The sequence below is a fragment of the Streptomyces sp. NPDC051921 genome (assembly GCF_040680975.1).
In the GTDB taxonomy this organism is placed as follows: domain Bacteria; phylum Actinomycetota; class Actinomycetes; order Streptomycetales; family Streptomycetaceae; genus Streptomyces.
In genome coordinates this window covers 1-56,191 of record NZ_JBFAXU010000023.1, presented here as the reverse complement: position 1 = coordinate 56,191, position 56,191 = coordinate 1, and the positions used below count along the sequence as shown (strand labels likewise).

The 56,191-nt window shown below is 72.0% G+C and carries 53 protein-coding genes and 1 pseudogene (1 of these 54 cut by a window edge); 29 read left to right on the top strand and 25 right to left on the bottom strand.

Annotated features, from left to right (window positions below):
• Nucleotides 1-838: the 3' portion of a WYL domain-containing protein gene (locus AB0M16_RS27555; protein ID WP_365347498.1), read on the top strand. The gene continues 194 nt to the left of window position 1, outside the view; 838 of the gene's 1,032 nt are visible here — the last part of the coding sequence; its start codon lies beyond the left edge, outside the window; its stop codon occupies nt 836-838.
• Here AB0M16_RS27555 and AB0M16_RS27550 read toward each other — a convergent pair.
• The 3 genes and pseudogenes from AB0M16_RS27550 to AB0M16_RS27540 all read right to left on the bottom strand — a co-directional run.
• Nucleotides 762-957, bottom strand: a pseudogene (locus AB0M16_RS27550) (hypothetical protein); the annotation flags it as partial. The gene AB0M16_RS27555 and the pseudogene AB0M16_RS27550 sit on opposite strands and share 77 nt — an antisense overlap.
• Before the next feature lie 46 nt (nt 958-1,003).
• Nucleotides 1,004-2,254, bottom strand: a complete 1,251-nt coding sequence (locus AB0M16_RS27545) for a GNAT family N-acetyltransferase (RefSeq protein ID WP_365347496.1) — start codon at nt 2,252-2,254, stop codon at nt 1,004-1,006.
• 152 nt (nt 2,255-2,406) lie between these two features.
• On the bottom strand, nt 2,407-3,012 hold the full coding sequence (locus tag AB0M16_RS27540) for an ABC transporter substrate-binding protein (protein WP_365347494.1): 606 nt from the start codon (nt 3,010-3,012) through the stop codon (nt 2,407-2,409).
• A gap of 126 nt (nt 3,013-3,138) precedes the next feature.
• On the opposite strand from AB0M16_RS27540, the gene dtd reads away from it, so the two are divergent.
• Nucleotides 3,139-3,564 carry a D-aminoacyl-tRNA deacylase gene (dtd, locus tag AB0M16_RS27535; protein ID WP_365347492.1) on the top strand — a complete coding sequence of 142 codons (426 nt, stop codon included), beginning with the start codon at nt 3,139-3,141 and terminating at the stop codon, nt 3,562-3,564.
• A gap of 97 nt (nt 3,565-3,661) precedes the next feature.
• Here the strand turns inward: dtd and AB0M16_RS27530 are convergent, their stop codons facing one another.
• Genes AB0M16_RS27530 through AB0M16_RS27520 form a run of 3 tightly spaced genes read right to left on the bottom strand, consistent with a single transcriptional unit; the run spans nt 3,662 to nt 5,707 of the window.
• The gene (locus AB0M16_RS27530; protein ID WP_365347490.1) at nt 3,662-4,627 is read right to left on the bottom strand and encodes a folate-binding protein; all 966 of its coding nucleotides are present in this window, start codon (nt 4,625-4,627) and stop codon (nt 3,662-3,664) included.
• Nucleotides 4,628-4,637: 10 nt separating this feature from the next.
• Nucleotides 4,638-5,075 (bottom strand): Fur family transcriptional regulator, encoded by a 438-nt coding sequence (locus AB0M16_RS27525; RefSeq protein ID WP_365347488.1) that lies wholly within the window; start codon nt 5,073-5,075, stop codon nt 4,638-4,640.
• Nucleotides 5,076-5,134: 59 nt separating this feature from the next.
• Nucleotides 5,135-5,707, bottom strand: a complete 573-nt coding sequence (locus tag AB0M16_RS27520; RefSeq protein ID WP_365347486.1) for an FABP family protein — start codon at nt 5,705-5,707, stop codon at nt 5,135-5,137.
• Nucleotides 5,708-6,012: 305 nt separating this feature from the next.
• Here AB0M16_RS27520 and AB0M16_RS27515 point away from each other — a divergent pair, with 305 nt between their 5' ends.
• Nucleotides 6,013-6,375 carry a DsrE family protein gene (locus AB0M16_RS27515; protein WP_365347484.1) on the top strand — a complete coding sequence of 121 codons (363 nt, stop codon included), beginning with the start codon at nt 6,013-6,015 and terminating at the stop codon, nt 6,373-6,375.
• 30 nt (nt 6,376-6,405) lie between these two features.
• On the opposite strand, the gene AB0M16_RS27510 is transcribed toward AB0M16_RS27515, so the two are convergent.
• From AB0M16_RS27510 to AB0M16_RS27480, 7 genes are all read right to left on the bottom strand, one after another.
• Entirely contained in the window at nt 6,406-6,669 is a 264-nt protein-coding gene (locus AB0M16_RS27510; RefSeq protein WP_365347482.1) for a DUF3099 domain-containing protein, read from the bottom strand.
• Between the two features lie 117 nt (nt 6,670-6,786).
• Nucleotides 6,787-7,074 (bottom strand): DUF1416 domain-containing protein, encoded by a 288-nt coding sequence (locus tag AB0M16_RS27505; protein WP_356061607.1) that lies wholly within the window; start codon nt 7,072-7,074, stop codon nt 6,787-6,789.
• A 60-nt stretch (nt 7,075-7,134) separates the two neighbouring features.
• Nucleotides 7,135-7,980 carry a sulfurtransferase gene (locus AB0M16_RS27500; RefSeq protein WP_365347480.1) on the bottom strand — a complete coding sequence of 282 codons (846 nt, stop codon included), beginning with the start codon at nt 7,978-7,980 and terminating at the stop codon, nt 7,135-7,137.
• Between the two features lie 427 nt (nt 7,981-8,407).
• Nucleotides 8,408-9,100, bottom strand: coding sequence for a DUF2993 domain-containing protein (locus AB0M16_RS27495; protein WP_365347478.1), 693 nt, complete (start codon nt 9,098-9,100; stop codon nt 8,408-8,410).
• Between the two features lie 93 nt (nt 9,101-9,193).
• On the bottom strand, nt 9,194-10,420 hold the full coding sequence (locus AB0M16_RS27490) for a hypothetical protein (RefSeq protein ID WP_365347476.1): 1,227 nt from the start codon (nt 10,418-10,420) through the stop codon (nt 9,194-9,196).
• 10 nt (nt 10,421-10,430) lie between these two features.
• Nucleotides 10,431-10,685, bottom strand: a complete 255-nt coding sequence (locus AB0M16_RS27485) for a MoaD/ThiS family protein (RefSeq protein ID WP_365347474.1) — start codon at nt 10,683-10,685, stop codon at nt 10,431-10,433.
• Nucleotides 10,686-10,730: 45 nt separating this feature from the next.
• On the bottom strand, nt 10,731-11,549 hold the full coding sequence (locus AB0M16_RS27480) for an alpha/beta fold hydrolase (RefSeq protein ID WP_365347472.1): 819 nt from the start codon (nt 11,547-11,549) through the stop codon (nt 10,731-10,733).
• A gap of 236 nt (nt 11,550-11,785) precedes the next feature.
• Between AB0M16_RS27480 and AB0M16_RS27475 the strand changes: the two genes are divergently transcribed.
• The 5 genes from AB0M16_RS27475 (at nt 11,786) to AB0M16_RS27455 (ending at nt 17,038) form a co-directional block, all read left to right on the top strand.
• On the top strand, nt 11,786-12,547 hold the full coding sequence (locus AB0M16_RS27475; protein ID WP_365347470.1) for a response regulator transcription factor: 762 nt from the start codon (nt 11,786-11,788) through the stop codon (nt 12,545-12,547).
• Nucleotides 12,548-12,608: 61 nt separating this feature from the next.
• Nucleotides 12,609-13,631 (top strand): LacI family DNA-binding transcriptional regulator, encoded by a 1,023-nt coding sequence (locus AB0M16_RS27470; protein WP_365347468.1) that lies wholly within the window; start codon nt 12,609-12,611, stop codon nt 13,629-13,631.
• Nucleotides 13,632-13,776: 145 nt separating this feature from the next.
• Nucleotides 13,777-14,841: a trypsin-like peptidase domain-containing protein gene (locus AB0M16_RS27465; protein ID WP_365347466.1), complete on the top strand. Its 1,065-nt coding sequence runs from the start codon at nt 13,777-13,779 to the stop codon at nt 14,839-14,841.
• 20 nt (nt 14,842-14,861) lie between these two features.
• Nucleotides 14,862-15,608, top strand: a complete 747-nt coding sequence (locus AB0M16_RS27460; RefSeq protein WP_365347464.1) for a response regulator transcription factor — start codon at nt 14,862-14,864, stop codon at nt 15,606-15,608.
• Nucleotides 15,605-17,038: a HAMP domain-containing sensor histidine kinase gene (locus tag AB0M16_RS27455; protein ID WP_365347462.1), complete on the top strand. Its 1,434-nt coding sequence runs from the start codon at nt 15,605-15,607 to the stop codon at nt 17,036-17,038. Before AB0M16_RS27460 ends, AB0M16_RS27455 begins: the two co-directional genes overlap by 4 nt.
• Here the strand turns inward: AB0M16_RS27455 and AB0M16_RS27450 are convergent.
• On the bottom strand, nt 17,003-17,863 hold the full coding sequence (locus AB0M16_RS27450; RefSeq protein ID WP_365347460.1) for a phosphatidylinositol-specific phospholipase C: 861 nt from the start codon (nt 17,861-17,863) through the stop codon (nt 17,003-17,005). The two genes, AB0M16_RS27455 and AB0M16_RS27450, sit on opposite strands and share 36 nt — an antisense overlap.
• 44 nt (nt 17,864-17,907) lie before the next feature.
• The gene (locus tag AB0M16_RS27445; protein WP_365347458.1) at nt 17,908-18,501 is read right to left on the bottom strand and encodes a helix-turn-helix domain-containing protein; all 594 of its coding nucleotides are present in this window, start codon (nt 18,499-18,501) and stop codon (nt 17,908-17,910) included.
• Between the two features lie 135 nt (nt 18,502-18,636).
• On the opposite strand from AB0M16_RS27445, the gene AB0M16_RS27440 reads away from it, so the two are divergent.
• Complete coding sequence (locus tag AB0M16_RS27440; RefSeq protein WP_365347456.1) at nt 18,637-19,416, top strand: alpha/beta hydrolase; 780 nt, start codon at nt 18,637-18,639, stop codon at nt 19,414-19,416.
• A 158-nt stretch (nt 19,417-19,574) separates the two neighbouring features.
• Here AB0M16_RS27440 and AB0M16_RS27435 read toward each other — a convergent pair whose 3' ends face one another.
• The 3 genes from AB0M16_RS27435 to AB0M16_RS27425 all read right to left on the bottom strand — a co-directional run bounded on the left by AB0M16_RS27435 (nt 19,575) and on the right by AB0M16_RS27425 (nt 28,362).
• Nucleotides 19,575-22,910, bottom strand: coding sequence for a FlgD immunoglobulin-like domain containing protein (locus tag AB0M16_RS27435; protein ID WP_365347454.1), 3,336 nt, complete (start codon nt 22,908-22,910; stop codon nt 19,575-19,577).
• Between the two features lie 184 nt (nt 22,911-23,094).
• On the bottom strand, nt 23,095-26,397 hold the full coding sequence (locus AB0M16_RS27430) for a FlgD immunoglobulin-like domain containing protein (RefSeq protein ID WP_365347452.1): 3,303 nt from the start codon (nt 26,395-26,397) through the stop codon (nt 23,095-23,097).
• A 120-nt stretch (nt 26,398-26,517) separates the two neighbouring features.
• Nucleotides 26,518-28,362 carry a bifunctional metallophosphatase/5'-nucleotidase gene (locus tag AB0M16_RS27425; RefSeq protein ID WP_365347450.1) on the bottom strand — a complete coding sequence of 615 codons (1,845 nt, stop codon included), beginning with the start codon at nt 28,360-28,362 and terminating at the stop codon, nt 26,518-26,520.
• Between the two features lie 147 nt (nt 28,363-28,509).
• On the opposite strand from AB0M16_RS27425, the gene mshD reads away from it, so the two are divergent.
• The 11 genes from mshD to pstB all read left to right on the top strand — a co-directional run bounded on the left by mshD (nt 28,510) and on the right by pstB (nt 40,039).
• The gene (gene mshD, locus AB0M16_RS27420; protein WP_365347448.1) at nt 28,510-29,436 is read left to right on the top strand and encodes a mycothiol synthase; all 927 of its coding nucleotides are present in this window, start codon (nt 28,510-28,512) and stop codon (nt 29,434-29,436) included.
• Nucleotides 29,437-29,545: 109 nt separating this feature from the next.
• Nucleotides 29,546-29,929 (top strand): GntR family transcriptional regulator, encoded by a 384-nt coding sequence (locus AB0M16_RS27415; protein ID WP_365347708.1) that lies wholly within the window; start codon nt 29,546-29,548, stop codon nt 29,927-29,929.
• On the top strand, nt 29,926-30,771 hold the full coding sequence (locus tag AB0M16_RS27410) for an ABC transporter ATP-binding protein (protein ID WP_365347446.1): 846 nt from the start codon (nt 29,926-29,928) through the stop codon (nt 30,769-30,771). Before AB0M16_RS27415 ends, AB0M16_RS27410 begins: the two co-directional genes overlap by 4 nt.
• Nucleotides 30,768-31,769, top strand: coding sequence for an ABC transporter permease (locus tag AB0M16_RS27405; protein ID WP_365347444.1), 1,002 nt, complete (start codon nt 30,768-30,770; stop codon nt 31,767-31,769). The genes AB0M16_RS27410 and AB0M16_RS27405 overlap by 4 nt, the downstream gene beginning before the upstream one ends.
• 233 nt (nt 31,770-32,002) lie before the next feature.
• Nucleotides 32,003-34,243, top strand: a complete 2,241-nt coding sequence (locus AB0M16_RS27400) for an RNA degradosome polyphosphate kinase (protein ID WP_365347442.1) — start codon at nt 32,003-32,005, stop codon at nt 34,241-34,243.
• A gap of 70 nt (nt 34,244-34,313) precedes the next feature.
• On the top strand, nt 34,314-35,291 hold the full coding sequence (locus AB0M16_RS27395) for a CHAD domain-containing protein (protein WP_365347706.1): 978 nt from the start codon (nt 34,314-34,316) through the stop codon (nt 35,289-35,291).
• The gene (locus tag AB0M16_RS27390; RefSeq protein ID WP_365347440.1) at nt 35,288-35,701 is read left to right on the top strand and encodes an NUDIX hydrolase; all 414 of its coding nucleotides are present in this window, start codon (nt 35,288-35,290) and stop codon (nt 35,699-35,701) included. The genes AB0M16_RS27395 and AB0M16_RS27390 overlap by 4 nt, the downstream gene beginning before the upstream one ends.
• Before the next feature lie 219 nt (nt 35,702-35,920).
• Complete coding sequence (gene pstS, locus AB0M16_RS27385; protein ID WP_365347438.1) at nt 35,921-37,054, top strand: phosphate ABC transporter substrate-binding protein PstS; 1,134 nt, start codon at nt 35,921-35,923, stop codon at nt 37,052-37,054.
• A 113-nt stretch (nt 37,055-37,167) separates the two neighbouring features.
• The gene (gene pstC / locus AB0M16_RS27380; RefSeq protein WP_365347436.1) at nt 37,168-38,142 is read left to right on the top strand and encodes a phosphate ABC transporter permease subunit PstC; all 975 of its coding nucleotides are present in this window, start codon (nt 37,168-37,170) and stop codon (nt 38,140-38,142) included.
• The gene (gene pstA, locus AB0M16_RS27375) at nt 38,139-39,209 is read left to right on the top strand and encodes a phosphate ABC transporter permease PstA (protein WP_365347434.1); all 1,071 of its coding nucleotides are present in this window, start codon (nt 38,139-38,141) and stop codon (nt 39,207-39,209) included. The genes pstC and pstA overlap by 4 nt, the downstream gene beginning before the upstream one ends.
• Nucleotides 39,210-39,262: 53 nt before the next feature.
• On the top strand, nt 39,263-40,039 hold the full coding sequence (gene pstB, locus AB0M16_RS27370; protein WP_365347432.1) for a phosphate ABC transporter ATP-binding protein PstB: 777 nt from the start codon (nt 39,263-39,265) through the stop codon (nt 40,037-40,039).
• Nucleotides 40,040-40,137: 98 nt separating this feature from the next.
• On the opposite strand, the gene AB0M16_RS27365 is transcribed toward pstB, so the two are convergent.
• Both AB0M16_RS27365 and AB0M16_RS27360 read right to left on the bottom strand, forming a co-directional pair.
• Complete coding sequence (locus AB0M16_RS27365; protein ID WP_365347430.1) at nt 40,138-41,136, bottom strand: inorganic phosphate transporter; 999 nt, start codon at nt 41,134-41,136, stop codon at nt 40,138-40,140.
• Between the two features lie 6 nt (nt 41,137-41,142).
• The gene (locus AB0M16_RS27360; RefSeq protein WP_351656523.1) at nt 41,143-41,763 is read right to left on the bottom strand and encodes a DUF47 family protein; all 621 of its coding nucleotides are present in this window, start codon (nt 41,761-41,763) and stop codon (nt 41,143-41,145) included.
• Between the two features lie 193 nt (nt 41,764-41,956).
• Between AB0M16_RS27360 and AB0M16_RS27355 the strand changes: the two genes are divergently transcribed.
• The gene (locus AB0M16_RS27355) at nt 41,957-42,331 is read left to right on the top strand and encodes a metal-sensitive transcriptional regulator (protein ID WP_365347427.1); all 375 of its coding nucleotides are present in this window, start codon (nt 41,957-41,959) and stop codon (nt 42,329-42,331) included.
• A 4-nt stretch (nt 42,332-42,335) separates the two neighbouring features.
• Here the strand turns inward: AB0M16_RS27355 and AB0M16_RS27350 are convergent, their stop codons facing one another.
• The 4 genes from AB0M16_RS27350 to AB0M16_RS27335 all read right to left on the bottom strand — a co-directional run bounded on the left by AB0M16_RS27350 (nt 42,336) and on the right by AB0M16_RS27335 (nt 45,722).
• Entirely contained in the window at nt 42,336-42,506 is a 171-nt protein-coding gene (locus AB0M16_RS27350; protein WP_365347425.1) for a hypothetical protein, read from the bottom strand.
• A 147-nt stretch (nt 42,507-42,653) separates the two neighbouring features.
• Entirely contained in the window at nt 42,654-43,475 is an 822-nt protein-coding gene (locus AB0M16_RS27345) for a hypothetical protein (protein WP_365347423.1), read from the bottom strand.
• 304 nt (nt 43,476-43,779) lie between these two features.
• The gene (locus AB0M16_RS27340; RefSeq protein WP_365347421.1) at nt 43,780-44,490 is read right to left on the bottom strand and encodes a phosphatase PAP2 family protein; all 711 of its coding nucleotides are present in this window, start codon (nt 44,488-44,490) and stop codon (nt 43,780-43,782) included.
• A gap of 197 nt (nt 44,491-44,687) precedes the next feature.
• On the bottom strand, nt 44,688-45,722 hold the full coding sequence (locus tag AB0M16_RS27335) for a bifunctional lytic transglycosylase/C40 family peptidase (RefSeq protein WP_365347419.1): 1,035 nt from the start codon (nt 45,720-45,722) through the stop codon (nt 44,688-44,690).
• Nucleotides 45,723-46,062: 340 nt separating this feature from the next.
• Here AB0M16_RS27335 and AB0M16_RS27330 point away from each other — a divergent pair, with 340 nt between their 5' ends.
• From AB0M16_RS27330 to AB0M16_RS27305, 6 genes are all read left to right on the top strand, one after another.
• On the top strand, nt 46,063-46,371 hold the full coding sequence (locus AB0M16_RS27330) for a hypothetical protein (RefSeq protein ID WP_046908545.1): 309 nt from the start codon (nt 46,063-46,065) through the stop codon (nt 46,369-46,371).
• 115 nt (nt 46,372-46,486) lie between these two features.
• Complete coding sequence (locus AB0M16_RS27325) at nt 46,487-47,293, top strand: hypothetical protein (RefSeq protein WP_365347417.1); 807 nt, start codon at nt 46,487-46,489, stop codon at nt 47,291-47,293.
• Nucleotides 47,283-48,644, top strand: a complete 1,362-nt coding sequence (locus AB0M16_RS27320) for a hypothetical protein (protein ID WP_365347415.1) — start codon at nt 47,283-47,285, stop codon at nt 48,642-48,644. The genes AB0M16_RS27325 and AB0M16_RS27320 overlap by 11 nt, the downstream gene beginning before the upstream one ends.
• Complete coding sequence (locus AB0M16_RS27315) at nt 48,641-50,194, top strand: SCO6880 family protein (protein ID WP_365347414.1); 1,554 nt, start codon at nt 48,641-48,643, stop codon at nt 50,192-50,194. The genes AB0M16_RS27320 and AB0M16_RS27315 overlap by 4 nt, the downstream gene beginning before the upstream one ends.
• A 20-nt stretch (nt 50,195-50,214) precedes the next feature.
• On the top strand, nt 50,215-51,615 hold the full coding sequence (locus AB0M16_RS27310; RefSeq protein ID WP_365347412.1) for an ATP-binding protein: 1,401 nt from the start codon (nt 50,215-50,217) through the stop codon (nt 51,613-51,615).
• 2 nt (nt 51,616-51,617) lie between these two features.
• The gene (locus AB0M16_RS27305; RefSeq protein ID WP_365347410.1) at nt 51,618-53,204 is read left to right on the top strand and encodes a type IV secretory system conjugative DNA transfer family protein; all 1,587 of its coding nucleotides are present in this window, start codon (nt 51,618-51,620) and stop codon (nt 53,202-53,204) included.
• A 106-nt stretch (nt 53,205-53,310) separates the two neighbouring features.
• Here AB0M16_RS27305 and AB0M16_RS27300 read toward each other — a convergent pair whose 3' ends face one another.
• A complete protein-coding gene (locus tag AB0M16_RS27300) occupies nt 53,311-53,880 on the bottom strand; it encodes a GNAT family N-acetyltransferase (RefSeq protein ID WP_365347408.1) in 570 nt (189 codons plus the stop codon).
• Between the two features lie 320 nt (nt 53,881-54,200).
• Between AB0M16_RS27300 and AB0M16_RS27295 the strand changes: the two genes are divergently transcribed.
• Nucleotides 54,201-55,385 carry a sensor histidine kinase gene (locus tag AB0M16_RS27295; RefSeq protein ID WP_365347406.1) on the top strand — a complete coding sequence of 395 codons (1,185 nt, stop codon included), beginning with the start codon at nt 54,201-54,203 and terminating at the stop codon, nt 55,383-55,385.
• Nucleotides 55,382-56,071: a response regulator transcription factor gene (locus AB0M16_RS27290; protein ID WP_365347404.1), complete on the top strand. Its 690-nt coding sequence runs from the start codon at nt 55,382-55,384 to the stop codon at nt 56,069-56,071. Before AB0M16_RS27295 ends, AB0M16_RS27290 begins: the two co-directional genes overlap by 4 nt.
• Nucleotides 56,072-56,191 lie beyond the last annotated feature (120 nt).

The window sequence follows — 56,191 nt, the reverse complement described above, 5'->3', positions numbered from 1 at the left end:
CGTCGGGGGCGCCCGCACCGACCTCAGCGGACTCAACGCCCCTGAGATCCGGGCCCTGTTCCTCCTCGCCGGCACCGACGCCGGCCCCGGCACCCGTACCGCCCTGCGCAAACTCGTCCGGGCCCTGCCCGCGCCGCTGCGGCCCGGCGCCGAGGCCGCCGCGCGGGCCGGGGTCACCGACGCCACCGACTGGACGGGCGCCGAGACCGGCCCCGTCCACCTCGACGCCCTCCGCCGGGCCGTCGTCGACGGCGTCCAGATCCGCATCGGCTACGCCCGCCCCGGCCAGGAGCCCAGGGAGCGGCTCGTCCATCCGCTCGGCATCGCCGCCAAGACCGGCGTCCCCTACCTCGTCGCCGGCACCGACCCCGGGCCCCACCCCGGACCCGGCACCCACGGGCTGCGTACCTTCCGCGTCAGCCGCGTCACCTCCGTCACCGCCACCGGCGAGCCCGTCGTACGCCCCGAGGGCTTCGACCTCGGCACCGCCTGGCGCGCGCTCGCCGCACGGATGGAGGACCGGATGGCGGCCGCGACCGTACGGGGCCGGGTCGCGCCCGGCACCGAAGGACTCCTGGAGGGCCTCTTCGGCGGGCGGATACGGTACGGGGCCCGCGAACCGGACAGCGGCTGGACCCCGGTCGAGGTGACCGGACCCTCCCCCGAGGTCGTCGCCGCCCAGCTCGCCGGCCTCGGCGCCCGCGTGGAACTCCTCGACCCGCCCGAGGCCCGTAGCGCCCTCGCCCGGATCGGTGCCGAACTCAGCGCCCTGTACGGGCCGGCGGCGCCGGCAGCGGCTCCCGGTGCACCAGGTCCAGCCGCGAGACCGCCCGCGTGAGCACCACGTACAGGCGGTGCAGACCCGCGCGGCTCGGCCGCCACGATCGCGGCCGGTTCGGCGACGACGTGGTCGTACTCCAAGCCCTTGGCGAGCGAAGCCGGGACGACGGACACCCGGCCGGGGATGCCGGATCCGCCCGCCACCGGCGAGCCCGCCTCACGATCAGAAGATGTCCATGCTCCACGGCCGCTGCGCGGTCCGCAGCAGCAGGTCGGCCCGGGCCGCCGCGCCCGGCGCGGCCTCCTCGGCCCGGCCGAGCGCCACGAGCCGTACGGCCGACTCGTCGCCGAGCGCCAGCGTCGCCAGGTCCGCCACGTCCAGCACCAGGTCGGGCGCGGCACCGGTCCGAGCCACCACGCCGCCCTTCGGGGAGGCGTCGAGCCGGTAGCGCCCACCCGCGAACCCTGCCGCGTCGCGCACGTCCAGGACGACCGTGCCCTCGGTCGCGTACGTCCGGGGCTCCAGCACCTTCGCCACGTCCAGGATCCGCAGCCACAGCATGTCGGCGTGCGAGACGACCTGCGCCGCGCGCGCGTCCGGCAGCAGCAGCGGCAGCACGTCGTCGGGCGCGCGGTGGCCGGTCCGTACCCGGGTGATCCAGTCGACCGAGCACACGTACCGCCACAGGGCACGCTCCGCGGCCGGCGTGACGGCGACGAAGTCCCGTACGCTCGCCGTGTTCACCGGCTGCTTGTTGTCGTTCCACTTGTCGTCGGAGGTGTAGGCGACATAGCCCTCGGCCTCACCGGACGCGTTGCGATAGAGGGCGTAGAACGGCTCGGTCCAGGGCTCGGAGTGGTACGAGTTTCCCGTGCCGACGTCCCAGCCGCGGGCGGTGCGGTCGGTGACCCCGGCGCGCTGCGCGGCGAACCGACGGTGCAGCACCGGGCCCTCCTCGCGGATCTCGGCACCGTCCGACAGGTCGATCCTGCCCCCGCCGTCCTCCGCCGTGGGACCCGACCAGCGGCGGTCGAACCCGGCCCGCACCACGTCCACCGACCACTCGGTGGCCCAACTGGCCACGCCGAAGCCGAACCGCCCGTAGATCGGATACTCGGCGGCGATCAGCGTCGCGCACGCGTCGCCCCGCTCCTTCGCCAGCGCCAGGTCATCCGCCATCATCCGGCTGAGCAGCCCGCGCCGGCGATGGGTCGGGGAGACGGTGACCCCGCTGACCGCGTTCGCGGCCAGGTCCGCACCGCCGACCGTGCTCAGCCGCTGCCCGAAGGAGAGGAAGGTGGCGACCATCCGGCCCCGGTCGAACGCGCCGTAGGTGCGCGAGAGATCGGTGTGCGGCAGCCGGTCGGCGACCTCCTCGTCGGACACCACCGGCGGCCGGAGGAACCCCACCCTCTTGGCCCGCAGCCAGGCGGGGAACTCGGTCTCGTCGATCGCGCGCACCTCAAGACTCATCCTTCGAGGCTATGCAACCGGACGAGGCCTCCGCACCCGGGTTTCGCCCCATCCGCGCCACCCGCGCCACCCGCCCCATCCGCGCCACCCGCGGCGCCCGCGCCACCCGCGCTGCCCGCGCCACCCGCGCTGCCCGCGGCGCCCGCGGCGCGTCAGGCGAGCAGGTCGTCGACCTGCGCCTCGCCCTCCCGGTAACGGCGGGCGATCTCCGCGCTGCAGTCGTCCGCCGTCCGCTGGAGCTCCTGCCGCCGCCGCGACACCTGCTGCTCGTAGCCCGCGAGACGCCCCATCGCCGTGTGCAGTTCCTCGTCCGTCCGCGCCGTCAGGTCCGAGAGCTCCACCTCCGACAGCATCTCGGCCGCGAGCCGCCGGTACTCCTCGCTGCGCGGCGTCGACAGCGTCACGTGCCGCGCCGAACGCGTCGCCGCCCCCGGTCGCGACGGCGTGTCCGCGAGGATCTCCGACAGGCGGTCCACGACCGGCGCCTCCGGGTCGCTGCGCCGCGCCAGCTCGGCCCGCAGGATGTCGATCCGGCCCTGCAGCATCCGGCGTACGTAGCTCAGATCGGCCTCGTCGCCCTGTGCGTCGCGGCGCAGCGTCCGGAGCTCGGGCAGCCGCAGCGCGGCCAGATCCGGCTGCGGCCGGTCCGGCAGGTCGGGCTCGGCGGTCCGCTGCACGGGCGGCCGCCCGACGGCGCCGCCGACGCGGGTCAGCGGTACGGGACCGGGCGGCGTGTGCCCGGTGCCAGATGCACTCATGTGAATCGTCCCCTCGACCGGTGCGGAACCGCACCGCCTTCCCGCATGGTGCCACTCCCGCCCCGACCGACGCAGGCGGTCTGCACCCGTTCGGCCCTCCACGTGTCAGTCGGTAGGTTGGTCCGTATGCGAGCAGTGGTGCAGAGGGTCGACGGCGCGAGCGTCGTCGTCGCAGGGGAGACCGTCGGCGAGATCGTCGGCGAGGGGCTGTGCGTCCTGGTCGGGGTGACCCACGACGACACCCCCGAAAAGGCGGCGCAATTGGCCAGAAAGCTCTGGTCCGTACGGGTGTTGGAGGGCGAGAAGTCCTGCTCCGACGTGAACGCGCCGCTCCTCGTCATCTCCCAGTTCACCCTGTACGGAGACGCCCGCAAGGGCCGCCGCCCCACCTGGAACGCGGCCGCGCCCGGCCCGGTCGCCGAGCCGCTCGTCGACGAGGTCGTGGACCGGCTGCGGCAGCTGGGCGCGCACGTGGAGACGGGCCGGTTCGGAGCGGACATGCGCGTGTCGCTCACGAACCACGGCCCGTTCACGGTCCTGCTGGAGGTCTGACGGGGACCGGCCGGCCCCGCCCCGCGGTCACGGGAACGCCCCACGGCCGCGAGGACGCCCCGCGGTCACGAGGACGCGCCACCGCCGCGTGGGTGCCTCACGGCTCGACGACGACCTCCTGCGCGGCGGCCGTGTTCCCCGCGATGAGACCGGCGTCGACCGGCACGTTCCGCTTCAGCAGGGCGAGCGCGATCGGACCCAGCTCGTGGTGGCGCGCCGAACTCGTCACGAAACCCAGCTGACGCCCCTCCTCCCCGTCCGCGGCGAGCCGCACCGGGGTGCCGTGCCCCGGCAGGTGCACCTCGCTGCCGTCCAGGTGCAGGAAGACCAGCCGCCGCGGCGGCTTGCCCAGGTTGTGCACGCGGGCCACCGTCTCCTGGCCGCGGTAGCAGCCCTTCTGCAGGTGGACGGCGCTGCCGATCAGACCGATCTCGTGCGGGATGGTCCGGTGGTCGGTCTCGAAGCCGAGCCGCGGCCGGTGCGCCTCGATGCGCAGCGCCTCGTGCGCGAGGACGCCGGCGGCCGGACCGTGCGAGGAGGCGAACGCCTCCAGGTCGCCGCGCGGCAGGAACACGTCGCGCCCGTGCGGGGTCTCCCGCACGGCCACCCCCTCGGGCACCTCGGCGATCGAACCGGCCGGCAGGTACACGACCGCGAAGTCCTCCGTACGGTCGACGACCTCGACCCGGTAGAAGAACTTCATCGACTCCAGGTACGCGATGAGCTCGGCCTGCGTACCCGGCTCCACGTGCGCCCACACCGTCTCGCCGTCGTCGACGAGGTACAGGGCGTGCTCGATGTGCCCGTTCGCGGAGAGGATCAGCGCGTCGGTGGCGCGCCCGGCCGGAAGCTCACTGACGTGCTGGGTGAGCAGCAGGTGCAGCCAGCTCAACCGGTCGTCACCGGAGACGGCGATGACACCGCGGTGCGAGAGGTCGACGAAACCGGTGCCGTCGGCGAGGGTCCGCTGCTCGCGGAACAGATCGCCGTAGTGCGCGGCGACACCTTCGTCACGGCCTTCGGCGGGGACGGCGCCGGGCAGGGACAGCAGAGGGCTCTTCATGAGGAAAAGCCTACGACTCGCCGGCGGCGGCCTTCTGTGAGCAGTCCCGGCAACGCCCGAAGATCGCGAAGTGCTTCATGTCGGTGTCGAAGCCGAAGGTCTCGCGCAGCTTCCCGGTGAACTCGGCCGCCACGTCGACGTCCGCCTCGATGACCTCACCGCAGTCCCGGCACACCAGGTGCAGGTGATGGTGCCGGTCGGCGAGGTGGTAGGTCGGCGCCCCGTGCCCCAGATGGGCATGGCTGACCAGCCCGAGCTCCTCCAGGAGCTCCAGGGTCCGGTAGACGGTCGAGATGTTCACCCCGGAGGCCGTCTTGCGGACCTCGACCAGGATGTCGTCCGGAGTCGCGTGCTCCAGCGCGTCCACGGCCTCCAGGACAAGCTGGCGCTGAGGCGTCAGCCGATAGCCCCGCTGCCTCAGGTCGCTCTTCCAGTCGGTGCTCACCACGCCCCCAGTGTAGGAGGGCGCGGTGGGCTACCCCAGGTCCCGCCGGTGCCGACTTGTGTCTACCGGAAGAAGGCGATGCCGTCGTCGGGCATGTCGGGGAGGTTGCGCGCCATCTCGGCGACCTCCTCCGGGGTGACGACCTTCTTCAGGTGCGCCGACATGTAGGGGCGGAGCGGCACCTCGGGGGTGGCCTTCTCGCCGACCCACATGAGGTCGCTCTTGACGTAGCCGTAGAGGCGCTTGCCACCGCTGTACGGGCCGGAGGCGGCGGTGCGGGCGACGGCGTCCGTGACGATGTCGATCTGCGGCTTCTGGTCGGCGAGCTCGCCGTACCAGACCTCGACGATGCCCTGGTCGCGGACCATGACGATCTCGACCTTGCGGTCCTTGTCGATCCGCCAGTAGCCGCTCTCGCTCTCGAGCGGGCGGACCTTCTCGCCTTCGGCGTCCAGGACCCAGGTGTGGGAGTGGTACTCGAGGAAGTCCCGGCCGTCGTGGCTGAACGTCACGGACTGGCCGAAGTTGCACTTCTCGGCGCCGGGGAAGTCGGAGACGCCCGCGCCCTCCCACGTACCGAGCAGGAACGCGAGGGGGACGAGGTCCGGGTTGAGGTCGGACGGAATCTCGATCATGAGCAGCTCAGGCGATCTGTGTGGAGGGGGTTCAGCGCTGGCCCTGGTACAGCTTCTTCACGGTCAGACCGGCGAAGGCGAGGACCGCGACACAGACGAGCGCCAGCAGGACTTCGAAAAAGACGATCACTTGGTGCTCCTCGTGAGCGGTGAAGGCGGAACGGGCCGGACCCCAGCTTAGTGGGCCGGGGTCCGGCGCTCTCGGTGAGGTGGGTCTCGGTGACGCTGGGTCTCGGTGACGCCAGGTCCCGTACGGGCCGGGTCACGATGCAGGGGGCGTCCCGCCCCGCATTACAGTTCGGCGTATGGCGAAGAAGCTCGTGATCAAGGTGACCGCCGGGGCCGACGCCCCCGAACGCTGCTCCCAGGCCTTCACCGTGGCCGCCGTCGCCGTGGCGAGCGGCGTCGAGGTCTCCCTGTGGCTGACCGGCGAGTCCTCGTGGTTCGCCCTGCCGGGCCGCGCGGCGGAGTTCGAACTCCCGCACGCCGCGCCGCTCCCCGACCTGATCGACTCGATCCTGTCCGCCGGCCGCGTCACGCTCTGCACGCAGTGCGCCGCCCGCCGCGAGATCACCGAGGACGACGTGCTGAAGGGCGTCCGCATCGCGGGCGCCCAGGTCTTCGTCCAGGAGGCGATGGCGGACGGCACGCAGGCGCTCGTCTACTGATCACCGCGGCGCGGTCGACGGCCCCGGGGGTCACTTCCCCGGGGGCTTCTTGCCGTCGAGTTCGTCCCACCACTCGTCGGACTGCTTGTCGCCGCTCGGGTCGTCCCACCAGCGGTCCTCCGGTCCGCGTCGGTTCGCGATCATCGCGGCGACCGGGGGGATGACCATGGCGACCACGCACATGGCGATGGCCGCCGGCACCGAGAACAGGCGCACGACGGCCCAGGCGCCTACGAAGAGCACCAGGCAGACGCCCATCATCCAGAAGTAGACGCGCCGTCGCCGTGCGTACACACCTTCAGCGTACGACCGCGGCCCGCTCCCGGACAGACCGAAGGGCCGTGCCTCGAGTCCTGGTCGGCGTCCAACCCCCCAGGAGGCACGGCCCTTCGGCCGTTCGGTGGCGCGGTGTCACACCGCGATGGCGACCTCGGCCAGGCCGCCCTGCTGGGCCACGACCTGGCGGTCGGCGGTGCCGCCGGGGACCAGGGCGCGGACGGTCCACGTGCCCTCGGCCGCGTAGAAGCGGAACTGGCCGGTGGCGGAGGTCGGGACCTCGGCCGTGAACTCGCCGGTCGAGTCCAGGAGGCGGACGTAACCGGTGACGGGCTGGCCGTCCTTGGTCACGTAGCCCTGGATGGTGGTCTCACCGGGCTTGATGGTCGAGGCGTCGGGGCCGCCGGGCTGCGCTCCACACATGTTCTTGGGTTCCTTACGGTCGAGGGGTCCGGAGGGGTCCGGGGGTTCTGGTTCCGGGGCTTACTTGCCGGAGCCGAGCTCGATCGGCACGCCGACGAGGCTGCCGTACTCGGTCCACGAGCCGTCGTAGTTCTTGACGTTCTCGACGCCGAGCAGCTCGTGCAGGACGAACCAGGTGAGCGCGGAGCGCTCGCCGATGCGGCAGTAGGCGATGGAGTCCTTCGCCAGGTCGACGTTCTCCTCGGCGTAGAGGGCCTTCAGGTCCTCGTCCGACTTGAAGGTGCCGTCGTCGTTGGCGTTCTTCGACCACGGGATGTTGCGGGCGGACGGGACGTGGCCCGGGCGCTGCGACTGCTCCTGCGGGAGGTGCGCCGGGGCGAGCAGCTTGCCGGAGAACTCGTCGGGCGAGCGCACGTCGACGAGGTTCTGGCTGCCGATCGCGGCCACGACGTCGTCGCGGAAGGCGCGGATGGAGGTGTCCTGGGCCTGGGCCTTGTAGTCCGTCGCCGGGCGGTTCGGGACCTCGGAGCCGTCGACCAGGTCGCGGGAGTCGAGCTCCCACTTCTTGCGGCCGCCGTCGAGGAGCTTGACGTCCTGGTGCCCGTAGAGCTTGAAGTACCAGTAGGCGTAGGACGCGAACCAGTTGTTGTTGCCGCCGTAGAGGACGACCGTCGTGTCGTTGGCGATGCCCTTGGCCGAGAGGAGCTTCTCGAAGCCCTCCTGGTCGACGAAGTCGCGGCGGACCGGGTCCTGGAGGTCCTTGGTCCAGTCGATGCGGATCGCGTTCTTGATGTGGTTCTTGTCGTACGCCGAGGTGTCCTCGTCCACCTCGACGATGGCGACCTGCGGGTTGTCGAGGTTGGCCTCGACCCAGTCGGCGTCGACCAGGACGTCGCTGCGAGCCATGCTGTTTCTCCTCCGGGGCAGTGTGCGGCGGTGCGTGCAGGGGGTGGTGCGGGTACGCGTCGGCTCGTGCGGGGATGACGCGTACGGCTGCGCAGGGGTGGCCCCGACATCGCGTCGTAGGGCCTGAGGAATACGGGAGCAGTGCTTCCCGCTCAGACGGGGCGACAGAGCATGGCGGCGATGCGGCACAGGTCTACTGCCCGCCGCTTCGTGAGATCCGCCTGTCGCTTCATGCCCACGATCGTAGGGACGGACAGGCGGCCGTGTCACCGGTGTGTCGTATTTTGAGACGCGATCGTCCGGGATGCGAGATGGCAGAGGGGTGCGAATCGCCCGCGGCGGGCACGGCGCCCGGCTCCTGCCCGTTGTTTCTGCGGACCGGACGTCCGCGTCTCAGCATGTGATCAGAACGGGGTCCGGCGGGTGTTCAGCCCGCCGACAGGGCGACGTCCCGGCCGGTCACCGTGACCGCCAGGCCGTCCGCCCGCGCCTCGACCTTCGTCAGGCGCATGCCCTCCGGCAGACCCTCGATCCGCCGGTCGAAGTCGGTCACCGAGCGCACCTTGTCCTCCAGGAGCGGGATGCCCTCGCCCGGCACCTCGTCGGCCCGCACCCGGATGGTGTGGCCGTCGACGAGGGTCACCGTGGAGAGCACGCTGCGGGTGAGCGTCCGGCCGAGGAAACGCACGCCGCCGGTGACCTTCACCTTCCCGTTGCCGCCGTAGCCGACCTGGGCCTCGCGCCCGGAGGCGGCGGCGAGGTCCGCGTACGAGATGAGGGCGACGCCGTCGGCACTGCCGGCCCGGTCGATCGCGTAGTCCTCGTCCAGGGTGACGTCGTGCAGCGTGGCGGTCAGCTCGCCGATCCGGACCGGGCGGCCGCCCGCCTTCGCCTGGACGCCGGTCAGCCGCACCTCGACCTCGTCGAAGCGCCTGTCGGCGAGCTGCGTGAGGAAGGGGAAGCCCTTGATGTCGATGTCGGTGGACTCCGCCTGCACCGCCCCCAGCCGCACCCCCTCGGCCGCCTGGGACTCGGCGTACCCGGCGGCGATCCGGTCCGCGCCGACGAGCAGCCCGCCGAGCACCACGGCCAGGATCAGCACCATCCGCAGTGCTCGCATGCGTTTCAGCCCCCTGATCACGAGTCCGGCCCCCCGACACGAAGATCGACGTGTCGGAGGGCCGGTCGGTTCCCCGTGTGTGCGTGGCACGCGTTACGCGAGCGCCCTGCCCAGCAGATAGACGGCGGGCACGGCGGCGGTCAGCGGCAGCGCCACGCCCGCCGTCATGTGCACGAACCGCGACGGGTAGTCGTAGCTGGCAGCCCGCAGGCCGACCAGCGCGCACACCCCCGCGCCGAGACCGAGCAGCGCCCCGGAGGCGCCCAGGTCCGTGAAGCCGCCGGCCGCGATGCCGCCGCCCGCGGCGGCGAGCAGGGCGACGACCACGGAGACCGGGCCGGGCAGCGGGACCGCCCGGGCGAGAACGGCGGCGGCGACCGCGACGGCCCCCACCACGACCGCGTCCGGCTCGGCGCCGAGGTGCCCGGCGGCCAGGACGGTGAGGGCCGCCGAGGCGACCGTGGCCATGAGGCCGTACATCCGCTCGTCGGGATCGGCGGGGCTGCGCAGCTGCAGCACGAGCGTGAGCAGCACCCAGACGCCGAGCGTGCCGAGGATCGCGGCGGGAGCGTGCTCCCGGCCGACGGCGAGCAGGGCCCCGTCGGCGACGACGCCTCCGAGGAAGGCGAGGGCGATGCCCTGGCGGGCGGGCCACATGCCGTTGAGCCGGAACCAGCCGGCCGCGGTGACGGCCTGCAGCAGGAGCAGCGGGACGAGCAGCGCGTACGGGCCGACCGCCGCGCCCGCGGCGAGCAGCACGCCGAGCGCCGCCGTCAGTGCGGCCGGCTGCATCCCGGGCTCGATGATCGGCGACCGGCCCTCGGCGCGGGCGCGCTGGGCGTCGGTGATCCGGGTGTTGCCGGAGGTGGTGGGCGCGGACCAGGCGGGACCCGGCTCGGCGGCGGCCGGCTCGGGGGCGGCCGGGGCCGGCTCGTGGGCCGGCTCCTGGGCCGGGGCGTCGTAGGCCTCGTACGCGGGCGTCCCGTGGGCGGGCGCCCCGTGCCCCGGCGTCCCGTAGGCGGGCGGATGGGTCGTCTCGGGCGGCAGCGGGTGGCCGCCGGTGACGTACTGCTGCTGCCCGTAGGTCTCGTGGGCCTGCTGTGGCGGCAGGTAGGCCGTGTCGTAGGACGCGGGTTCCGGCGCGGACGCGGGCTGCTGCGGCTGCGACGGCGTCCTGGGCCGGACCGTGGGCTGGTACTGGGTGTCCCAGGTCTGCCCCTCCCACGTCTGGGTGACGCCGGGGTCGTACGGCTGACCGCCTCGCGGGGCCGCGTGCGCGTCGTCCTGCGGCGGGTACGGGTACTGCTGATCACTGCTCATGGTGTGCGGTTCACCCTCCTGCGAACGGGGGGAGCACCTCGACCGTGCCGCCCTCCGCCAGCCGTACCGTCTCATGCGCGCGGGTCCCGACGGGGTCGCCGTCGACCAGGAACGAACAGCGCTGGAGTACCCGTGCCAGCTCGCCGGGGTGCCGCTCCCGGGCCGCGTCCAGGGCTTCCGCCAGGTTCTCCGCGGCGTACGGCTCCTCGGCGACTCCGGCGGCGGCCTTCGCGGCGGCCCAGTAGCGGATGGTTCCCGCTGCCATGACGGCACTCCCTTCGTTCGTGTGCGCGCCGCCCCCCATGATGGGCTATGGCCGGGCGAGCCAGGTCCCGAGCCGGTGCAGCAGCTCCTCGCCGGCGGCGTTCTCGGCGTGGCCCATGCCGGGCTCCAGCCACAGCTCGGCCGGGGTGCCGGCCGCCTCCGCCGCGGCCGCCAGCATCAGCGGGTGGTCGACCGGGAAGTACGGGTCACGGTCGCCGTGCACCACGAGCAGCGGGGTGGGCGCGATCAGCGGCACCGCCTCGAACGGCGCCAGCGGCACCGGGTCCCACGCCTTGTGGTCGATCCGGGTGGCGAGCCCGTAGCGCCCGACCAGGCGGCCGACCGGCCGGGTCACCACCCAGTGCACGCGTCGCATCGCGGGCGTCCCCCGGTAGTACCAGCGGGCGGGGGCGGAGACGGCGGCCACGGCGTCCGTGCGGGCGTCCGTCCCCTTCTCCAGGGCGGCGTGGCGCAGCACGACCGAACCGCCCATGGAGAAGCCGACCGTCACCACGCGCGCGTGGCCGAGCTCACGCGCCCAGCGGACGGCGGCGGCCAGGTCGAGGACCTCGCGGTCTCCGACGGTCGAGCGGCCGCCGGAGCCGCCGTGGCCGCGGAAGGAGAAGGTGACGACGTTCGCGTGGCGGCGGAGGGCCTGGGCGGCGCGCCGCAGCGCGGGCCGGTCGACCGAGCCGGTGAACCCGTGCGCCACGACCACCGCCGTATCGGTGACACTGGCCGTACAAGGTTCGTGAACCGCCTCGATACGGACATCGTCCACGGTGCGCAGGATGGCGCGGCGTGGGACGGAAGTGAGCGAGGAAACATCCACCATGTGAAATCGCCCCTCTGCCGCAGAAGTCATGTGGGCTATTCTGCTGTCAGAGGATCCGGGCAACGCAGCCCCCGGGTCCTTTTGTGTTTTCCGACCGTTGTTACGGGCGGATGAACAAAAGCTCTCGGGGCGCGAGAGCCACACGTGAGTACGACCCAGCAGTGCCGCAGACGTCCTCGCAGGGACCGAGGAGGAACCGACGTCATGGACGAGCGAACGACGCACGACCGACCGACGACACACGCGACCCCGGCAGGGGGGACGCGATGAGCTCTCTGCTGCTGCTCACCAACGCCCTCCAGCCGTCGACCGAGGTGCTGCCCGCCCTCGGCCTGCTGCTGCACAACGTGCGCGTGGCGCCCGCCGAGGGGCCCGCGCTCGTGGACACCCCGGGTGCCGACGTGATCCTCGTGGACGGCCGGCGCGACCTGCCGCAGGTCCGCTCGCTCTGTCAGCTGCTCCGCTCCACGGGACCCGGCTGTCCGCTGATCCTGGTCGTGACGGAGGGCGGCCTCGCGGCCGTCACCGCCGACTGGGGCATCGACGACGTGCTGCTCGACACCGCGGGTCCCGCCGAGGTCGAGGCGCGGCTGCGGCTCGCGATGGGCCGGCAGCAGATCGTCGCGGACGACTCCCCGATGGAGATCCGCAACGGAGACCTGTCGGTCGACGAGGCCACGTACAGCGCCAAGCTCAAGGGCCGGGTCCTGGACCTGACCTTCAAGGAGTTCGAGCTCCTCAAGTACCTCGCCCAGCACCCCGGCCGGGTCTTCACCCGTGCCCAGCTGCTGCAGGAGGTGTGGGGCTACGACTACTTCGGCGGCACCCGTACGGTCGATGTCCACGTGCGGCGGCTGCGGGCGAAGCTCGGCCCCGAGCACGAGTCGCTCATCGGCACCGTCCGCAACGTCGGCTACCGCTTCGTGACGCCGGAGAAGCCGGACCGCGCGGAGGGGCGGGCGGAGGCGCGGGCGGAGGCGCGCGTCAAGGAGGACACGCGCGAACTCACTCCGGTGGAGGACCGTTAACGTGGCGTATGCCACAGCGCGACCTGCCGGTAGGTAGGTCACCACGCGTAGACTTCCGCGCGTGGCCAAGGTGACGCGGGATGACGTAGCGCGACTGGCGGGTACTTCGACCGCGGTCGTGAGTTACGTGATCAACAACGGACCCCGGCCGGTCGCCCCGGCCACGCGCGAGCGTGTCCTCGCCGCCATCAAGGAGCTGGGCTACCGGCCCGACCGGGTGGCCCAGGCGATGGCGTCCCGGCGGACCGATCTCATAGGCATGGTCGTCCCCGACGCGCGCCAGCCCTTCTTCGCGGAGATGGCGCACGCGGTCGAACAGGCCGCGGCCGAGCGCGGGAAGATGGTGCTCGTCGGCAACTCCGACTACCGCACCGAGCGCGAGATCCACTATCTGCGCGCCTTCCTCGGCATGCGGGTCTCCGGGCTGATCCTGGTCAGCCAGGGCATGAGCGAGCAGGCCGCGAGCGAGATCGAGGCCTGGGACGCGCGGGTGGTGCTGCTGCACGAGCGGCCCGAGGCGATCGACGACGTCGCCGTCGTCACCGACGACATCGGCGGCGCCCAGCTCGCCACCCGGCACCTCCTGGAGCACGGCTACCCGTACGTGGCCTGCATGGGCGGCATCCCGAACACCCCGGCCGTCGGCGACCCGGTCGCCGACCACGAGGAGGGCTGGCGGCGCGCCATGCAGGAGGCGGGTCTCTCGATCGAGGGCCGGCTCTTCCAGGCGCCGTACAACCGCTACGACGCCTACAAGGTGGCCCTGGAGGTGCTGTCCGGCCCGGACCGGCCGCCGGCCATCTTCTGCTCGACGGACGACCAGGCCTTCGGCGTGCTGCGGGCCGCCCGCGAGCTGCGGATCGACGTGCCGACGGAGCTCGCGGTGGCGGGCTTCGACGACGTCAAGGAGGCGGCGCTGACCGACCCGCCGCTCACCACGGTCTACTCGGACCGCCCGGCGATGGCGCGCGCGGCGGTGGACCTGGTCCTCGACGACTCGCTGCGCGTGTCGGGCTCGCGGCGCGAGCGGGTGAAGCAGTTCCCGTCGGCGCTGATCGTGCGCCGCTCCTGCGGCTGCGGCTGAGCCGTACCGGGCGCCCGCAGGGGCGGGGCGACACGCCTCCGCACCCCGGCCGGGCGCCCATCTTTATTTCGGGCATACAGGGTTCTGTCGGGCTTCTCAGCCCGCGCTCAGACCGTTCTCATGAACGGATCCGAGAGTCGTGGTCATGACGGACGACACGCAGCCCCAGCCGCAGCCGTACTACCCGCCGCGGCCGCCGTACGACCCGGCCCAGCCGATCACCACCGAGCCCGGCACCACCATCTGGCCGTCCGGCGGGCACGTGCCGCCGCCCGTGGCACCGGCCGCCCCGGTGGGCGCCGCCCCGGCCGCCCCCACCCCGCACCGCCGGGCCCGGCGCGGCGTCGGGCTCATGGCGGCCGTGGCGATCGCCGCCGCGGCGATCGGCGGCGGGACCGCGACCCTGGTCCAGCAGTGGACGGCCGACGGGAACACGAGCGCGTCGAGCCCGGTGAACGGCACGAACGTGTCGGCGAGCAGCAAGGGCACGGTCGCCGGGGTCGCCCAGGCCGTCTCCCCCTCCATCGTGGAGATCTCCGCGAGCTCGACCGCGGGCGGGTCCACCGGTTCGGGTGTGATCATCACCGGCGACGGCGAGATCGTCACCAACAACCACGTCATCTCCGGCGCCTCCCGGATCACGGTGCAGACCTCCGACGGGAAGACCTACGACGCCCGGGTCGTCGGCACGGACCCCGACAAGGACCTGGCGCTGATCAAGCTGGAGGGCGCCTCCGGCCTCAAGGCGGCGACGCTCGGCGACTCGTCCCGGGTGCGGGTCGGCGACGAGGTCGTCGCCATCGGCTCCCCCGAGGGCCTGACCGGCACCGTGACCAGCGGCATCGTCTCCGCGCTCGACCGCGACGTGACCGTCGCCAAGGACGACGGCGGCCAGGGCCAGGACCAGGGCCGGCAGTACGACCCGCGCCAGGGCTGGCCGTTCGAGTTCGGCGGGCAGCAGTTCAACGGCGACACCGGCTCGTCGAAGACGACGTACAAGGCGATCCAGACCGACGCCTCGCTGAATCCCGGGAATTCCGGCGGCGCGTTGATCAATATGAACGGCGAGATCATCGGAATCAATTCGGCCATGTATTCGCCCAGTTCCTCGAGCGGTTCCTCGGCCGGCAGCGTCGGTCTCGGATTCGCGATCCCGGTGAACACCCTCAAGGCCGACCTCGACGACCTGCGCTCGGGCGGTGCCGGCTGAGCACGTGGGACGCTGACTCCATGACGGGACAGCGATACGAATCCGAAGGCGCCGAACGCATCCTCATCGTCGACGACGAGCCCGCCGTCCGGGAGGCGCTGCGCCGCAGCCTCGCCTTCGAGGGGTACGGGACCGAGGACGCCGTCGACGGGCTCGACGCGCTCGCCAAGATGGACTCGTACCGCCCCGACCTGGTCGTCCTCGACGTCCAGATGCCCCGCATGGACGGCCTGACCGCGGCCCGCCGGATCCGGGCCGCCGGCTCGACCGTGCCGATCCTGATGCTGACCGCCCGCGACACCGTCGGCGACCGGGTGACCGGTCTCGACGCGGGCGCGGACGACTACCTGGTGAAGCCCTTCGAGCTGGACGAGCTCTTCGCCCGGATCCGCGCGCTGCTGCGGCGCAGCTCGTACGCGGCGCCCGCCGCGGCCGCCGCGGCCGGCGGCGGCGACGTGCTGTCCTTCGAGGACCTGCGGATGGACCTCGCCACCCGGGAGGTGACGCGCGGCGGGCGCCCGGTGGAGCTGACCCGGACCGAGTTCACGCTCCTGGAGATGTTCCTGGCCCATCCGCGGCAGGTGCTCACCCGGGAGCAGATCCTGAAGGCCGTGTGGGGCTTCGACTTCGAGCCGAGCTCGAACTCGCTCGACGTGTACGTGATGTACCTGCGGCGCAAGACGGAGGCGGGCGGCGAGCCGCGCCTGGTCCACACCGTGCGCGGGGTCGGCTACGTGCTGCGCGTCGGCGGTGGGGGCGCGGAATGACCGGCCCCCTCGCCTGGTTCCGGTCCCGCCCGCTGCGTTCCCGGCTCGCCCTGCTCACCGCGCTCGCGGTGGCGGTCGCGGTGGCGGCCGTCTCGCTGGCCTGCTGGTTCGTGACGCGGGCGCAGCTGGAGCACGAGCTGGACTCGGCGCTGCGCAACAGCAAGGTGGACAACGGCTATCTGAACCTGGTGCTCGGCGGCTGCCGGGCGGGCCGGCAGGCGCCGCCGCTGCCGCCGTACACGGTGCAGGTGATCCTCACCGACGGCACCGTGTGCACCGCGGGCAAGGCGCCGATCCCGGGGCAGGCCTCGGACGTGGCGGTGGCCCGGGGGCTGCTCACGGACTCGCTGCACACGACGAAGGACGAGGACGGCCGGGAGATGCGCGTCTTCACGTACTCCGACCCGAACCGGCCCGGCATGGGCGTCTCGCTCGCCCGGCCGCTGTCCGAGGTCGACAACTCGATGTCGACGCTCCGCTGGGTGCTGCTGCTGGTCTCGGGCATCGGGGTGGTCGGCGCGGGCGCGGCCGGTCTGTGGGTGGCGCGGACGGGTCTGGCGCCGGTGGACCGGCTGACCGGGGCGGTCGAACACGTGGCGGCGACCGAGGACCTCACGGTCCGGATCCCGGTGGAGGGCGAGGACGAGATCGCCCGGCTCTCGCGTTCCTTCAACGCGATGACCGCGGCGCTCGCGACCTCCCGGGACCGGCAGGCGCAGCTGATCGCGGACGCGGGCCACGAGCTGCGGACGCCGCTGACCTCGCTGCGGACGAACATCGAGCTCCTCGCCCGCAGCGAGGAGACCGGCCGTGCCCTGCCGCCGGACGACCGGCGGGCGCTGATGGCCTCGGTCAAGGCGCAGATGACGGAGCTGGCGGCGCTGATCGGCGATCTCCAGGAGCTGTCGCGGCCGGAGGCGGTGACGCCGGGCCCGCTGGAGGTGGTGCCGCTGCACGGCATCCTGCGCTCCGCGCTCGACCGGGCGCGGCTGCGCGGACCGGAGCTCGACTTCGAGACGGACCTCGCGCCCTGGTACGTACGGGCCGAGCCGGCGGCCCTGGAGCGGGCCCTGGTGAACGTGCTGGACAACGCGGTGAAGTTCTCGCCGCCGCGCGGGACGGTCGAGGTGCGGCTGATGCGCGGGGAGCTGACCGTGCGGGACCACGGGCCCGGCATCCCGCCCGAGGAACTGCCCCACGTCTTCGACCGCTTCTGGCGCTCGCCGTCCGCGCGCAGCCTGCCGGGCTCCGGGCTCGGTCTGTCGATCGTGGCGCGCACGGTCGGGCAGGCGGGCGGCTCGGTGGCGCTCGCGGCGGCGGACGGCGGCGGCACGGTGGCGACGGTGCGGCTGCCGGGGGCGCCGACACCGCCGCCGACCGCGGACGCGGGACGGTCAGTTGTGCCGGATGAGGGACTCGACGAGTCCTGAGCGGGTGTTGGGGAAGTCCATCGGGACGATCCCGAGCCCCTTCCAGCCCGCGCCCTCGCCGTCGAGGAGCGAGTGGACCTGCGGGTTGAGGCGGTCGGCGTTCCAGCGGGGCGGGAGGCCGGCCGCGGTGGAGACGAAGTTGACGTAGAAGGGGCCGGGCCGGCCGGCGGCCTCGCGGAACTGGTCGCGGATCTTGGGCCATTTGCCGAACGGCTCGGCCTGGTAGTCGTCCTGCACGTCGAAGTACGTGCCGTCCGCCCAGCGCAGCCCGGGCAGTCCGGCGTTGTCGGCGAGGAGCACGACCCGGCCGCGGGCCTCGCCGAGGGTGGGCACGCCGGCGCCGATGCGGAAGAGGGGCCGCCAGCCGCGGTTGTCGAGGTAGTCGTCGAAGACGGCCCGGAAGGTGGCGTCGGACTCCGTCGAGTACTCCTGTTTGACCCGCATGAGGACGGTCTCGGTGGGGTGGGCCGCGAGGAAGTTCCAGCAGGCGACGAGGACGTCGCCGAACATCAGGTTCTGGTAGAAGGCCCCGTGGTGGATCGCGAAGGAGCCCCCGGTCACCCGGCACCGCACGTCCAGGAACCGGATTCCGCTGTCCAGTTGCTGGGCGATGGTGGTGTTCTGGCATTCGGTCCAGAGGCCGCCGTAGCGGGCGCCGGAGTCGTGGGTGCCGGGGATCGTGAGCCTCTGGAGCGGGGTGGGGTCGCCGTGGGCAGCCATCCAGTCCTGCGTCCCGAGGGCGGTGGCCGCCCGGGCGGAGGGGGTGCCCACGATGAGGGCGGCACCGGCTGCGGCGGCGCCCGCGAGAAAGCGTCGTCGGTCCATGGGCGGCACTATGGCACCGCTTGACGTGCTCCTGCCATAGCCCGTTACCGATCAGTATGCGGATCCGGCCGCTCCGCCCGCCCCGCCCCCGCCGACTCCACGCGCTCCGCGAGGGCCCGCAGCCCGACGGCGATCTCCCGGGCGTCCGGAGCCGCCTGAGCATCCGTCAGCCACTGCAGCATCACGCCGCTCAGCAGCGCCATGTGCACCGAGCCGAGGCTGCGGACGTCCTCCTCCGTCACCGCGCCCTCCGGGACCTCCCGCAGCTGGGCGGCCGCGCCGCGGCGCCCCTCGCGCTGACCGGCCGCGAGGAGGGCGAGCAGCTCGGGCGAGCTCTGCGCATGAACGAAGGCCTCGACACTGGCGAGCCAGAGCCAGCGCTGCTCCTCGAAGGAGCGGATCTTGCCCGCCCACAGCTCCTCGAAGCCACCGCTCGCCCCGCCGAACTCCTCGCCCCACTCCCCCATCGCCGCGAACAGCGCCTGATTGAGCAGGGCCTCACGGGAGCCGAAGTGGTAACCGATGGCGGCCATGGAGACGCCGGAGGCCGTGGCGATGTCGCGCACGGTGGTGCGCAGATACCCCTTCTCCTCAAGGCAGCGCCTGGCTCCGGCCAGCAGTTTCTCGCGGTTTCCCATGCGGGGATGGTACGCGCGGCGCCGACTTGGGCAAGCGCGCTATACAAGCGTCTTGCGCACTTGATCTATACGTGCGTATATTCCTCTTACCGGGCCGACACGGCATCAGCGAACGACCGAGCAGGGAGTCACGACATGCGCAAGGAACTCACCACCGCCGACGGCCGCACGCTCTCCTACCTGGACTTCACCCCCGAGAGCACCGGCCGCCCGCTGCTCGCCCTCCACGGGCACCTCTCCGAGGGCGCCTCCTACGCCCACCTCGCCGAGGCCCTGGGCCCGGAGTGGCGGGTCATCGCGCTCGACCAGCGCGGCCACGGTGACTCCGACCGCGCCCCCGACTACCGTCGCGAGGGCTACGTCGCCGACGCCCTGGCCCTCCTCGACCACCTGGGCCTGGACCGGGTCGTGCTCGTCGGCCACTCGCTCGGCGCGATCAACGCGTACCACCTGGCCGCCGCCCACCCGGGGCGCGTCGCCGGCCTCGTGTCCACCGACGCGGCCGCCCTCCTCACCGACACCGGCAGCAGCCCGCTCTCCTTCGTCCTCGGCTTCCCCTACACCGCCCCCACCCGCGAGGAACTGACCGCCGCCTGCGGCCCCGTCGGCCCGATGCTCGCCCCCGCCCTGCGCCCGCACGCCGAGGGCTGGCGGCTCCCCTTCCACCCCCAGGACACCGTCGACTCCGAGAGCCTGGTCCACGGCGACCACCGCGCCACCTGGCTCGCGAGCGACTGCCCGGCCCTCCTCATCCGCGGCACGAGCAGCCAGGTCCTCACCGCCGACCACGCCCGGGAGCTGGTCACCGGCCGTCCGCGCACGACCCTGGTCGAGCTCGACACGGACCACTTCGTCCAGCTGAAGGACCCGCGGGGGTTCGAGAAGGCGGTGCGGGACTTCTGCGCGACGCTGTGACCGCGCCCCGCCCTTCCGCCCCGCCCCGTCCCGCCCGGCCCCACGTGTCCCGTCCCCCCGTGCCCCGCCCCGTCCCCGACCAGGTGCGAGAACGCCGGAGGGGCGGCACACCGCCGAAACGGTGTGCCACCCCTCCCCTTCCGTCCGGGCCGCGCGGGCTACTTCGTGTAGTAGCCCGCCACGTCGGCGAGCAGGTCCACGGAACCGGAGTGGTTGTACAGCGTCACCCTGCCGTCCTTCACCGGGACGACGACCAGGTTCGCGACCGTCTGCCCCTTCACCACGTTCAGGTTCGACGTCGCCGGGCGCGGCGTCCCGTACGGGTACACCGCCACGAACGTCGTCGCCGTCGGGTTCGTCGCCGTCACGTTCATGACGACGGCCGACACACCGTCGGCCGGCACCCCGCCCTGGCCCGCGATCCGCACGGACACGACCGCGCCCCCGGCCACCTTGGCCTTCCCCAAAGTGTTGAGCACCCGCGCCGGAGCAAGAGCCTTGAACCGGTCGCCCTGACCGGCGGTGCCGGTGAAGTACCCGGCCACGTCGGCGAGCAGGTCCACGGAACCGGAGTGGTTGTACAGCGTCACCCTGCCGTCCTTGACGGGCACGGTGACCAGGTTCGCGGCCGTCTGGCCCCGCACCACGTTCAGGTTCGACGTGGCCGGGCGCGGCGTCCCGTACGGGTAGGCCGACACGAACGTCGTCGCCGTCGGGTTCGTCGCCGTCACGTTCATCGTCACGGCCGTCACGCCCGCCGCCGGGACCCCGCCACGGCCCGCGACCTGCACGGTCACGGTCGTGCCCCCCGCCACCTTGGCCCGGGGCGCACCGACTCCGCCCAGGGTGTTGAGCACCCGCGCCGGAGCCACCGGCGCGAAGCGGTCGCCGTCACCGCCGAGCGTGTAGTAGCCGGCGACATCGGCGAGCAGGTCGACCGAGCCGGAGTGGTTGTACAGCGTCACCTTGCCGTCCTTGACCGGCACGGTCACCAGGTTCGGCACGCTCTTCCCGGCCGTCACGTTCAGGTTCGACGTGGCCGGGCGCGGCGTCCCGTACGGGTAGGCCGACACGAACGTCGTCGCCGTCGGGTTCGTCGCCGTCACGTTCATCGTGACGGCCGTCACGCCGGTCTCCGGGACCCCGCCACGGCCCGTGATCTGCACGGTCACCGTCTTGCCCGGGCCCACCTGGGCCTTCGGCGCGCCGATCCCGGCGAGGGTGTTGAGCACCCGGGCGGGAGCCACCGGCTCGTACGTGCCGAGCCCGCCTCGCGTCAGGAACACCTCGCCCTGGCGCCGCAGTTCCCCGCCGACGCCGTCCGCCGGCACGGCGGTCAGCTCCCAGCCGTACCGGCCGTCGGCCACGGCCGCGCCGCCCTCGCCCTTGCCGTCCCACACGGCCTTCACCAGGCCGCGGGCCTCACCACCGGTGAGCGTGCGCACGACGGCGCCGGCCCGGTCCCTCACGGTCAGCTTCCAGGAGGCGGCCGGCTTGGACAGCCACCACTTGCCGGTCCAGGAGGCCTCGGCCGCCGCGAGGTCCACCACGCCGCCGTCGCCGGAGGAGTCCAGGACCGACAGGTCCGCGGCGGGGATGCCGGTCGGCACGACGTGGATGCGCTCCTGCGTGTCCGAGTAGTAGACGTGGCCCCCGAAGCGGTCCACGGTCCAGGCACCCGTGTAACGGGACAGGTCCCCGATCACGCGCGTCGGCCCCCCGCCCCGCAGCGGGGTGAGGGACAGCACGCCCCCCTTCACGTGGGTCAGGTATCCGTCGCCGAGCTGGCCCCCGCGGAAGTCGTGCTCGGGCACGGCGATGTCGGTGCCCGTGGTCAGGTCACGGACCGCCGCCTTGTTGTCGTAGGAGCAGGCCCAGTAGAGGTGGGAACCCCACACCTGAAGGTCCGACAGATTGCAGTCGGACACCTTCAGGGACTCCTTGACCGCCCCGGAACGCACGTCGACGACGTCGACCACGCCGGGCGTCAGGGTCTCGTGCCACAGCGTGCCGCCGACGAGCGCCGTCTCCTGGTTCCCGTTGTCCGGGCGCCGCAGCAGGATCTGCTTCGTGTCCAGGTCGGCCACCTGCAACTCGTTGCCCTGGGGGAGGTAGGCGAAGTAGGAGATGTAACGGCCCGAAGCCCGCCTCGACGGGCCGTAGCTCCGGGGCAGCTCGGTGACGGGCGTACCGGGGAGGTTCTGCCCGGCCTCCACCACGTGGGTCTCCCCGTTCGGGCCGCCGAACACCGTCCGCCCGTCGCCCGTCTGGTCCTGCCACGAGCACTCGGCCTTCTCGGGACAGGCGGAGTCGTCGGGGTCGAGCTCCCGCATCGGGCCGACGGCGGGTCCACCGCTGACCGTCAGCTCGCGCTCGCGCACCCGCGACGTGGTCCACGGCAGCGTCTCGTTCGTCTGCAGGACGCCGTTGGCGGCCAGCATCGACCAGTGCCGCGTGGGGGCGAGCGGAATGTCGGCGGCCTTGCTCGCGACCGGCGCCCCGCCGTTCTCCCCCGCTCGTACGGAGTGGACCGTACGCTCGGTGCCACTGCCGGAGCGCGCCGCGATCACGCGGCCGTCGGGGCCGACCCGGGTGTCGCCGGTGATCCGGTCGAGCACCTCCTGCTCCGCACCGCCCGCGAGCGGACGGGCGACGAGGCGGTCGCCTCCGTCGCCGGGGACACGGGCCAGGAGGTGGTCGCCGAGGAGCGCGACCGGCGTCCCCGCGGCCCAGTCGAGTTCGTGGAGCGGCGCGGAGAGATCGCCCGCGAGGTCCCAGACCTGCACCCGCCCCGAGGCCAGGGGGCGGAGGAAGTACCGGCCCGCCATGGCGGCGGTGCCCCCGGTGGCGGCCGTGCCGAAATCCACGGGGTGCAGGGTGAACGCGCGGTCGATCCACACCCGCTGGGCGACGCCGCCGAGCTTGTACGTGACGAAGAGGCCGTACGGGCTGTCGGTGCGCGAGGGGGTCACCTCGGTGGCCCCCTCCGGGAGCGTCACGCTCCGGTCCGTCGACGTGCCGTCCTGCTCCGGCGTCAGCAGGTGCAGCACACGGCGGTTCTCCTTCTCGTACGTCACGACGGACCGGCCCATCATGGCCGCGACCACCTGCCCCCCGGGCGCCGTGACCGTCTTGGTGGTCCGCGTCGCCGGGTCGAAGAGCCGCACGCTCGACACCGTCCAGAACGAGGCGATCACGTCGGTGTCCGTGGCGACCGGATGGGAGAACGGGATCCGGAACTGCCTGCCTTCGGCGAACGAGAACCAGTTGTACCCCTCGAAGAAGGAACCCTGGACGAAGCCGGTCAGCCCCGCGACGGGCAGTTTGCCCGCGTCCGGATCCACCGACAGCTCGACCGGAAGTACCACCTCCGCCGGCGGCTCCGCCGCCACCGCCGTCCCCGCCCCCAGCGGGATCATGGTCACGAGTGCCGCCGCGGTCGCGACGGCGGCCGCCGTGGCGCGGCCACGGCGGCTCTTCAGAACGCTGCGCAAGTAGAGGTCCCTCCCCAGGAACCGGGACCAGGCTCCCCACCCGTCCCGAGAGGCCGACGGTAACAGCGCCCGGACTCCCGGGCCAAGAGTTTTCGAACCGATTCAAGAAATGCCGGAGGGGTGACGCACCGGCCTGCGGTGCGCCACCCCTCCTCGGTCCCCGCTCACCGGCGGAGCGTTCGGCTCACTTCGTGTAGTAACCCGCCGCGTCCACGATCAGGTCCACGTAGCCGGCCCGGTTGTACAGGTCGATGGTGCCCTCGGCCGAGATCGGGACCACGACCTGGTTCGCCACCGTCAGCCTCGGCACCAGGTTCAGGTTCGAGATCGTCGGGCGGGCCGTCAGGAACGGGTGGACCGCGACGTAGGTCGCGGACGTCGCGTTGGTGCCCGCCACGTTCAGGACCAGCGAGCTGGCGCCGGTCTCCGGGACGCCGCCGAAGCCGGCGACGCCCAGCCAGACCGCGCTGTCCGGGGGCAGCTTGCCCTCCGCGCCGTACTCACGGGTGTCCAGGAACCGGATCGGGCTCAGCGGCACGAAGCGGTCCCCCACGCCGGGCGTGTTGGTGAAGTAGCCGGCGACGTCGCCGAGCAGGTCGACCGTGCCGCCGTGGTTGTACAGCGTCACCTTGCCGCTCTTCACCGGCACGGTCACCAGGTTGGCGACCACCTGGCCCTTGACCACGTTCAGGTTGGACGTGGCCGGGCGGGCCGTCCCGTACGGGTAGACCGAGATGTAGCTGGACGCCGTCACGTTGGTCGCCGTCACGTTCATGACGACCGCCGTCACACCGGTGCTCGGCACCCCGCCGCGGCCCGCGATCTGCAGGTTCACGGTCTTGGCCGCGCCCACCTTGGCCTTCGGCGCGCCGACGCCGGCCAGCGTGTTGAGGATGCGGGCCGGGGTCACCGCCTTGAAGCGGTCACCGGCGCCGTCGAGCGTGTAGTAGCCGGTCACGTCGACGAGCAGGTCGACGGTGCCCCACGCGTTGTACAGCGAGACCTTGCCGTCCTTGCCGACCGGGACCGTCACCTGGTTCGGGACGCTGCGGCCGGCGGGCACGTTCAGGTTCGAGGCGGACGAGCGGGGCGTCCCGTACGGGTAGACCGAGAGCCACGTGCCGTTGGTCGGGTTGGTCGCCGTCACGGTGAGGACGACCGCCGAGACGCCCGTCGAGGCCACGCCGCCGCGGCCGGTGACCTGGAGGTCCACCGTGCCGTTCTGGCCGACCTTGCCCTTGGGCGCGCCGACGCCGGCGAGGGTGTTGAGGATGCGGGCCGGCGGGACCGGCTTGAAGGTGGAGATGCCGCCGCGCGTCACGAACACCGCGCCACCGGCGGTCAGCGTCTCACCGGCGCCGTCGGCGGGCGGGGCGCTGAGCTCCCAGGTGTAGCGGCCGTCGGCGACCGGGGCGCCGGTCACGCCGTTGCCGTCCCAGACCGCCTTGATCAGACCACGGGTCTGCTGCCCGCCGTACGTGCGGACGACCGTGCCGGCCTGGTTCTTGACGTTCAGCGTCCAGGAGGCGGCGGGCTTGGACAGCCACCAGCGGGCGGTCCAGGCGTCGCCGCCCTCGACATCGACCTTGTCGGACGAGATGTCCGAGTCGAGGACCGACACGACCGAGGCGGGAACGCCGCTCGGGACGACGTGGATGCGCTGCTGGTCGTCGGTGAAGACGGAGCTGCCGCCGAAGCGGTCGACGCTCCAGCCGCGCTCCGGGCGCGCGTCGGCCGGCCGGCCGAGCTCCCGGGTCTGACCGCCGCCGCGCAGCGGGGTGAGCGAGAGGACGCCGTCCTTCTCGTACGTGACGTAGCCGTCGCCGAGGCGCGCCGCGGCGTGCGCGGGCAGCACCGTGTTGACCTTCGTCACGGTGTTCAGGACGCCGGACTTCTGGTCGCACTTCCAGTAGAGGTCGGCGCCGACGGACTGGACGTCCTTCAGGGCGCAGTCGGCGGCCGCGACCGTACGGGTCGTGGTGCCGGTGCGGACGTCGATCGCGTTGACGGAGCCGACGGCGCCGGTGGCGGTCCACAGGGTGGTGCCGCTCAGCGCGGCCGGGCCGCTGCCGAGGTTCCGGTTGAAGACCGTCTTGTTGGCGTCCAGGTCGTGGACCCGGCGCTCACCGGTCTGGGCGAGGTAGGAGACGTAGCGGCCGGAGGCCTCCACGTCGCTTGCCACGGAGCCCGCCGAGGTGACGGTGCCGGGCAGCTGCGCGCCCTCCGCGAGGACGTACAGGCCGCCGCCGACCTTGCGGACGACGCGTCCGTCGCCGGTGGGCACCACGTCGGAGGCCGCGTCGAGCCCGGTGGCCGTGCCGCGGTCGACCCGGTCGCCCGCGACGAGCGGTCCGGCCGCCTTCGTCTCGATGGAGCGGAGGCGGTACTCGCCCGAGGCGAGCTGGTCCACGGCGTGCAGGACGCCCTGCGCGACCGAGACCCGGGCGGTGGGGGTCGGGACGCCCGGGACGTCGGCGACCTTGGTGGCGGTGAACTCGCCGTCGGCGCCCGCCTCCACCCGGTGGACCGGGCGGGCGGCGTCCTTCTCCTCGGTCACGGCGAGGAGCGGTCCGGCCTTGAGCCAGGGCGAGCCGATCACGTTGTCGAGAACGGTCTTCTGCTCGCCGCCGGCGAACGCGCGGGACGCCAGCGTCCGCGTGCCGGCGAGCCTGCTCAGGATCCGGTCGCCGCTGACGGCGATCGGGTCGTCGCCGAGCTTCCAGTCGGTCTCGCGGGCCGGTCCGGACCAGTCACCCTTGAGGTCCCAGACCTGCAGCTTCCCGGCTGCGGTGACCTGGAGCAGGGTGTCGCCGGAGACGGTCGCGGACCTCGCGTCGGCGGCGAGCGGGCGCAGCTTCGGGGTGTCGCCGGACAGGTCGACCCAACGGACGCCGCCCGAGTCGCCCGCCTCGTACGACAGCAGGAAGCCGTACGCGGTGGTTCCCTGGACGACGAACTCCCCGGCGCCGTCCGGCAGACCGGTGATCTCGCGGTCCACCTGGGTGCCGTTCTCGACGGAGAGCGCGTGCAGTCCGGCTCCGGCCGTCGTCCCCTCGGTGATGACCGTGCGTCCGGCGAGGCCGACGACGACGCGGCCCGCTCCGAGGGTGATCGTCTCCTCGGGGCCTCCGGCGGCGTCCTGGAGGACGACCTTGCCCTGCGCTTCGTACGAGCGGGCGATGATGTCCGTGCCGGTGCCGTAGATCCGGGCGCCGCCGTCCTGGAACGGCGTGGAGGCACCGGTGGCGTAGGAGTACCAGCTGAGGTTCCCCTCCGCGCCCTGCAGGAAGCCGGTCGTTCCCGGCCGCAGGACCCACGCGTCGGGGTCGGCCGTCGTCGAAGCGGCCGGGATCACCAGCTCCGCCGGCAGATCGTCCTCGGCGGCGTACGCGAGGCCCGCGCCCACCGGTGTCAGCGAGATGAGTGCCGCGGTCGCCGCGGCGAGCGAGAGCGCGCTGGTGCGCCGCTTCCCCCACCCTGTCTTCATGTGGTGAACCCCTCCCCAGAAGTCCAAAGTCGAACGAGGGTAACAGGGCTTCGAACTCGTTCAAAACGACAAAAAGGGTGGCACCCGCCGAAGCGGGCACCACCCTTTGACGTCGGATTTCTACTGCACGACCGTGATCCGGTTCGCCGCCGGCACCGGCAGCGGCGCCGAGGCCGAGGAGTTCGCCGCGAGGTAGGCGTTGAACACGTCCAGGTCCGAGGCGCCGACCAGCTTGTTGGTGCCGGTCGCCAGGGCCGGGAAGCCGTCGCCGCCGCCCGCGAGGAACTCGTTCATCGCGACGCGGTAGGTCTTCGCCGGGTCGATCGCCTGGCCGTTCAGCTTGATGCTGCCGTCGACGACGCGGTCCGCGCCCGTCTTCGTCATGTCGAGCGTGTAGGTCAGGCCCTTCGAGACCTGGAGGATCTTGATCGAGTTCAGGTTCGAGCCACTGACCTGCTGCTTCAGCGCGGCGATCAGGTTCGCGCCGGACAGGTCGACCACGTTCATCATGTTGGTGAACGGCTGCACGGTGAACGACTCGCCGTAGGTCACGACGCCGTCGCCCTCGGTCCCGGCCTGCTTGTAGACCAGGTCGGCGCGGATGCCGCCCGGGTTCATCAGGGCCACCTGCGCGCCGCCCTTGTCGGCCGGGGCCAGGCCCTCCAGCTGCGCGTCGGCGATGAGGTCGCCGAGCGGCTTCTCGTACGCCGTGGAGCCGCGGCCGTTGATGTCGGCGGCGATGTAGCCCTGCGGACGGTTGGCGATCGGGGCCGCCAGGTCCTTCCAGTCGGTGATCAGCTTGCTCATGTCCTCGGCCTTGGGCACGTCACGGGTGACGACGTGGTTCGCCGAGGCGACCGCGGTGCGGACGATGTCCTTGGTGCGGCGGTCGTAGGTCAGCGTCGTGTCCGTGTACAGCTTGCCGAACGAGGACGCCGAGGTGACCAGACGCGGCTTGCCGGCCGGGTCCGGGATGCTGCACACGTAGGCCTGGTGGGTGTGGCCGGTGACCAGCGCGTCGACCTGCGGGGAGACGTTCTTCGCGATGTCGACGATCGCGCCGGAGACGCCCTCGCCGTCGCCGTCGCCGTCACCGTCGCAGTTGTAGTTGACGGCCGACGAGGCGGGCATGCCGCCCTCGTGCACCAGGGCGACGATGGACTTGACGCCCTTGCGCTCCAGGATCTTCGTGTACTTGTTGATCGTCTCGACCTCGTCGCCGAACTTCAGGCCCTTGACGCCCTCCGCGGTGACGACGTTCGGGGTGCCCTCCAGGGTCACGCCGATGAAGCCGATCTTGACCCCGTCCTTCTCCCAGATGAAGTACGGGTCGAGGAGCGGCTTGCCGGTCTTCTCCTTCGTCACGTTGGCCGCGAGGTACGGGAAGTCCGCGCCGCCGAAGGGCGCGAAGCCCTTCTCCGCGCCGTAGCAGCCGGCGACCGGGTGACAGCCGCCGTTCTGCATGCGGGCCAGCTCCACGGCGCCCTCGTCGAACTCGTGGTTGCCCACCGAGGTGACGTCGAGGTCCAGCGCGTTGAGCGCGTGGATGGTCGGCTCGTCGTGGAAGAGACCCGTCATGAGCGGCGAGGCGCCGATCATGTCCCCGGCCGCGGCCGTGATGGAGTAACGATTCCCCTCACGGGCCTGGCGCAGGTGCGTGGCCAGGTACTCGACACCGCCGGCGTCGATCTTCTCGGTGCTGCCGTCCGGCTTGATCCGGGTGACCTGGCCGGAGGAGCCGGCCGGCGGCTCCAGGTTGCCGTGGAGGTCGTTGAAGGAGAGCAGCTGGACGTCGACCATCCGCCCCCAGCCCTTGCCGTTGGTGCTGTACGCGGCACCCGCGGCGTCGACGTCGTCCTGCGACGCCCCGGCCGGCATCGCGGCGACGAGCGCCCCGATGGTGGCAAGGCCCGCCCCGGCGACGAGGATCCGCCGCCCCGCCCTGTTCTTCTTCCTGGCTGCCATCGCGCTTGTTTCTCCCCTTCGCCGCATGGCCGGTCTGCCAGCGCAGCCTAGAGTCAACGCGCGTAGCGCAACAGGGGTTGGCTGGTTACGAGCTGGTTGCCTTTGTCTTCCCGCGAGGCGGCGCGCCCCCGCCGTAGGCTCGTACACATGACTTCCGACGCGGCGCCGGCCCTCGAACCCGGACGGCAGATCACCAGCTACGAAGAACTGACCCCCGAGCAGGTCCAGGACGTGCTCGACCTCCTGGAGGCCGCCGACCGCACCGACGGCGTGCACGCCGTGTCCGAGCAGGGGCGGCTGTACCTGCGCCACGGCCGGCGCGAGGGCGTCCGCCACTTCCTGCTGACGGTCGGCTCCCACCTCTACGGCTACGCCCAGCTGGAGGAGACCGACCCGGTGGAGGCGCCGGCGGCCGAGCTGGTCGTGCACCCCTCGCACCGCGGCCGCGGGCACGGCCGGGCGCTCGGCACCGCCCTGCTCGACGCCTCCGGCAAGCGCCTGCGGGTGTGGGCGCACGGAGGGAAGTCGGCGGCCCGGCACCTGGCCCAGGTGCTCGGACTGACCCTGTTCCGGGAACTGCGTCAGCTGCGTCGCTCGTTGACGCCGCTCGACATCCCGGAGCCGACAGCACCCGCGGACGTCTCGATCAGGACTTTCGTGCCCGGTCAGGACGACGCCGCCTGGCTCGCGGTCAACGCGGCCGCGTTCGCCCACCACCCCGAGCAGGGGTCGCTGACCCAGCGGGACCTGGACGACCGGATGGCGGAGCCGTGGTTCGACCCGAAGGGCTTCTTCCTGGCGGAGAAGGACGGGCGGCTGGTCGGCTTCCACTGGACGAAGGTGCACGCCGAGGAGCAGCTGGGCGAGGTGTACGTGGTCGGGGTGCTGCCCGACGCCCAGGGCGGCGGCCTCGGCAAGGTCCTGACCGCGATCGGCCTGCGGCACCTGGCGGCCCAGACGCTGCCGACGGCGATGCTGTACGTGGACGCGGACAACACGGCGGCGGTCCGGGTGTACGAGGGGCTCGGCTTCACGACCCACGAGGTGGACCTGATGTACCGCACGGAGTCCTAAGGCGCCCGGCGGAACCGCAAGGCGCCTGACGGAGGGGGCGGTTGACACCGCCCCCTTCTTTGCACCACCCTTTCACTACTTGATTAGTGAAAGGGTGGTGCAAGGGTACGTGCTCGCCTACCGCATCGACCGGCGCAGCGGGGTCGCCACCTACCTCCAGATCGTCCAGCAGACCAAACAGGCCCTCCGCATGGGCCTGCTGGAACCCGGCGACCGGCTGCCCACGGCCCGCGAGGTCGTCGAGGCCACCGCCATCAACCCCAACACCGTCCTCAAGGCCTACCGCGAACTCGAACGCGAAGGCCTCGTCGAGGCACGCCGCGGCCTCGGCACCTTCGTGCGCGCCACCCTCGGCACCGGCCCCGCCGACTCGCCGCTGCGCGCCGAGCTCGCCGACTGGGCCCGCCGGGCCCGCGCCGAGGGCCTCGAACGGGACGACGTGGCGGCGCTCTTCACATCCGTACTGAACGAACACTTCGAGGGGGACGCATGACACCGGAGTCCGCGCTGAGGGCGGAAGGCCTCGGCACACGCTACGGAGGACGGTCCCGGCCCTGGGCGCTGCGGGACTGCTCCTTCACCCTGCCGGCCGGCCGTGTCTGCGCGCTCGTCGGCCCCAACGGCGCCGGCAAGTCCACCCTGCTCGCCCTCGCGGCGGGCCTGCTCCGCCCCACCGAGGGCACGATCGAGGCGCCGCCGCGGGAGCGCCTCGCGTACGTGGCGCAGGACAAGCCGCTGTACCCGCGGCTGACCGTCGCCGACACCCTGCGCATGGGGCAGGAACTCAACCCGGACCACTGGGACGAGGCCGCCGCCCGGCGGGTGATCGCCGACGAGCTCGCCCCCGGCTCACTCGTCCGCGAGCTCTCCGGCGGCCAGCGCACCCGCATGGCCCTGGCCCTCGCCCTGGGCAAGCGCCCCGAACTGCTGCTGCTCGACGAGCCGATGGCCGACCTCGACCCGCTCGCCCGCCACCAGCTGATGGGCCTGCTGATGGCCGACGCCGCCGAGCACGGCACCACCGTCGTGATGTCCTCGCACATCCTCACCGAGCTGGAGGGCGCCTGCGACCACCTGCTGCTGCTCCAGAACGGACGGATCCGCCTCGACGGCGCCGTCGACGACCTCCTCTCCGGGCACGTCCTGCTCACCGGGCCCGTCGCCGGCGCCGCCCTCGACCCGCACACCGTCGTCGACTCCCGCACGACGGGCCGTCAGCTCACCGCGCTGATACGCCGCGAGGGCCTCGTCGAGGGCCCCTGGGAGGTCGCCGACCCCACCCTGGAGGACCTCCTCCTCGCCCACCTCCGCACTCCCGAAGGAGCCCGGTCATGAGCACCCTCGCGCCGAAGGGCCTCGCCTGGGTGACGGTCCGCCAGTTCCGCCGGGCCCTGTGGACGGCCGCGGCCGTCGTGGCCCTCGCCCTCGCCGGCACCCTCGCGCTGCGCCTCTGGGACGCGCAGACGCCCGACCGGTGGATGGAGGACGGCTACTGGGTCCGCGGCGACGACAACCTCGCCTACGAGGTACTGCGCCTGGCCATGGAGTACGCGGCGGTCTACCTGCTCCTGCTGACGCCGGTCGTCGGCGCGTTCGTCGCGGGACCGCTCGTCGCCCGCGAGTTCGAGACCGGCACCTACCGGCTGAGCCTCACCCAGTCCGTCACCCCGGCGGCCTGGCTGCGTGCCAAGGTCCTCACCGCGGGCGTCGCCACCGTCGTGGTCACGCTCGCCCTCATGGGCGTCTTCCGGATCGGCTGGAGCCGGGTCTCGGGCACGTACCCGGTGGCCTGGGGCGACCGCGGACCGTACGAGTCCGGCGGCGTCGTGCTCCTCGCGTACGTGGTCGCCGCCGTCGGCGTCGGCGCCCTCGTCGGCCTCCTCGTCCGGCGCACCCTGCTCGCCATGGCGGCCACCGGCCTGGTCATGGGCGTGGTGATGACGGTCCTCGGCGCCCTGCGCTGGTCCTTCCTGCCGGTCCTCACGGTCACCGGGCCGGTCGGCCCCACCCTGTCGACCCCGGACGGCTCCCTCGTCATGGAGACCGGCCTGACCACCCGCTCCGGCGGGCGGATGGACGACGCGGTCTGCTGGGACCGGGCGGCGGTCACCGCTCCCGACCAGGCGGCGACGTCCGACGCGGCGTGGAACGACGCGTGGAACAGGGCCTACGACGCCTGTCTCACCGACCACGGCGTCACCGGCCAGTACCTCGACTACCACCCGCAGTCCCACTTCTGGCCCACCCAGCTCATCGAGACCGGCATCCTCCTCGCCCTCGCCGCTCTCGCGCTGTTCGCCGCCTTCCGCGTCCTGCGGGCCCGGCTGCCGTAGCACCCCGCCGGAGCGACCGGGGGCGGGGCCCATGCGGCCCCGCCCCCGATTCCCGCACGTCACGTCCTCGTTACCAATCATTCAGACGCGCTTGCGACGCTCACGCAATGAAGCGCTCCGTGCCCGCGCCCCACCGGGCCCTCCCGCAGGGGAGACTTCCCAAAGGGAGACTCCCCTCCCCCACGGCCCGCTCCGACGCGCCCGACCACCCCTTCGCGCGGAAGAATGGGGTCATGAAGCAGCAGCCCGCCGAGGTCCCGGTCCAGTCGTCCACCGCGACGACCCCCCAGCCCGCCCTGGGGTCCATAGCCGCCCACCGCCCGCACGCCGTCGACGGCGGGGCCGTGAGCGATCTCGAACCCGACCTGGACGCCGATCTCGACGCGTACGAGGACGACGACAGCGCCGGTGAACTCCCGCAGGGCCGCTTCCTCGACCGGGAGCGCAGCTGGCTCGCCTTCAACGAGCGGGTCCTGGAGCTCGCCGAGGACCCGACCACGCCCCTCCTGGAGCGGGCCAACTTCCTCGCGATCTTCGCGTCGAACCTGGACGAGTTCTTCATGGTGCGCGTCGCCGGCCTCAAGCGCCGCATCGCCACCGGCGTCGCCACCCGCTCGGCCTCCGGGCTGCAGCCCCGCGAGGTGCTCGACCTCATCTGGACCCGCTCGCGCGAGCTCATGGCCCGGCACGCCGCCTGCTTCCAGCAGGACGTCGCCCCGGCCCTCGCCGACGAGGGCATCCATCTCATCCGCTGGCCCGAGCTCACCGAGAAGGAGCAGGCCCGCCTCTTCACCCTGTTCCGGCAGCGGATCTTCCCCGTGCTGACCCCGCTGGCCGTGGACCCGGCGCACCCCTTCCCGTACATCTCCGGGCTCTCCCTGAACCTGGCCGTCGTCGTCCGCAACCCGGTCAGCGGACACCGCCACTTCGCCCGCGTCAAGGTGCCGCCGCTGCTGTCCCGCTTCCTGGAGGCCTCCCCCGAGCGCTACGTCCCCCTGGAGGACGTCATCGCCGCGCACCTGGAGGAGCTCTTCCCCGGCATGGAGGTGCTCGCCCACCACATGTTCCGGGTGACCAGGAACGAGGACCTGGAGGTCGAGGAGGACGACGCCGAGAACCTCCTCCAGGCCCTGGAGAAGGAACTCATGCGGCGCCGCTTCGGCCCGCCGGTGCGCCTGGAGGTCGAGGAGTCCATCGACCCGTACGTGCTCGACCTGCTGGTCCGCGAGCTGAAGATCTCCGACTCCGAGGTCTACCCGCTGCCCGGCCCGCTCGACCTCACCGGCCTCTTCGGCATCGCGTCCCTGGACCGGCCCGAGCTGAAGTACCCCAAGTTCGTCGCCGGCACCCACCGCGACCTCGCCGAGGTCGAGTCCGCCTCCGCGCCCGACATCTTCGCCGCCGTGCGCGAGCGGGACGTGCTGCTGCACCACCCGTACGACTCCTTCTCCACCTCCGTCCAGGCCTTCCTGGAGCAGGCGGCGGCCGACCCGGACGTCCTCGCGATCAAGCAGACGCTGTACCGCACCTCCGGCGACTCCCCGATAGTCGACGCCCTCATCGACGCCGCGGAGTCCGGCAAGCAGGTCCTCGTCCTCGTCGAGATCAAGGCCCGCTTCGACGAGCAGGCCAACATCAAGTGGGCACGCAAGCTGGAGGAGGCCGGCTGCCACGTGGTCTACGGCCTCGTCGGCCTGAAGACCCACTGCAAGCTCTCGCTGGTCGTGCGCCAGGAAGGCGAGACGCTGCGCCGCTACTCGCACGTCGGCACCGGCAACTACCACCCCAAGACCGCCCGGCTCTACGAGGACCTCGGCCTGCTCACGGCCGACCCTCAGGTCGGCGCCGACCTCTCCGACCTGTTCAACCGGCTCTCCGGCTACTCCCGCCGCGAGACCTACCGGCGGCTGCTCACCGCCCCCAAGTCGCTCCGCGACGGCCTGGTCTCCCGGATCAACAAGGAGGTCGCCCACCACCGCGCCGGGCGCCCCGCCTACGTCAAGATCAAGGTCAACTCGATGGTCGACGAGGCCGTCATCGACGCCTGCTACCGGGCCTCCCAGGCCGGCGTCCCGGTCGACATCTGGGTCCGCGGCATCTGCGCCGTGCGCCCCGGCGTCGGAGGCCTGTCGGAGAACATCCGAGTCCGCTCGATCCTCGGCCGCTTCCTGGAGCACTCCCGGATCTTCGCCTTCGGCAACGGCGGCGAACCCGAGGTCTGGCTCGGCAGCGCCGACATGATGCACCGCAACCTGGACCGGCGCATCGAGGCCCTGGTCCGGGTCGCCGACCCCGCCCACCGGGCCGCCCTCACCCGGCTCCTGGAAACGGGCATGTCCGACACCACCTCCTCCTGGCACCTCGGCCCGGACGGGAACTGGACGCGGCACGCGACCGACCCCGAGGGCCAGCCGCTGCGGCACGTCCAGGAGATGCTCATCGACGCGCGGAGGCGCCGGCGTGCACAACCCTGACATCACCTCGGAGTTCCCGCCGGGCCTCGCGCCGGACACCCCGCCCGGGGCCCGCTCCGAGGCTCCGCTCCTGGTCCCGTCCGAGCTCTCGGCGGGGCAGGTCCTCGCTCCCTACCTGCACGCCCGTGCCGCGGACTTCCTCCGCGGCCTGCGGCTGCACACCGAGAGCGGCGCCGACACGACCGGCGCGGAGACGGCCGCCCGCACCCTGCGGGCGGCCGCCCGCCGCATCGGCGGTACCCTCCACACCTTCCGGCCGCTCCTCGACGCGGCCTGGGCCGACCAGCTCCGCACCGAGCTGGCCTGGCTCTCCGGCACCCTCGCCCTGGAGCATTCCTGCACCGCCCGGCTCGTCCGCCTGATGGACGCGCTGTCCCGGCTCTCGAGCACCGAGAGCGGCCCCGTGCCCGCCGCCCGAGGCGCGGAGAGCAGCCGCGGCCTGACCGTCGGCGCCGCCCGCGCCGGCGCGCTCCTCGACCGCCAGCTCACCCTCGCCCGCACCCGCGCGCACTCCGCCGCGCTCCAGGCGCTGGGCTCCTCCCGCTTCCACGCGGTCGCCGACTCCGTCGCCCTGCTCGCCTCCGAGGTGCCGCTCGGCCCGGCCGGATCGGCCCGCGCCGTCGAGGTCCTGGACGCCCCGGCCGCCGTCGTCGAGCAGCGGCTCCTCGAAGCGGTGGCCGCCCTCCCGTTGACCCGGGCGGCCCACCCGTACAACGCCGAGGCCCTCGCCCTGGCCGCCGGTGAGGCGCAGGACGCCCCCTGGCACCAGACCCGCGGCCTGCTCCGCCTGCACCGCTACGCCGGGGAAGTCCTCCGCTGCGGCGCCGACCCGGACCCCGTCCTGTACGAGGCGGGCCGCGCCCTGGACCGGCACCGCGACGCCGCCGAGGCCGCGGCCGCCGCCGCCACGGCCGCCCGCACCCCGCGCATCGCCCCGGCCACCGCCTACGCCCTCGGCGTGCTCCACGCCGACCAGCGCCACGAGGTGGAAGCCGCGCGCTTCGCCTTCCAGCGCGCCTGGTCCCGCGCGACGGCCCCGGTCCCGTGACCGCCCCCGTCCCCGTCCTGGCGGCGGGCGCCGTTCTGTGGCGCCCGGCCGCCACGGGCGGGGGCATCGAGATCGCGCTCATCCATCGTCCGAAATATGATGATTGGTCCCATCCCAAGGGCAAGCTGAAGCGCGACGAGACGGTGAAGGAATGCGCGCTGCGGGAGATCCGGGAGGAGACGGGCCAGTCCTGCGAACTGGGCGCCCGCCTCCCTACGGCCCACTACCTGGCGCAGGGCCGGCCGAAAGAGGTCGCCTACTGGGCTGCCCGGGCACTCGGCGGCTCCTTCACCCCCACCCACGAGGTCGACGCCCTCGCCTGGCTGCCCCCGGCCCGGGCCCGCGAGCGCCTCACCCAGCCCCGGGACCGCGAACTCCTGGACGCCCTCCTGGCGGCGACGGCGCGCTAGCCCGCCCGGGTGACCCCGCACGGGAGCGCACCCCGCCTTTCGACACGGTTCACTTCCCGTTCACCCTCCTCCGTCGACCGCTTCACCTGTTCTGCCTAATTTCGGCTGTACACGGTGCACGGCCCCGGTGCCGCAGCCACCACCCCGACACGCGCCGCCGTAGAACGTTCAGGACACCAAGGTCCACGGCAAGGCGGCTTCTGGAAGGAACACCCGAAAGTGAAGCTTTCGCGAAACGGGCTTCGCGCCTCCGCGATCGGTGCCCTCATCGTCTCCGGCGCGCTCGTCCTCTCGGCGTGTGGTTCGGACAACAACGACGAGCCCACCAAGGACGGCGGCAAGACGTCCGCCGCCGCGTCGAACATCAAGTGCGACGGCGCCAAGGGCCAGCTGCTCGCGGCGGGCTCCAGCGCGCAGAAGAACGCGATGGACCTGTGGGTCAAGAACTTCCAGGCCGCGTGCTCCGGCGTCGAGGTGAACTACCAGGCCATCGGCTCCGGTGGTGGCATCACCAAGTTCAACCAGGGCCAGGTCGCCATGGCCGGCTCCGACTCCGCCCTCAAGGACGAAGAGGTCGCCGAGTCGCAGAAGATCTGCAAGGGCGGCAAGGGCATCAACCTGCCGATGGTCGGTGGCCCCATCGCGATCGGTTACAAGCTGGAGGGCGTGGACAACCTGGTCCTGGACGCCCCCACCCTGGCCAAGATCTTCGACACGAAGATCACCAAGTGGAACGACCCGGCGATCGCCAAGCTGAACCCGGGCGCCAAGCTCCCTGACTCCACCATCCAGGCCTTCCACCGCTCGGACGAGTCGGGCACCACCCAGAACCTCGGCAAGTACCTCTCCGCCACGGCCGCCGCCGACTGGAAGTACGACCCGAAGACGAAGTCGTGGCCGGCCCCCGGTGGCCAGGCCGCCAACGGCTCCTCCGGTGTCGCCACCGCGGTCAAGGACGCCGAGGGCTCCATCGGCTACTTCGAGCTCTCCTACGCGACCGCCAACAAGATCTCCACGGTCAGCATCAACACCGGTGCCGCCGCCCCGGTCGCCGCGACCACGGAGAACGCCTCCAAGGCCATCGCCGCCGCCAAGATCAAGGGCACCGGCTCCGACCTGGCGCTGTCCCTCGACTACACGACCAAGGCCGAGGGCGCCTACCCGCTCACCCTGGTCACCTACGAGATCGCCTGCGACAAGGGCAACAAGGCGGACACCCTGCCGACCCTGAAGGCGTTCCTCACCTACACCGCCAGCGAGGAGGGCCAGAAGGTCCTCTCCGACGCCGGCTACGCCCCGCTGCCGGCCGAGATCGCCGCCAAGGTGCGCGAGATCGTCCCGACCCTGTCCTGACCCCCGACCGGGGCCGGTCCGTCACCCGACGGACGGACCGGCCCCGGCATCCGGTGCACCGCCGCCAGGAGCCGTACGCCCGCGTACCGGCTCCGCAGACCGGAGAAACTCAGATGGCTTCGACAACACCCGACATACGAGGGAGCCGGCGCGCCAAGAGCGCGGCCCGCCCCGGGGACCGCATCTTCGCCGGTCTGTCCCGCGGCTCCGGCATCACCCTGCTCGTGATCATGGCCGCGATCGCGGTCTTCCTGACCTACCGCGCCGTCCTCGCGATCTCGAAGGACAGCACGAACTTCTTCACCACCTTCGAGTGGAACCCGGCGGCCAACCCGCCGGTCTTCGGCATCGCCGTCCTCGCCTTCGGCACGATCGTCTCGTCGATCATCGCCATGCTCATCGCCGTGCCGGTCGCCATCGGCATCGCGCTGTTCATCTCGCACTACGCCCCGCGCAAGCTGGCCAAGCCACTCGCGTACGTGGTCGACCTGCTCGCCGCCGTGCCCAGCATCATCTACGGCCTCTGGGGCGCGATCTTCCTCGTCCCGTACCTGGACGGCCTCAACAAGTGGCTCGACCAGTACCTGGGCTGGACGTACATCTTCGACAAGTCCAGCGACGGCGTCGCCCGCAACATGTTCACCGTCGGCATCCTGCTGGCGATCATGATCCTCCCGATCATCACCAACGTGACCCGCGAGGTCTTCCTCCAGGTCCCGCGGATGCACGAGGAGGCCGCGCTCGCCCTCGGCGCCACGCGCTGGGAGGTCATCCGCATGTCGGTGCTGCCCTTCGGCCGCTCCGGCATCATCTCCGCCTCGATGCTCGGCCTCGGCCGCGCCCTCGGCGAGACGATGGCCGTCGCCGTCGTCCTCTCCCCCAGCTTCGTCCTCTCGGGCCACCTGCTCGACCCGGGCGGCGGCACCTTCGCCCAGAACATCGCCGCGAAGTTCAACGAGGCCAACGAGTTCGGCCGGGACGCCCTGATCGCCTCGGGTCTCGTCCTCTTCGTCATCACCCTGCTGGTCAACGGCGCCGCCCGCATGATCATCGCGCGCCGCAAGGAGTACTCGGGGGCGAACGCATGAGCCACGCCATTCAGGACCGCCCGGTGTCCGCGACCCCGCGCCGCTCCCTCTCCCACGCGCACCTCCCGCGCTGGACCCCCGCCGCCATCGCGGTCGGCTCGATCGCCGCGGGCTGCGGCATCGGCCTCGCCGCCGGCTGGCACAGCAAGGTCCAGTGGGGCCTCGTCTCCGCCCTCCTCTTCGTGCTCGCCACCTTCGCGATCACCACCAAGGTCGAGGGCAAGCGCCAGGCCAAGGACCGCGTCGCGACCAGCCTGATCTGGGTCAGCTTCGTCCTCGCCGTGGTCCCGCTGCTCTCCCTCGCCTGGGTCACGATCAGCAAGGGCCTGGAAGTCCTCGACGGCTACTTCCTCAGCCACTCCATGAACGGCGTCCTCGACGCCGAGGCCGGCGGCGGTGTCTACCACGCGCTGCTCGGCACGATCGAGCAGGTCGGCATCGCGACCCTGATCGCCGCGCCGATCGGCCTGCTCACCGCGGTCTACCTGGTCGAGTACGGCAACGGGAAGCTCGCCAAGGCCGTCACCTTCTTCGTGGACGTCATGACGGGCATCCCGTCGATCGTCGCGGGCCTCTTCATCCTCGCCACCTGGAATCTGATGCTCGGCTTCGGGCCCTCCGGATTCGCCGGTGCGATGGCCCTCGCGATCCTGATGATGCCGGTCGTGGTCCGCTCCACCGAAGAGATGCTGAAGCTCGTCCCGAACGAGCTGCGCGAGGCCTCCCTCGCCCTCGGCGTCCCCAAGTGGCGCACGATCCTGAAGGTGGTCCTGCCCACCGCGATCGGCGGCATCACCACGGGCGTCATGCTCGCGGTCGCCCGTATCACCGGTGAGACGGCCCCCGTTCTCCTCCTCGTGTTCGGTACGAAGCTCATCAACCCGAACCCCTTCGAAGGCGCCCAGTCCTCCCTGCCGCTCTACGTGTACGAGCAGTACGCGGTCGGCACCGACGCCGCCGTGGCCCGCGCCTGGGCCGCAGCGCTCGTCCTGATCGCCTTCGTCATGATCCTCAACCTGGTGGCCCGCGGCATCGCCCGCTGGAAGGCCCCGAAGACCGGCCGCTAAGGCACCCGAATTTTCGGCTGCCGCCCAGTGCGGCGAACTTGGAAGTGATTCAGATGGCCAAGCGAATCGACGTCAGCGGCCTCTCCGCCTACTACGGCAACCACAAGGCGATCGACGACATCTCCATGACCGTCGAGCCCCGCTCCGTGACGGCCTTCATCGGCCCGTCCGGCTGCGGCAAGTCCACCTTCCTGCGCACCCTGAACCGCATGCACGAGGTCACCCCCGGTGGCCGCGTCGAGGGCAAGGTGATGCTGGACGACGAGAACCTGTACGGCGCCGGTGTCGACCCGGTCGCGGTCCGCCGCACCGTCGGCATGGTGTTCCAGCGCCCGAACCCGTTCCCCACCATGTCGATCTTCGACAACGTGGCCGCGGGCCTGCGTCTGAACGGCAAGTACCGCAAGTCCGAGCTCAACGACATCGTCGAGCGCTCGCTCAAGGGCGCCAACCTCTGGAACGAGGTCAAGGACCGCCTGAACAAGCCGGGCTCCGGCCTCTCCGGCGGTCAGCAGCAGCGCCTGTGCATCGCCCGCGCCATCGCGGTCGAGCCGGACGTCCTGCTGATGGACGAGCCCTGCTCGGCGCTCGACCCGATCTCCACCCTCGCCATCGAGGACCTGATCGGCGAGCTCAAGGAGCGCTTCACGATCGTCATCGTGACGCACAACATGCAGCAGGCCGCCCGCGTCTCGGACCGCACCGCCTTCTTCAACCTGGCGGCCGTGGGCCAGCCCGGCAAGCTCATCGAGCTGGACGACACCGAGCGCATCTTCTCCAACCCGAGCGTCCAGGCGACCGAGGACTACATCTCCGGCCGTTTCGGATAACCACGTCCTGCGGTGCTGCATGGCGGTGCCACCGCAAGACGAAGAGGGCCCGGCTCCCCCACAGGGGAGCCGGGCCCAACCACGTCCGGAGGGTGTTCCTAGCCGAAGAGCAGCGCCACCACGTAGTAGCTGAGCGCCGCCACGAGGGCCGCGGCCGGCATGGTGATGAACCAGCCGAGGACGATGTTCTTGGCGACGCCCCAGCGCACCGCGTTGACGCGCTTCGTGGCACCGACGCCCATGATCGCCGAGGTGATGACATGGGTCGTGGAGATCGGCGCGTGGAAGAGGAACGCCGAGCCGAACATGATCGACGCGCCGGTGGTCTCCGCCGCGAAGCCCTGCGGCGGGTCCAGCTCGATGATCTTGCGGCCGAGGGTCCGCATGATGCGCCAGCCGCCCGCGTAGGTGCCGAGCGAGAGCATCACGGCACAGGCGATCTTGACCCACACCGGGATGTCGTCGCCCTGCTGCTGCACGTCGGCGATGACCAGGGCCATCACCACGATGCCCATGGTCTTCTGGGCGTCCTGCAGACCGTGGCCGAGCGCCATGCCGGCCGCCGAGACGGTCTGGGCGATACGGAAGCCGCGCTTGGCCTTGTGCGGGTTGGCCTTGCGGAAGAGCCACAGGATCACGCACATGACCAGGTAACCGGCGAGCAGACCCACGACCGGCGAGACGAACATCGGGATGACGACCTTGTCGAGCACGCCCGACCAGATCACCTCCGTGCCACCCGCGAGCGCCGCGCCCACCATGCCGCCGAAGAGGGCGTGCGAGGAGGAGGACGGCAGACCGAAGTACCAGGTGACGAGGTTCCAGAGGATCGCGCCCACCAGCGCGGCGAAGAGGATGCCCATCCCCTTGTCGCCCTGCGGCGTCTCGATCAGGCCCTCGCTGACCGTCTTGGCGACCCCGCTGCCGAGGAAGGCACCGGCCAGGTTCATCACCGCGGCCATCGCGAGCGCGGCCCGGGGGGTCAGCGCCCGGGTCGAGACCGAGGTGGCGATGGCGTTCGCCGAATCGTGGAAGCCGTTCGTATAGGTGAAGCCGAGCGCGACGCCGATGGTCACGACCAGAGCGAAGGTGTCCACGAAGCCTCAGGACTCCTTGACCGCGATGGTCTCCACCGTGTTCGCCACGTGCTCGAAGGCGTCGGCCGCCTCTTCCAGCACATCCACGACCTGCTTGAGCTTCAGCACCTCGATGGCGTCGTACTTGCCGTTGAAGAGGTGGGCCAGCAGCTTGCGGTGGATCTGGTCGGCCTGGTTCTCGAGCCGGTTGACCTCGATCCAGTACTCGGTGAGGTTGGCCATGGTGCGCAGGTTCGGCATCGCCTCGGCGGTGAGCTCCGCGGCCCGGGCCAGCACCTCGATCTGCTGCTCGACGCCCTTCGGCAGTTCCTCGATGTTGTAGAGGACGACCAGGTCGACGGCCTCCTCCATGAAGTCCATGATGTCGTCGAGGGAGGAGGCGAGCGAGTAGATGTCCTCGCGGTCGAACGGCGTGATGAACGAGGAGTTCAGCTGGTGGAAAATGGCGTGGGTCGCGTCGTCGCCGGCGTGCTCCGCTGCCCGCATCCGTTCCGCGATCTCGGCCCGGGCGGAGGCGTCCGCTCCGAGCAGTTCCATCAGGAGCTTCGCGCCCGTGACGATGTTGTCCGCGGACGCGGCGAACATGTCGTAGAAGCTCGTCTCCCTGGGGGTCAGACGAAATCGCACGTGAGGTCCTCGGGGTGCTGGGTTTCGGTCAGGCTGATGCTAGGCGCATCATCCGGCCACGGCTAACCGGCGTCCCTTCAGTGTCGCCCATCAGGCACAGTGATCTGCACGGGCCCCCGCCCGGATCGGCGGGGCTCTGTACCATATACCCACGAGGGGTATAACCACCCTTTCTGGACAACGGGAGGACGCGATGACGACCACCGAGGCTGACCAGCTCACCCCCGAGAACACGGTCGAGCCGGCGGCGGCCGACCACGCCCCCGCCACCGCGCACGACCACGGCGTGCACGGCTACCACAAGCAGAAGGACGAGCACCTCAAGCGCCTGCGCCGCATCGAGGGCCAGATCCGCGGCCTGCAGCGGATGGTCGACGAGGACGTCTACTGCATCGACATCCTGACCCAGGTCTCCGCCTCCACGAAGGCGCTGCAGTCCTTCGCCCTCCAGCTCCTGGAGGAGCACCTGCGGCACTGCGTCGCCGACGCGGCCACCAAGGGCGGCGACGAGATCGAGGCGAAGGTCGAGGAGGCCACGAAGGCCATCGCGCGCATGATGCGCACCTGATCCGTCAGCGCGGTCCGGCGCCGACCCGGAGCACCTCGTCGATGCGGTCGGCGCTCAGCCGCTCCTCACCGGCCGCGGAGGCCGCGATGATCAACTCCCCGCACAGTTCGATCTCGGCCAGGGCGACGCACTCGGGGTCGCCGGGCGCGGTCGCGGAACCGGGCGGCGGAACCATGCGATTCACCTCTTCCTGCCGACGTCGGTCTCCCGGCGTTCGGTCTCCCAGCGTAGGGAGGGGCGAACGGAGCGCACATGACACGTCCGGACCATTTGCCAATGGCTCGCAAGAGGGGATCGGGCCCGGATCCGCAGGCCGCGCTCCTCAGGCCTTGATCTTCCCGGCGTAGATGTCCGCCCGGTCCGGCAGCGCGACGCTGACCCGCGCACCGAAGCCGTACAGCAGAGTGGTCGAGGCGACCGCGACCGTACGCCCCTGGTTGCTGAAGCTGAACTGGTGCCGGACCTTGCGCAGCCGCCCCTCCCGGTCCAGGTAGGCGTCGAAGGGCACGGCGTCGGTGGTGAACCCTTTCGCCGCGGCGGCGAGCGCGCCCCGCACCTGCGGCGAGGCCAGCCGGGCGGCCTCGGCGATGTCCGTGACCCCCCGGTAGTGCCGGACCTTCACCCCCGCGAGGTCGACCTCCTCCACGTACGTCACCGAGCGCACGCCGCGCAGCAGCTCGGCGGCGGCGGCCGGGTCCGTGGCGCCGCCCGTGACCAGGTTGCCGTCGTCGAGGGTGGTGGTGTCGACGCGCACCCACTTGTCGGCGGGGACACCGGCGCCCCGGTTCTTCATGTAGAGCGCGCCCGGGGCGAGCAGTTCGGTGATGGGCCGGTGCTCGCTCTCACCGGCGGCGTCCTTGGGGAGCACGACCTGGAGGCTGCCGGTGCGGCGGCGGAAGTCGTAGGCGCCCTCGCCCCGGATGGTGACGCGGGTGCCGCCGGAGGCCATCTCCATGGAGGTGCTCGTCCTGGACGAGCCGGCGCGGGTCAGCGCCTCGGCCGCGCCGCGCACGGTGCCCGTCGGGTCGCCCCCGGGCTCGGCGTCGTCACCCGGGGCCGCGCAACCGCCGCCCAGGACCGTTCCGATCAGCGCGGCGGCGACGGCCCACGCGCCCCCGCCCGAGCGTCCGCTCCGCACCACCATCGCCTGCCAACCCCCAACGCCGTACCGCTGACTGTCCGGATCCCACCCGACCGGATAACGACGGTCGGGTGGGACCGTCACGCGCAGTACCGTTGACGGTGTGCATCACACGGAGACCACGGAGCGCGGATCGTTCGCGATCGCCCGGTGCAGCTGCGGCTGGACGGGCCCGGCCCGCAGATCACGTGAGCGGGCCCGCACGGACGCGGCGCAACACCGCTCCTCGGTCGGCGTCTAGGCTCCGGTCCGCCGGCCACCCCCAGGGGGCGGCGCGAGCCCGGCACGGCCGGCGGGACCCCGGGTCCTAGGCCGCGAGGTCGCTCTCCCCGGTGCCGAGCCGGGGCTCGGGGATACCGACGGTCCCGGCGACGGCGGCCCGTTCGGCCACGCGCCGCGAACGCACCAGCCGGGCGCCCCGCGGGGAGCGGGCGACGGCGGAGACGACCGGGGTGAGCAGGGCGAGCGCGAGCGGGGCGAGGAGCAGCGCGACCGCGGTGCCGAGCGCGAGACCGCCGACGACGTCCGTCGGGTAGTGGACGCCCATGTAGACCCGGCAGAAGGCCTCCGCGAGGGCGAGGCCGATGGCGACGAGCCCGAAGCGGCGGTGGGCCACGAAGACGCCGACGGCGATGGCCATCGCCATGGTGGCGTGGTCGCTGACGAACGAGAAGTCCGTCTTGCCGGCCACGAGGACCTCGAGTCCCTGATGGTCGTTGAAGGGCCGGGGCCGTTCGACGAAGCCGCGGATGGGGATGTTGACGAGGAGTGCGATGCCGGCCGCGAGCGGCGCCCAGATCAGCCCGGCGAGGCCCGACACCGAGTCGGTGACGGTGTCGCGCCGGCGGACGCTCCACCAGCAGCCGAGCACGACGAGGACGAGTCCGAGGACGATCCCGTACTCGCCGACGAACTCCATGACGCGGTCGAACCACGGCGGGGCGGCCTTCGCCAGCCCGTTGATGTCGTAGAGCAGGCTGACATCGGGGTTCGAACCGTCCGATGCGAGTCCAGCCATCTGCCGCCGCCCCTTGCTGTCGTGTTGGTGGTGTCCAACCCCCGTGGTCAGAGTGGTCGGATCGGGAAACGATCCGGTAGAGGGCGGCGTTCCGCTCTCCACCCAAGATCGCTAGGACGTTATCGAAAGGTGACGGGCCGTCCCCCGCAGGGCCCTCCTCCCACCGCCCCTTTCCGGCCATACGGGGCCGGGCAGGGCTACTGCTGCGGCAGGTGCGTGGGCAGGGCCGCCGCCCCGTCCCGGGTGACACGGGTGGCGCCGAAGTAGTCGGGCGTGTCGATCCGGTCGAAACGGATGACGGCCCCGGTCCTGGGCGCGTCGATCATGTACCCGCCTCCGACGTAGATGCCCACGTGACGGATGGCCCGCGAGTTGGTGAGGTCGTCGGAGAAGAAGACGAGGTCGCCCGGCAGCAGCTCGTTCCGGCCGGGGTGCGGCCCCGCGTTGTACTGGTCGTTGGCGACGCGCGGCAGCTGGATCCCCACCGAGTCGTACGCCGCCTGGGTGAGCCCCGAACAGTCGAACCGCCCGCCCTGGGCGGCCGTGCCCGTGCCGCCCCACAGATACGGCGTGCCGAGCTTCTGCTGCGCGTAGTAGATCGCCCCGGCCGCCTGCCGCGAGGGCTCCACCCGTCCGACCGGCCGGGCGAAGCTCTTCTCCAGCGAGCGGATGATCCGCACGTAGTTCTGCGTCTCGCTGATCCGGGGCACACCACCGGACTTGATGACCCGGTAGGCCCCCGCGTTGTAGGCGGCGAGCATGTTGTTCGTCGGGTCCCCGGGCACGTCCTTCACGTAGCCGGCGAGCTCGCAGTCGTACGAGGCCGCCGAGGGGATGGCGTCCTTGGGGTCCCAGACGTCGCGGTCCCCGTCCCCGTCCCCGTCGATCCCGTGCCCGGCCCACGTGCCGGGGATGAACTGGGCGATCCCCCGCGCGTTCGCGGGCGACACGATGGTCGGGTTCCAGCCACTCTCCTGGTACAGCTGCGCGGCCAGCAGCGCGGGGTTGATCGCCGGACAGAGATTGCCCCACTGCTGCACGAGCCCCTGGTACGCGGCGGGCACCGCGCCCTTCGCGAGCGCGACCGTGCCGTTCTTGCCGTTCCCGGCCCCGCCGATGAGCCCGGCGGCGGCGGAGTACGTCCCGACGACGATCAGGGCGACGAAGCTGAGGCAGACCCCGAACACCCCGCCGGCCACCAGCCACGCCCCGCGCGCCTTACGCACCGTCAACCACCCCTCGGCTCCTGGCAGTACGCCCCGCCGCGCCAGTTTAGGCGCGGCCCCCCTCCACGGCCCCCGTGACGGCACCGGCGCCGCCCCAAAGGTGCCACAACGACAATCATTGCCCGGAGTCACCCTCCGTGATACACAGAGTGACCATACGCTTCCTCGCATACAAACCGGCCGCACCGTCGCAGGTCAAGACGGTCAGATCGGTCAACTGTGCGGGGATCGGGTAAAGAGAGCCGTCAAGCCGTCACACGCGAGCGGTTTCATCAGCGAAGATAGGGTCGACGACCCATGCCATCAGGCAGGGGCGACGAACTACCCAACACGGGCGGTGAGTTACATGTACCTGGCGGCCGAGAAGGGCGACATCACCACCATCATCGGTGGAATCGCCCCGAACTGGGGGCCTTTCGGGAGCCTGGGCGCTGAGGCCAAGGTGATGATCGAGGTCGTGATGGCCGTGGCCATCCTGCTCTGTCTCGGCATCGCCATCTGGGGAGCCGCCAAGCAGCGCATCGGGGCCACCGCCCTCCGGGACACCTTCAGCGCCGAACAGGGCAAGGGCCTGATCGTGGCCGGCCTGACCGGCGTCTTCATCATCGGGTCTCTGGGGACGCTCTTCACCATCGTGTACGGGATGGCCGTCTAACCCGTTTCTCACCACCGAGGTCGCGTTCCCTGATGTCCAGTCACCACGCCGCGCCCGCGCGGACGCCAGCACGGTATTCGTCGTACCCGCGAACGGTCGAAGGGGCGTACCCGGCATGAGTCTCGGCGACGAACACGACGGCCAGACCCGTACCCGCCTCCCCGACCCCGCCCCCGGCTCCGGCCGCCCCCCGGCCCGGAGCTCCCGCTCCCTGATCGCGGTCGTCGGCGTGGTGGTCCTCCTGGTCGCCGCCATCGCCCTCGCCAACCGCGGCGACGGCACGTCCGACTCCCCGTCCACGGGCGCCGGCCCCGACGCCTCCACCCGCTCCACGGCCCCCACGTCCCCGACCGGCGTCCGCCCGGTCCCGGGCAAGAACGGCCAGATCCCGACGGGCTTCGCGAGAGACGAACAGGGGGCGCAGAGCGCGGCGGCGAATTACGCGGTGGCGTTGGGCTCCGTGGACATGTTCCAGCGCGGACCTCGCGAGACCATCGTCCGCGCCATCCACGACCCGGCCGTCGCGGACGGACTCGTCCGCAGCCTGGACGACTCCTACTCGGCGGGCTTCCTGGCCAACGTAGGCCTCAACCCCGACGGCACCGCCCCGGCGGGACTGACGTTCGTGTCCCGCACGATCCCCGTCGGCACCAAGGTGAAGGACAACTCCGGCGACACCGCCACCGTGGAGGTGTGGTGCACCGGCCTCGTGGGCCTGGCAGGCGAGGGCTCGACCAAGCCCGTCACCACGACGTGGTTCACCATCACCGAGCAGCTGAAGTGGGTCGGCGACGACTGGAAGGTCGTCAGCTCCGAGCAGGCCGAGGGCCCCACGCCCGTCAACGGTGACAACCGCGCCTCCATGGCGGACGACATCGCCAAGGCCGTCGAGGGATACGGAGGCTTCACCTATGCCCGCTAGCCGACGTCTCCCGCTGCGCGCTCTGGGCGTCGGCGTGGCAGCCCTGCCCGCCGCACTCGTCCTGCTCGCCTCACGCGCCTACGCGGCCCCGACGCCCCCGCCGCCCGGCCCCACGCCCTCGACCGGCGCGACCCCGTCGCCGAGCGCCAGCAACAACCCGTGCGACCTCATCGTGGGCCAAGCCAGGGAGTACTGCGAGAACGGCCAACCCGGCACCGGTTCCGGCAACCCCGGTCTCAACGATCCCGCCAACGCCCTCGACCCCCTCTCCTCGCTCGCCAACGGCTGTGCCAAGGCAGCCGCCTGGGTCGTCGACACGCTGTCCGGCGCCGTCAAGGAGACCGCGGCCGTCGACTTCACCAACATGCAGTTCCTCGGCCGCTACGCCATCGTCTTCGCCGCCGCCACCTTCCTCACCCTCCTGCTCTGGCTGCTGGCCGTCGCCAAGCGCGCCATCCGCGGCGTCCCCCTCACCACCGCCATCTCCGAGGCCGTCGGCTTCCTCTGGCTGACCGTGCTCGCCTCCGCCTTCACCCCGCTGATCCTCTACACCGTCGTCAACGCCACCGACGCCGTCACCGAGGTCATCGCCTCCGGCACCGGCCAGCAGACCGACGTCTTCTTCGGCAGCTTCAAACAGGCCCTGGAGAAGGGCGACAGCATCGGTGGCGGGCCCATCATGCTGATCATCGTGTCGCTGGTGACCGTGCTCGCCGCCGGCGTGCTCTACCTGGAGCTCGTGCTGCGCGCCGTGCTGCTCTACGTCGGCGCCCTCCTCGGCGTCGTCGTCTACTCCGGCCTCGTCGACAAGAACATGTGGGGCCACGTGCGCCGCTGGGCGGGCATCATGATCGCGGTGATCCTGGTCAAGCCGGTCATCGTCATCGTGCTCGGCCTCGCCGGCGCCCTCTCCTCCGGCACCGGCCCCGACGCCTTCTCCGCCGTCGTCTCCGGCCTCGCGATCATCCTGCTCGCGATCTTCGCCTCCGCGATGATCTACCGCTTCGTGCCCGGCTTCGGCGACGAGATCGTCGCCTCCCGCAACAACCGCCTGCACCGCGCCGGCGAGAACGCCGCGGCCGCCGTCATCTCCTCCCCCGCCTCCCTCGTCTCCCAGGGCATCAAGACCCACAGCACCCGCGACGGGGGCGGCCAGGGCGGCGGGCAGAGCAGCGCGCCCCGCCCCGCGAACCCGCTCTCCGGCGGCGTCGCCGCCCACAGCAGCCGCGGCTCCTCCGGAGGCGGCCCCTCGGCCACGCCCCCGCCCCGCAGCGGCAGCCCCACCGCGGGCACCCCGCACACCAGCCGTAGCAGCAACAACAGCAAGAACACAGGAGGTGCAGGGCGTTGACGACCCAGTCCCAGCCGGTCTCGCCCCGCCGCACGTATCTCATCGGCCGCGCCCGGCCGAACGCGATCGTCGGCAAGAACCGCGAGACCGGCGAGATCGCGCTCATCATCGCCGGCGCCTTCCTCGGCATGATGAGCGGACTGATCGTCCCCGTTCTGTCCCTGCGGATCGTCCTCCTCATGGGCTTCCCGATGATCGCCCTGGCCGCGGTCTACGTGCCGTACAAGCACCGCACCTTCTACAAGTGGTTCGAGATCAACCGCAGTTACAAGCGGATGCTCAAGCGCGGCACCGCCTACCGCTCCGCCGCCGTCGAGTCCGGCACCCGCCTCGACGGCCGCGAGGTCGAGATCGGCCCGCCGCCCGGCATCGGCCGGATCAGCTGGCTCTCCGCCCCCTTCGGCCCCGACGAGATCGCCGTCCTCCTGCACGCCGACCGCCGCACCGTCACCGCCGCCATCGAGATCGAGGGCCCCGGCGTCGGCCTCCGCGACTCCGAGGACCAGGAAGCCCTCGTCGACCGCTTCGGCACCCTCCTCAAGCACGTCGCCAACGGGGACGGCTTCGTCACCCGCCTCCAGATGCTCGCCCGGACCCTGCCCGCCGACCCCGACGCGCACGCCAAGGACGTCGCCCAGCGCGGCGACCACCAGGCCCCGGCCTGGCTCCAGGAGTCGTACGACCAGCTCCAGTCGATGGTCTCCACCTCCAGCGAGCAGCACCGCGCCTACCTCGTGGCCTGCATGCACTACACCCGCGAGCTCGCCGCCGAGGCCAACGCCATGGCCCGTGCCGCCCGCCACGCCTCCGGCGCCCGCAAGCTGGACCGCGACGCCGGCCTCGCCGTCGTCATGGCCCGCGAACTCACCGACATCTGCGCCCGCCTCGCCGAGGCCGACATCCGGGTCCGCCAGCCCCTCGGCCAGTCCCGGCTCGCCTCGCTCGTGCACTCCATGTACGACCCGGACCACCCCATCGACCACATCCAGGCCATGACGAAACGAAACGCTTGGCCCGCCGAACTCGACGCCATGGAGCCCACCTACCTCCAGGCGAAGACCCGCGAGTCCGCCACCCGCGCCCCCTGGTGCCACGCCACCGCCTGGGTCAAGGAGTGGCCGATGACGCCCGTCGGCGTCAACTTCCTCGCCCCGCTCCTCGTCCACACCCCCGACGTGATCCGCACGGTCGCCGTCACCATGGACCTGGAACCCACCGAGGTCGCCATCGAGCGCATGCTCACCGAGAAGACCAACGACGAGGCCGAGGCCTCCCGACAGGCCAAGATGAACCGCACCGTCGACCCGCGTGACATCGCCGCCCACGGCCGGCTCGACCAGCGGGGTGAAGATCTCGCCAGCGGCGCGGCGGGCGTCAACCTCGTCGGGTACATCACCGTATCGGCGCGCTCGCCCGAGGCCCTGGCCCGGGACAAGCGCACGATCAGGGCCTCCGCCGGCAAGTCGTACCTGAAGCTGGAGTGGTGCGACCGCGAGCACCACCGGGCCTTTGTGAACACCTTGCCGTTCGCGACCGGCATCCGCCGCTAGGGCCGAAGGGGCACAGACCGATGCGAGATCCGCTGTCCGTCCTCACCGAAGCCTTCACCTCCTTCCTCTTCGGGAAGGTGGAGACGACCCGCCTGCCCGTCCGCACCTCCACCGGGCAGGCCCAGGCCGTCTACCTGCCGACCGCCGCACCCGGCCTCGGCGACTCCGGCGTGATCATCGGCCGCGAGGTCTACAGCGGCAAGGGGTACATCTACGACCCCTTCCAGCTGTACGGGCAGCAGCTCCCGGCCCCCCACTGGCTCGTCCTGGGCGAGTCCGGCAACGGCAAGTCGGCCCTCGAGAAGACCTACGTGCTGCGCCAGCTGCGCTTCCGCGACCGCCAGGTGGTCGTCCTCGACGCGCAGGGCGAGGACGGCGTCGGCGAATGGAACCTCATCGCCCAGGAGCTGGGGATAACTCCCATCCGCCTGGACCCGATGGTCGCCAACGACGCCGGCATCCGCCTCAACCCCCTCGACCCGTCCATCACCACCACGGGCCAGCTCGCCCTCCTGCGCACCATCATCGAGGTGGCGATGGGCCACGGCCTCGACGAGCGCTCCGGCTTCGCGCTCAAGGTCGCCCACGCCTACGTCAACGAGCACATCACCGACCGCCAGCCGATCCTCACGGACATCGTCGAGCAGCTCCGCCACCCCGAGGCGGAGTCCGCCGAGGCCATGAACGTCGACATAGACGACGTACGGGCCTGGGGCCTCGACGTCGCCCTCGTCCTGGACCGCCTGGTCGACGGCGACCTCCGCGGCATGTTCGACGGCCCCACCACGGTCGGCATCGACCTGGACGCCCCGCTCATCGTCTTCGACCTGTCCCACATCGACCGCAACTCCATCGCCATGCCGATCCTCATGGCGATCGTCGGCGTGTGGCTGGAGCACACCTGGATCCGCCCCGACCGGAAGAAGCGCATCTTCCTGGTCGAGGAGGCCTGGCACATCATCAACAGCCCCTTCGTGGCGCAGCTGTTCCAGCGCCTGCTGAAGTTCGGCCGCCGTCTCGGCCTCTCCTTCGTCGCGGTCGTCCACCACCTCTCCGACGTCGTGGACGGCGCGGCGGCCAAGGAAGCCGCGGCCATCCTCAAGATGGCCTCCACCCGCACCATCTACGCCCAGAAGGCGGACGAGGCCCGCAACACCGGCCGCGTCCTCGGCCTGCCCCGCTGGGCGGTCGAGATCATCCCGACCCTGACCCCCGGCATCGCCGTCTGGGACGTCAACGGCAACGTCCAGGTCGTCAAACACCTCATCACCGAGAAGGAACGCCCGCTCGTCTACACCGACCGCGCCATGACCGAGTCCTCGGACCCCTCCGTGGACCCGGAGCTGGAGTGGGAGACGGAGCAGCGCGCGATCCTCATCGAGCAGCAGATGAACGGCTCCTCGCAGTCGACGGTGGCCTGACCATGAACCAGCCGGTACGGAGAGAGGGCGGCGTCCCCGACGGCCTCGTCGTCGGCCTGCTCGCCCTCCTCCTGGGCCTCACGGTCCTGGTCTGGACGGCGACCGGCCTCTCGTCCCTGCTGGCCCACGGCGCGTGGCCCGAGGGCGTCACGTTCACCCGCACCCCGCTCGCCCTCCGCTCCCTGGTCACCGCCCCCACCGACCTCCCCACCGCCTGGCCGGCCACCCCGCCGGCCCAGCTGTCGGGCTACGGCCTGTTCTGGGGCCTGGCCATCGGCGAGGCGATGGTCCTCGCGGTCCTGACGGTCTTCACGATGGGCACACTGGCCCGCTGGCGCACGGTCCGCGCCCACCGGAAGTCGGGCGCGTACGCCCACGCGACCCCGGAAGCCGCACACGACGACGGCGGGAAGGGCTCCGGAGCCGGAGCGAGGACGGGAACGGCGGTGGGGACGGTGGTCGGGACGGTGGTGGGAGCGTCCGGACACCACGGGGACCACGGGGACCGCGGGGACCACCACGAACGAACCGAAGCGGAGCTCGCGGTCCGGACACCCCCTCCCCCTCGGAGACCTCCGACCCCCGAGACCCACGGGGTCGAGACGCCACGCGACGCCCCGCGCACCCCCGAGGACCCGGACCCCGCCCCCATAGGGGCCACGGTCGCGCCCCGGGTCGTCTACGCCCCGGCCGCCGGCCGTCGCGGCGTGGCCGCGCAGGCCATCCGGGACGCCGAGGCCGCCGTACTCGTCGTGACCTCCGCCCCGACCCTCTGGTCCGAGACCAAGGACGCCCGCGCCAAGATCGGCCCCGTCCTCGTCTACGACCCCGGTCACCTCTGCGACACCCCCGCCCGGCTCCACTGGAGCCCGTCCGAGCGTTGCGAGGACGCGGACGTGGCGCGCGAACGCGCGGTGGCGCTGCTCGCGCCCGTACGCCCGCAGTCCCGTCTGGACGCGGCCGTGGCCGACACCGCCGAAACGCTCATGCACTGCTGGCTGCACGCCGCCGCGATAGACGGGCGCCCGTTCAAGCAGGTGCACCGCTGGGCCCAGGGCGCCGACGCCCACGACCCCGTACGGATCCTCCGGACCCACCCCAAGGCCGCCGCCGGCCACGCCGGACTCCTGGAGTCCGCCCTCACCGCGCACCCCGAACGCCGCCGCGCCGCACAGGCACTGACGGCCCGTGCCCTGTCGTCCCTCTCCTCGATCCACATCAGGGACGCCTGCACCGCGAATCGAACGGATTCGCTCACGCTCGCATCTTTCGTCGCCGAGCAGGGCACCCTGTACGTGGTGGGTGAACCGATCGAGGACCCGCGCACCCACCCGGGCGCGATGCCCCTCCTCACCGCGCTCGCCGCGAGCGTGGTCGAGCACGGCCGCCGCATGGCCGCACGGTCATCCGACGGTCGGCTCGACCCACCACTGAGCCTCGTCCTCGACGACATCGCGGCCGTCGCGCCGATCCCCCGGCTCCCCGAACTCGTCGCCACGGGCGCGGACCAGGGCCTGCCGACCCTCGCCCTGATGCGCTCCCAGGAGCAGGCACGCTCCCGCTGGCCGGAACCCCTGCCGCAGGCATAGGGCCACGCCCGCCGCAGGCACAGGGCCACGCCCGCCGCCGGGACGACGCCAGGCCCCCGCGAGGGCACGCGGCAGCCGCCCCGCCAGGGCCCCCGCCCGACAGGCCCTAGTCCCGCGCCACCGGACGCGGAAACTCGTACTCGACCTCGACCGCCGAAGTGTCCCCCGGCATCGCGACGGTGTCCCCCGTCGCGACGAAGCCGAAGCGCTGGTAGAAGGCCGCGGCCCGCGCGTTGTCCTCGTGGACGTAGAGCCGCACCCGCTGGATCTCCGGTTCCGGCAGCGTCCAGGACCACTCCACCGCCGCCCGGAACAGCGCGTCGATCACACCGGCGCCGCGCGCCTCGGGCCGCACGAACACACCCACGACGTGCGTCTGGTCGACCTTCGCCGGCTCACCGAACCGCACCTCGTCCGAGGGCCGCTCCACGAGCACCGACACCGTGCCGACCCAGCGCCCGTCCGGCGTCTCGGCGACGAACTGCCGCACCCGCCCGTCACCGCTCTCGGACGCGCCCTCGGTCCGCCCCTGCCAGAAGGAGTCCGGCTGCGCGGACGCCCCCTCGTGCGTCTCCAGGAAGGCTATGGGTGCGACGGGGTCCTGCAGGGCGGCGAGCCGGATCTCCCGGGCCCGCTCCCACTCGTCGGCGCGGATGGTGCGTACAGAAAAGTCCATGCCAGGGATCCTCGCCGCCCGCGCGCGCCCCTGACAAGGCATTTCGTCTCCCGACCCGCGCGAGGGCGGCCCGCTGTCGTACCCCGGTACCACGCGCCGGGCCCACCGTCCTCCCCCGGTCCGACGTCCCGCGGCCCCGCGCTCCCTAGCGTGGGAGAGACGCAGGAGGCCGGACGGACGAGGATGTGCGGGTGACGACGAAGGCGAAGCCGGGACCGCCGGCCGGCGCGAGGCCACGGACACCCGCACGAGACACGACGGTCACACCAGCCACGACAGCCAACACGGCAACGACCGCCACCGCAGCCACGAGCCACCACGTGCAGCACGTCCTGGCCCGCGTACGGGCCTTCGACGCGACCCGCCCGTGGCTGTGGGACGGGGCGGTCACCGCCACGTGGACGGTGGCCGCACTCGTCGACGCGACCGGCGGCTGGCGGACCACCGCCCAGGACCCCTCCGTGCCGTCCTGGCTCGTCGTGGCGACCACGCTGGCCCTCGTCCTCCCCCTCCACCTGCGCCGGCGCCGGCCCGTGGGCGCCCTGGCCGCCATGGCCTGCGGGGCGCTCGTGAGCACCGTCTCAGGGGCCTTCCTGCAGTCCGCGTACCTCCAGGCGATCCCCCTCTTCCACATTGCCCTGAACCGCCCCCCGCGCGGACTGCTGTGGTCGACGGCACTGCTGGCCACGCCCCTGGCGGCGGGCGCGGTCCGCTTCCGGACCGACGCCTGGAACCAGCACCTCGCCCCCGCCCTGTGGGCGTACGCCCTGGTCGCCCTGCTCGGCATCGCGGTGCGCTCCCGTCGGGACGAACGGGCCCAGGAGGTGCGCCTGGCGGCTGCCGCCGAACGCACCCGCATCGCCCGGGAGATGCACGACATCATCGGCCACAACCTGTCCGTCATCACGGGGCTGGCCGACGGCGGCCGGTACGCCGCCGCCAAGAGCCCCGAACGCGCCGTACAGGCCCTCGACGCCATCGGCACCACGAGCCGCCAGGCCCTGGCCGAACTCCGGCGCCTGCTGGGCGTCCTGAGGGAGGACGAGGAGGAGTCGGCCGACCGCGCCCCCCAACCCGGCCTCGCGGACCTCCCCGCTCTGATCGACGGGGTACGGAGCGCAGGCCTCCGCGTCCACGCGGACCTGTCCGAGGCACCCCGACCCCTCGCCCCCGGCGCCGAACTGACGGTCTACCGCGTGGCGCAGGAAGCCCTGACGAACACCCTGAAGCACGCCGGCGAAGGGGCGGAGGCGCGCGTGACCCTCACGTACGCCCCGGAGGACCTGACCCTCACCGTGACGGACACGGGCAGGGGCCGGAGCGGGAGCACGGACCGGGGGCCCTCGGACCCGCCCCCGCGGCAGCCCCGGCCGGCGGGTCAAGGCCTGACCGGAATGCGCGAGCGCGCGGCGCTCTACGACGGCACACTCGAATGCGGCCCGCTTCCGGCCGGCGGCGGCTGGCGCGTCAGACTGCGACTTCCCCTGGAGGACACCCCCTCGTGACGACCGTTCTGATCGCCGACGACCAGCCGATGCAGCGGTTCGGCTTCCGGATGCTGTTGGAGAGCCAGGACGACATGACGGTCGTCGACGAGGCCGCGAACGGCACGGAGGCCGTCCGCCTGACCGACCGTCACCACCCGGACGTGGTCCTGATGGACATCCGCATGCCGGGCCTCGACGGCATCGAGGCCACGCGCCGCATCATCGCCGCGGGCGCCCGCACCCGCGTCCTGATCGTCACGACCTTCGACCTCGACGAGTACGCCTACGAGGGCCTGCGCGCCGGGGCGAGCGGCTTCCTGGTGAAGGAAGCACAGCCCGAGGAACTCCTCTCCGGCATACGCGCGGTGGCGAGCGGCGAAGCGGTGGTGGCCCCGACCCTCACCCGCCGCCTCCTCGACACGTACCTCCACCACCTGCCCGGCGCCTCGAAGACGTCCACTCCTGCCGCCCCGACCGTCCCGGAGGAGGACCCCCGCCTGTCGGCGCTGACGGACCGCGAGCGGGAGATCCTCACGGTCATCGGCCGGGGATGGACCAACACGGAGATCGCCACCCGCCTCCACCTCGCCGAATCCACGGTGAAGACGCACGTCACCCGCGTCCTCGCCAAGACCGGCTCCCGCGACCGCATCCAGGCGGTCATCCTGGCCTACGACACGGGCCTGGTGACGCCGGCTCAGTGAACCGCGACCACCTGTGAACGCAGGCCGGCCCGTGAACGCAGAAAAGCCCCGCACCATGAGGTGCGGGGCTTTCCCACAATGATTGTTCGGCGGCGTCCTACTCTCCCACAGGGTCCCCCC

Bases quoted from the DNA above. Each gene is read 5' to 3' on its own strand.
- AB0M16_RS27545 (WP_365347496.1), bottom strand. From the start codon at position 2,254: ATGAGTCTTGAGGTGCGCGCGATCGACGAGACCGAGTTCCCCGCCTGG.
- AB0M16_RS27540 (WP_365347494.1), bottom strand. From the start codon at position 3,012: ATGAGTGCATCTGGCACCGGGCACACGCCGCCCGGTCCCGTACCGCTG.
- dtd (WP_365347492.1), top strand. From the start codon at position 3,139: ATGCGAGCAGTGGTGCAGAGGGTCGACGGCGCGAGCGTCGTCGTCGCA.
- AB0M16_RS27530 (WP_365347490.1), bottom strand. From the start codon at position 4,627: ATGAAGAGCCCTCTGCTGTCCCTGCCCGGCGCCGTCCCCGCCGAAGGC.
- AB0M16_RS27520 (WP_365347486.1), bottom strand. From the start codon at position 5,707: ATGATCGAGATTCCGTCCGACCTCAACCCGGACCTCGTCCCCCTCGCG.
- AB0M16_RS27515 (WP_365347484.1), top strand. From the start codon at position 6,013: ATGGCGAAGAAGCTCGTGATCAAGGTGACCGCCGGGGCCGACGCCCCC.
- AB0M16_RS27505 (WP_356061607.1), bottom strand. From the start codon at position 7,074: ATGTGTGGAGCGCAGCCCGGCGGCCCCGACGCCTCGACCATCAAGCCC.
- AB0M16_RS27500 (WP_365347480.1), bottom strand. From the start codon at position 7,980: ATGGCTCGCAGCGACGTCCTGGTCGACGCCGACTGGGTCGAGGCCAAC.
- AB0M16_RS27495 (WP_365347478.1), bottom strand. From the start codon at position 9,100: ATGCGAGCACTGCGGATGGTGCTGATCCTGGCCGTGGTGCTCGGCGGG.
- AB0M16_RS27490 (WP_365347476.1), bottom strand. From the start codon at position 10,420: ATGAGCAGTGATCAGCAGTACCCGTACCCGCCGCAGGACGACGCGCAC.
- AB0M16_RS27485 (WP_365347474.1), bottom strand. From the start codon at position 10,685: ATGGCAGCGGGAACCATCCGCTACTGGGCCGCCGCGAAGGCCGCCGCC.
- AB0M16_RS27480 (WP_365347472.1), bottom strand. From the start codon at position 11,549: ATGACTTCTGCGGCAGAGGGGCGATTTCACATGGTGGATGTTTCCTCG.
- AB0M16_RS27475 (WP_365347470.1), top strand. From the start codon at position 11,786: ATGAGCTCTCTGCTGCTGCTCACCAACGCCCTCCAGCCGTCGACCGAG.
- AB0M16_RS27465 (WP_365347466.1), top strand. From the start codon at position 13,777: ATGACGGACGACACGCAGCCCCAGCCGCAGCCGTACTACCCGCCGCGG.
- AB0M16_RS27460 (WP_365347464.1), top strand. From the start codon at position 14,862: ATGACGGGACAGCGATACGAATCCGAAGGCGCCGAACGCATCCTCATC.
- AB0M16_RS27455 (WP_365347462.1), top strand. From the start codon at position 15,605: ATGACCGGCCCCCTCGCCTGGTTCCGGTCCCGCCCGCTGCGTTCCCGG.
- AB0M16_RS27450 (WP_365347460.1), bottom strand. From the start codon at position 17,863: ATGGACCGACGACGCTTTCTCGCGGGCGCCGCCGCAGCCGGTGCCGCC.
- AB0M16_RS27445 (WP_365347458.1), bottom strand. From the start codon at position 18,501: ATGGGAAACCGCGAGAAACTGCTGGCCGGAGCCAGGCGCTGCCTTGAG.
- AB0M16_RS27440 (WP_365347456.1), top strand. From the start codon at position 18,637: ATGCGCAAGGAACTCACCACCGCCGACGGCCGCACGCTCTCCTACCTG.
- AB0M16_RS27430 (WP_365347452.1), bottom strand. From the start codon at position 26,397: ATGAAGACAGGGTGGGGGAAGCGGCGCACCAGCGCGCTCTCGCTCGCC.
- AB0M16_RS27425 (WP_365347450.1), bottom strand. From the start codon at position 28,362: ATGGCAGCCAGGAAGAAGAACAGGGCGGGGCGGCGGATCCTCGTCGCC.
- mshD (WP_365347448.1), top strand. From the start codon at position 28,510: ATGACTTCCGACGCGGCGCCGGCCCTCGAACCCGGACGGCAGATCACC.
- AB0M16_RS27410 (WP_365347446.1), top strand. From the start codon at position 29,926: ATGACACCGGAGTCCGCGCTGAGGGCGGAAGGCCTCGGCACACGCTAC.
- AB0M16_RS27405 (WP_365347444.1), top strand. From the start codon at position 30,768: ATGAGCACCCTCGCGCCGAAGGGCCTCGCCTGGGTGACGGTCCGCCAG.
- AB0M16_RS27400 (WP_365347442.1), top strand. From the start codon at position 32,003: ATGAAGCAGCAGCCCGCCGAGGTCCCGGTCCAGTCGTCCACCGCGACG.
- pstC (WP_365347436.1), top strand. From the start codon at position 37,168: ATGGCTTCGACAACACCCGACATACGAGGGAGCCGGCGCGCCAAGAGC.
- pstA (WP_365347434.1), top strand. From the start codon at position 38,139: ATGAGCCACGCCATTCAGGACCGCCCGGTGTCCGCGACCCCGCGCCGC.
- pstB (WP_365347432.1), top strand. From the start codon at position 39,263: ATGGCCAAGCGAATCGACGTCAGCGGCCTCTCCGCCTACTACGGCAAC.
- AB0M16_RS27355 (WP_365347427.1), top strand. From the start codon at position 41,957: ATGACGACCACCGAGGCTGACCAGCTCACCCCCGAGAACACGGTCGAG.
- AB0M16_RS27350 (WP_365347425.1), bottom strand. From the start codon at position 42,506: ATGGTTCCGCCGCCCGGTTCCGCGACCGCGCCCGGCGACCCCGAGTGC.
- AB0M16_RS27345 (WP_365347423.1), bottom strand. From the start codon at position 43,475: ATGGTGGTGCGGAGCGGACGCTCGGGCGGGGGCGCGTGGGCCGTCGCC.
- AB0M16_RS27340 (WP_365347421.1), bottom strand. From the start codon at position 44,490: ATGGCTGGACTCGCATCGGACGGTTCGAACCCCGATGTCAGCCTGCTC.
- AB0M16_RS27330 (WP_046908545.1), top strand. From the start codon at position 46,063: ATGTACCTGGCGGCCGAGAAGGGCGACATCACCACCATCATCGGTGGA.
- AB0M16_RS27325 (WP_365347417.1), top strand. From the start codon at position 46,487: ATGAGTCTCGGCGACGAACACGACGGCCAGACCCGTACCCGCCTCCCC.
- AB0M16_RS27320 (WP_365347415.1), top strand. From the start codon at position 47,283: ATGCCCGCTAGCCGACGTCTCCCGCTGCGCGCTCTGGGCGTCGGCGTG.
- AB0M16_RS27310 (WP_365347412.1), top strand. From the start codon at position 50,215: ATGCGAGATCCGCTGTCCGTCCTCACCGAAGCCTTCACCTCCTTCCTC.
- AB0M16_RS27305 (WP_365347410.1), top strand. From the start codon at position 51,618: ATGAACCAGCCGGTACGGAGAGAGGGCGGCGTCCCCGACGGCCTCGTC.
- AB0M16_RS27300 (WP_365347408.1), bottom strand. From the start codon at position 53,880: ATGGACTTTTCTGTACGCACCATCCGCGCCGACGAGTGGGAGCGGGCC.